Raw genomic sequence first — 57,671 nt, forward strand, 5'->3', positions numbered from 1 at the left:
CGTGACGCTGGTGCGCGCGCTGCTCGACGGCACGAGCCCGGGCGCCGTCCTGGCGCGGCAGCTGGGGGTGCCGGTGCGCGTCATCGACATGTCGCTCGACTGCCCGCCCGAGGACCTGCCGGGCGACGTCACCCGGTACCGGGTGCGGCGCGGCTCGGGGCGGCTCGACGTCGAGGACAGCCTCACCGCCGAGGAGGCCGAGGCCGCCTTCCGCGCGGGCATGGCGGTCGCCGACGAGGAGGCGGACGCGGGCACGGACCTCCTCGTGCTCGGCGACCTGTCGGTCGGCGGGACGACGGCGGCGTCCGTGCTCATCGGCGCGCTGTGCGGGACGGACGCCTCCGTGGTGACCGGCAGGGGCGGCGAGCCGATCGACGACCTGGCGTGGATGCGCAAGTGCGCGGCCATCAGGGACGGGCTGCGGCGCGCGCGGCCCGTGCTCGGCGACCAGCTGCGGCTGCTCGCGGCCGTGGGCGGCGCCGACCTGACGGCGATGACCGGCTTCCTGCTCCAGTGCGCGGTGCGGCGCACCCCCGTGCTGCTCGACGGGGTGGTCGCGACGGCGAGCGCGCTGGTCGGGCAGCGGGTCGCGTTCCGCGCGCCGGACTGGTGGCTCGCCGGGCAGGCGAGCGGTGAGCCCGCGCAGGGGAAGGCGCTGGACCGGATGGCGATGGACCCCCTGCTCGACCACGGGGTGACGGTCGGCGACGCCGTCGGCGCGCTGCTGGCGCTGCCGCTGGTACGGGCCGCCGCCGCGCTGGCCGCGGAACTGCCGGAGCGCGAAGGGGAGTCGGCGCCGCCGGTGGCGCCGTCCGCCGGGGGCGGCGAGCCGGAGCCCGCGGTCATCGCCGACGCGACGTGACGTGAGGTGACGCGGCGGGGCGTCAGCTCCCGTCGCCTCCCTGGTCGTCCTTCGCCTTCCCGGCACCCTCCTTGCCGTCGCCGGGCGGCGGCGCCGGGGTCCCGGCGACGAGGTCGTCCACCTTCTGTTCGAGCCGCCCCCAGCGCCGCACGTGCTTCTCCTCGCGGCGCCGCGCGCGTGCCGCCGCGCGCGGCCTGAAGCGGTAGACGTGCCGGTCCCAGAACGAGCCGGGCCGCGCGAGCCGCACCGCGCCGACCAGCGCGACCAGCGGCACGAGGATCCCGAACACGGTGGTCCTGACCTTCCCCTTCATGAGGGCGACCAGCGCGAGCAGGAAGTTGATCACCAGCGTCACGATCAGGCTCCCCCGGTCCAGCCAGGTCTCCGGGCCCGCCCCCGCGACCCCGAGCGGCAGGAAGCCGAACAGCAGGATGGTGCACAGCGCCGCCGTCAGCACGACGGCCTCCACGCTCTTCTGGCCCTGCTCCGACCAGTAGACGTCGTGCAGATAGAGGATCAGCGCGAACTCGTCCATCACCAGGCCGACGCCGATGCCGAACACGATCGCCGTGCCCGCGGCGATCCAGCCGCGGCCGGGCGCCGCCACGCCCCCGAAGCCGCCGACGCACATGAGGATCACGCCGGGCACCACGTGGTGGAGGTGCCGCCCGCCCGCCGACAGGTCGTGGAAGGGACCCTTGCCCGCCCGGATCATGCGCGTGATGCACCGGGTCACGACGAAGGTGACGACGAACGCGAGCAGCGCCAGGAGCAGGGGGAGCTTCCCCGGCTCCACGATGTTCCGCTCCCACCAGTCCACTACCGAGCCCATGCACGTCAGCCTCTGCCGCTACCCTCCGGTGCGATGAACGCCACGCCGCCCCCGCCCCCCGCCGGGCCACCTCCCGCCACCGGGACGGACGCACGCGACGCCCTCCGGTTCGCCTTCGGCACCCTCACCGTGCTCCCCGTCCGCCCCCCGGGGCGCTGGGACCGGCCGACCGCCCGCCGCGGCATGCTGTGCGCGCCGCTCGCCGGGCTCGCCCTCGGCCTGGCCGCCTGCCTGCTGTCCTGGCTGCTGCTCGAACTGGAGGCCGACGCCCTGCTGACGGGCGTCCTGGCCGTCGCGCTGGTCGCGGCGCTCAGCCGCGGCCTGCACCTCGACGGGCTGGCCGACGTGGCGGACGGGCTCGGCAGCCGCCGTCCGCCCGAGGAGGCGCTGCGGGTGATGAAACGTTCCGACATCGGGCCGTTCGGCGTCCTCGTCCTCCTCCTGACCGTCCTGACGCAGGTCGCGGCCGTCGCCGGGCTGTCCGGGCACGGGCGGGCGCGCGCGCTCACCGCGCTCGTCTGCGCGGTGGTCGTCTCCCGCGCCGCGCTGACCTGGGTCTGCCGGGCGGACGCGCCCCCGGCCGCGCGTCCCGACGGCATGGGCGCGACCGTCGCGCGGACCGTGCCGACCTGGGCGGCGCTCGCCGTCGCGGGCGCGGTGGCCCTCGGGTCGGCCGTCGCCGGGGCGCTGGCCTGGGGGGACCGGCCTGCCGTGGGCGCCCTCGGCGGGCTGCTGTCCGTCCTCGTCGCGCTGGCGGCTGCGGAGCTGTTGCTCCGTCACTGCGCCCGTCGCCTGGGCGGGCTGACGGGTGATGTGCTGGGCGCGTGCGCGGAGACGGCCGCGACGGCGGCGCTGCTGGTCTGGACGGTCACCGCGCCCTGAACCGGCGGGGTCCCGCCCGGCGTAGTCTTCTGAACCTCCGGGCCCGACCGGCGGCCGGACGGACCCCGTGCCCGGCCTTCGGCCAGGACATGATCACGACGCCCCACGGAACGGAATCACCCCACGTGACTGAACTGACCCTCAGCAACCTCTCCGCCACCTCCGTCCCCGCCGACGCGGTGGTCGTCGGCATCGCCAGGGGCGAGTCGGGCCCGGTCCTCGCGCCGGGGCCCGCCGCGGCGTCGGCCGTGGACGAGGCGTTCGGCGGCGGCCTGGCGGCGGCCCTGGCCACCGTCGGCGCCAAGGGGGACAAGGAGGAGATCACCAAGCTGCCCGTCCCCGAGGGCGTGCCCGCACCGCTGGTGGTCGCGGTCGGTCTCGGCGACGTGCCGCACGGCGGCGACGGCTACGCGCCGGAGACCCTGCGCCGCGCCGCGGGCGCCGCCACCCGCGCGCTCGCGGGCTCCGACCACGCCGTCCTGGCGCTCCCGCTGGCCGACGACGACGCCGTGGCGGCCGTCACGGAGGGCGCGCTGCTCGGCACGTACACGTTCACCGCCTTCCGCGGCCGGGGGCACGAGGGCACGGCGCCGCTCGCCCGCATCACCGTCCTCGACCCGGGCGCGGCCGACGCGACGCACGCGGCGGCGGCCGAGCGGGCCCTCGTCGTCGCCGAGGAGGTCGCCCGCACCCGCGACCTGATCAACACCCCGGCCAACGCGCTGACCCCGGCCGACTTCGCCGCCCTCGTCGCCTCCGCCGCCCCCGAGTACGGCGTCGAGGTCGAGGTGCTGGACGAGGAGGCGCTCGCGGCGGGCGGCTACGGCGGCATCCTCGGCGTCGGGCAGGGCTCCGTCGCGCCGCCCCGGCTGGTGCGGCTGGCCTGGACGAGCGAGGCGGCCTCCACGACGCTGGCGCTCGTCGGCAAGGGCATCACCTACGACTCGGGCGGCCTGTCGCTGAAGCCGGTCGGCGCCAACGAGACGATGAAGTGCGACATGAGCGGCGCCGCCGCCGTCTTCTCCGCCGTGCTGGCCGCCGCCCGCCTGGGCCTGCCGGTGAACGTGACGGGCTGGCTGGCGCTCGCCGAGAACATGCCGTCGGGCTCGGCGATGCGCCCCGGCGACGTGCTGACGACGTACGGCGGCACCACCGTCGAGGTGCTGAACACGGACGCCGAGGGCCGCCTCGTCCTGGCCGACGCACTCGTGCGCGCCTGCGAGGAGTCCCCCGACGCCGTGGTGGACGTGGCGACGCTCACCGGCGCGATGGTCCTGGCGCTCGGCAAGCGCCTCTTCGGCGTCATGGCGAACGACGACGCGTTCAGGACGCTGCTGCACGAGACGGCGGAGCAGGCCGGGGAGCAGTCCTGGCCGATGCCGCTGCCCGCCGAGCTGGCCGAGAGCCTGAAGTCCACGGTCGCCGACCTGAAGAACGTGGGCGAGCGGCTGGGCGGCGGGCTGACCGCCGGGGTGTTCCTGAAGGAGTTCGTGCCGGACGGCGTCCCCTGGGGACACCTGGACATCGCGGGCCCGGCGTTCCACGAGGGCGCCCCGTTCGGCTACACCGCGAAGGGCGGCACGGGCACGGCGGTGCGCACCCTGATCCGGCTGGCGGAGCGCGCCGCGGACGGCGAGCTGAGCGGCTGACGGGCGCGGACGCCGCCCCGTACGCCCGGTACCGGGCGGCGTCCGCCCCTGTCGCGCAGCGTGCGAAGATGGGGTCCGGCAGGACAGGGCCCGGCTAGGCCATCCAGGCGAGCCGCACACCGCCGCCTTTCCGCGGCGGCCGACAACCCCATCTTGGAGGAACGTGACGTGGCGAACGACGCCGGCACCGTTTACGACCTGGTGATCCTCGGTGGCGGCAGCGGCGGATACGCCGCGGCCCTGCGGGCGTCCCAGCTCGGCCTGGACGTCGCCCTCATCGAGAAGAACAAGCTGGGCGGCACCTGTCTGCACAACGGCTGCATCCCCACGAAGGCACTCCTGCACGCGGGCGAGATCGCCGACGCCGCGCGGGAGGGCAGCGAGTTCGGAGTCAGGACCACCTTCGAGGGCATCGACATCGCGGGGGTCCACAAGTACAAGGACGGCGTGGTCGCCGGTCTGTACAAGGGCCTCCAGGGTCTGGTGGCCTCCCGCAAGATCACGTACGTGGAGGGTGAGGGCCGCCTATCGTCCCCGACCTCCGTGGACGTGAACGGCACGCGCTACACCGGTCGGCACGTCCTGCTGGCCACCGGTTCCGTCCCGCGGTCCCTGCCGGGGCTGACGATCGACGGCGACCGGATCATCTCCTCGGACCACGCGCTGGTCCTGGACCGGGTGCCGAAGTCGGCGATCGTGCTGGGCGGCGGCGTCATCGGCGTCGAGTTCGCGTCCGCCTGGAAGTCGTTCGGCACCGACGTGACCATCGTCGAGGGCCTGCCGCACCTGGTGCCCGCGGAGGACGAGAACAGCTCCAAGCTCCTGGAGCGCGCCTTCCGCAAGCGGGGCATCACCTTCTCCCTCGGCGCCTTCTTCCAGTCGGCCGAGTACACCGCGGACGGTGTGCGCGTGACGCTGGCGAACGGCAAGACCTTCGAGGCCGAGCTGCTGCTCGTCGCCATCGGCCGCGGCCCCGTGTCGCAGGGCCTCGGCTACGAGGAGAACGGGGTGACGCTCGACCGCGGCTTCGTGACCGTGGACGAGTACTGCCGCACCTCCGTGCCGACGATCTCGGCCGTGGGCGACCTCATCCCCACGCTCCAGCTGGCGCACGTCGGCTTCGCCGAGGGCATCCTCGTCGCCGAGCGGCTGGCCGGTCTGTCGCCGGTGCCGATCGACTACGACGGGGTGCCGCGCGTCACCTACTGCCACCCGGAGGTCGCCTCCGTCGGCATCAGCGAGGCCCGCGCCAAGGAGCGGTACGGTGCGGACCAGGTCGTGACGCTCAAGTACAACCTGGCCGGGAACGGCCGGAGCAAGATCCTGAAGACGGCGGGCGAGATCAAGCTCGTACGCGTCCGGGACGGCGCCGTCGTCGGCGTCCACATGGTCGGGGACCGGCTCGGTGAGCAGGTGGGCGAGGCCCAGCTGATCTATAACTGGGAGGCGCTGCCCGCCGAGGTGGCGCAGCTCATCCATGCCCACCCCACGCAGAACGAGGCCCTGGGCGAGGCCCATCTCGCCCTCGCAGGCAAGCCGCTGCACTCCCATGACTGACCTTGGCGCGTCATCACCGGAGCGCGTTTCCATCCGCCACTTTTCGTAAGGAGCAACAGAAACCATGGCGGTTTCCGTAACCCTTCCGGCGCTCGGCGAGAGCGTGACCGAGGGCACCGTCACCCGCTGGCTCAAGGCCGAGGGCGAACACGTCGAGGCCGACGAGCCGCTGCTCGAAGTCTCCACCGACAAGGTGGACACCGAGATCCCCGCGCCCGCCGCGGGCGTGCTGTCGTCGATCAAGGTCGCCGAGGACGAGACGGTCGAGGTGGGCGCCGAGCTGGCGATCATCGACGACGGTTCCGGCGCCCCGGCCGCCGCGCCCGCCCCGGCGCAGCAGGAGCAGCAGCAGGCCCCGGCCCAGCCGGAGCCGGCCCAGGCCGCGCCCGCGCAGCCCGAGCCCGCGCAGTCCGCCCCGGCGCAGCCCGCCGGGGGTGCGGCCGAGGGCACCGACGTCGTCCTGCCCGCGCTGGGCGAGTCCGTCACCGAGGGCACCGTCACGCGCTGGCTGAAGCAGGTCGGCGACTCCGTCGAGGCCGACGAGCCGCTGCTGGAGGTCTCCACCGACAAGGTGGACACCGAGATCCCCGCCCCCACCTCCGGCACCCTGCTGGAGATCACGGTCGGTGAGGACGAGACGGCCGAGGTCGGCGCGAAGCTGGGCGTCATCGGTGCCGCGGGCGCGGCTCCGGCGGCGCAGGCACCGGCCGCCCCCGCCGCTCCAGAACCGGCCAAGGCCCCCGAGCCCAAGGCGGAGGCGAAGGCTCCCGAGCCGAAGCCCGAGCCGGTCAAGGCCGCCCCCGCCGCGCAGGCCCCCGCGCCCGCGCAGCCGCAGGCTCCCGCGCAGGCCCCGGCGGCGCGCCGTACGCAGGAGGCCGCCCCGGCGGCCGACGGCGCGTACGTCACGCCGCTGGTGCGCAAGCTGGCGTCCGAGAACGGCGTGGACCTCACGTCGGTCAAGGGCTCAGGTGTCGGCGGCCGTATCCGCAAGCAGGACGTCCTGGACGCGGCCGAGGCGGCGAAGGCCGCCGCGGCGCAGCCCGCCCAGGCCGCCGCTGCCCCGAAGGCCGCGGGCCCCGCCCCGGTCCAGCCGTCGCCGCTGCGCGGTCAGACGGTGAAGATGAGCCGTATCCGCAAGGTCATCGGCGAGAACATGCTGAAGGCCCTGCACAACCAGGCGCAGCTGTCCACGGTCGTCGAGGTGGACGTCACCCGCGTCATGCGGCTCCGGGCGAAGGCCAAGGAGGCGTTCCTGGCGCGCGAGGGCGTGAAGCTGTCGCCGATGCCGTTCTTCGTGAAGGCCGCCGCCGAGGCGCTGAAGGCGCACCCGGCGATCAACGCGAAGATCAACGACGACGGCACCGTCACGTACCACGACGTGGAGAACGTCGGCATCGCCGTGGACTCCGAGCGGGGCCTGATGGTGCCGGTCATCAAGGGCGCGGGCGACCTGTCCCTGGCCGGTATCGCCAAGAAGACGGCGGACCTGGCGTCCAAGGTGCGCGGCAAGGGACTGACCCCGGACGACATGTCGGGGGGCACGTTCACGATCAGCAACACCGGGTCGCGCGGCGCGCTGTTCGACACGATCATCGTGAACTACCCGCAGGTCGCGGAGCTGGGGATCGGCGCGACCGTGCGCCGTCCCGTCGTCGTCAACCACCCGGAGCTGGGCGAGACCATCGCCATCCGGGACATGGTGTACCTGACGCTCTCCTACGACCACCAGCTGGTGGACGGCGCGGACGCCGCCCGCTACCTGGGGGACGTGAAGGCCCGCCTGGAGGCCGGTCAGTTCGAGGGTGAACTGGGGCTCTGACCCCGGGCCGCCTTGCCGGCAGCTCTTCCCCGCGCCCCGCCCGGAGCCTCCGGGCGGGGCGCGGGCTTGTGGTGAGCGCTTATCGTCAGCAAACGGCACAACCAACGACAGGAGCGTGCGGGATGAGTCCACCCGTCGTGCGTTCGCTGCGTCAGCAGATCCGTGAGCACATCGTGGAGGGCATCGTCAGCGGGCGCTGGCAGCCGGGCGAGCGGATCGTGGAGCGGCGGATCGCGGTCGAGCTGGAGGTCAGCCAGACACCCGTACGGGAGGCGCTGCGGGAGCTGGAGGCGCTGCGGCTCATCGAGTCGGCGCCGAACAAGGGCGTCCGTGTCCGCGCGCTGACGGCCGCCGACCTGGAGGAGATCTATCCGGTGCGGGCGGGCCTCGAACAGATCGCGGCCGAGCTGGCCGCCGCGCGGCTGGCCGCGGACGTGACCGCGCTGGAGGCCGAGGTGGCGGCGCTGTACGCGGCGGACCGGGTCGCGGACGCGGAGGCGCAGGTCGGGCACACGGTGGCGTTCCACCGGGTGCTGGTGGCGGCCTCGGGCAACAGTGTGCTGCTGCACACCTGGGAGTCGCTGGGGATCGAGATCTGGACGGGCCTGTCGATCCGCTGGCTGGGGACGCGGCAGCGCTCGTACGCCGAGGAGCACCAGGAGCTGATCGACGCGTTCCGGCGGCGTGACCCGGCGATCGGGCGGATCGTGAAGGAGCACGTCCTGGGCTGTGCACCCCGTGCCTGATTCCCCGGCATGGAGTGCCAATTTCTCCGATTCCATGATTTTTTGTCCCCACCCTTTGATCGATCATCGATCATCGGCTTAGAGTCTGTTCCGTAGTTCCCTGCAAGCGAGCCCCGCCGCGTAGCTCCTGTCCTGCCCCGCGGCGAGGTTCCCACTGGAGGCCCGGGTCCCGAATGTCGCGCCAACGACGGGACCCGGCCCTCACGGGCTCCGCGCGCCGTCCATCATGGAGGGCATGCGCGCCGCCCGTCTGATCAGGATGATCCTGCTGCTCCAGTCCCGCCGTGCGATGACCGCCGACGAGCTGGCGGCCGAGCTGGACGTCTCCGCCAGGACCGTCGCGCGCGACGTCGAGGCCCTGTCCGAGGCGGGCGTGCCCGTCTACGCGGACCGGGGCCGTACCGGTGGCTACCGCCTCGTCGGCGGCTACCGCACCGGGCTCACCGGCCTGGCCCGTGACGAGGCCGCGGCCCTCTTCCTCTCCGGCGTCCCCGCCGCCCTGCGGGACATGGGGCTCGCCGACGCCGCCTCCGCCGCGCGGCTCAAGGTCTCGGCCGCCCTGCGGCCCGAGCTGAGCGACGCGCACCACAGCGCGGCGCAGCGCTTCCACCTCGACGCCCCCGGCTGGTGGCAGCCGCCCTCCACGCCCGCGCTGCTGCCCGCCGTCGCCGACGCGGTGTGGGACGACCTGTGGCTGACCGTGGACTACGCGCGGCAGGGCCGGGACGCCGTGACGCGCGTCCTCGCGCCGTACGGGCTCGTGCTGAAGGCGGGCGTCTGGTACCTGGCGGCACGGCCGGGCGGGAGCGGCGACGGGGGCGACGGGGGCGACGGCGGGGAAGCCACGCACCGCGTCTACCGCGTGGACCGGTTCACGCGGGCCGAGGCGGCGGGCGGGCGCTTCACGCGGGACGAGTCGTTCGACCTGCCGGGCTTCTGGGCGGAGCGGGCGGCGCAGTTCGCCAGGTCGATCCTGCGCGCGGCCGTCGAGATCCGGGTGACGGCGGCGGGCGCGCGGGCGCTGCGGCGCGTCACCGACCGGGACGCGGCGCGGGAGGCGCTGGCCCAGGCCGGGCCGCCCGACGGGCAGGGCCGGATCACGCTCGCCCTCCCCGTGGAGTCGCTTGACGTCGCCTTCGACCAGTTGCTGACGCTCGGCCCCGAGTGCGAGGTGCTGGGCCCGCCCGAGCTGCGGGAACGGGTGGCGGACGCGGCGCGGCGCACGGCGGCGCTGTACGCCGCCGCGGCCGTGCCCGGTACAGCTCAGCGGTAGTCCTCCGGGGACGCCGTGCTGTCACCGTTGACCACGTCGCGGATGTAGCCCTCCGCGTCGGGCCGTGACCCGTCGATGTCGGTGAAGCCGTAGACCCGCGACAGGCCGCCGCTGCTGAGCGACCGCCCGTTCCAGCGCGCGACGTCCGGGTCGGCGGCGAGCGCGGCCACCGCGCGTCCGACGAACGCCGGGGACTCGGACACCGCGAACGCCGGCTCCTTCGCGACGGCGTCGCGCCAGGTGTCCTCCGTCACCTCCATGTGGGTGTCGAGCATCGTCTCCGAGCGCAGGAAGCCCGGGGTGAGCGTCACCGCCGTGCAGCCGGACTTCCCCAGTTCCTGGGCGAGCCCGAGCACCATGCGGATCGGCGCGTACTTGGCGAGGTCGTAGAAGAAGTGGCCGCGGTACACGGCGTTCGACTCGACCGTGCCGTCGGTGATCTCCACCAGCAGGCCGCCCGGCCGCCGCGTCAGCAGCGGCAGCGCGTAGTGGCTGGTGACGATGTGGGTCTCGACGCCGAGCCGCAGCATCCGCAGCCCCTTGTCCAGGTCGGCCTCCCACATCAGCGCACCGGCGGGCCACCACAGGTGGTCGCCGCCCCAGATGTCGTTCACCAGGACGTCGAGCCGCCCCTGCTCGCGGTCGATCCGCTCCACCAGCGCCCGTACCTGGTCGCGCTCCAGGTGGTCGGTGGGCACCGCGATGCCCTCGCCGCCCGCGGCCGTGACCAGCTCGGCCGTCTCCTCGATGGTCTCGCTCGCCCGGCCCATCTCGCTGACGGACGCGCGCGTCGTACGGCCGGTGACGTACACCGTCGCGCCCGCCGCGCCCAGTTGGACGGCCATTCCGCGCCCCGCGCCCCTGGTCGCCCCGGCGACCAGCGCGACGCGGCCGGTCAGCGGCCCCTCGCCCGCCGGTGCCGTGTCGTGCTGCTGCCCCTGCTCGCCTTGCTTCACGTGTTCTTTCCTCTCGGTCGTGCTCGGACGGGACGAGGCTCGCAGCCATACCCGACACCTCCTGTCCGGCTTTCCCGGCCGTTCCCCCGCCGTTCCCGCAGCTCCCGCCCCCGCCGCCGCTCCCCGACGGCCGTACCCGTCCGGCCGAGCGCGTCCCGCGTGCGGCGCGGGCCCGGGGCGCGGATGCTGGAGCCTGTGATGTACGAATCGGGCTTCTGGGAGACCGTGGACGGCGCGCGGGCGGCGGCGGACGGCGATCCCGACGCACTCGCCGACCTCCTCGTGGGGCGGCTCGCCGAGCTGGACCCGCAGAGCGTCACCGACTTCGCGCGCCACTTCGAGTCGCGCCTCGCCCGCGCCTACCGGTGGGACCTGTGGGGCGCCGCGCAGGTGCTGCTGGGCAGCGCCGACCTGACGGACCGGCCGGTGGACGACGAGATGTTCGAGAACTTCCGCTGCGCCCTCGTCGGCCGGGGCCGTGCCGTCTTCGAGGGCGCCCTCCAGGACCCCGACGCCCTGGCCGACCTGCTGCCGCCAGGATTCGACCCGGCGACGGAGGGCGAGGCCGAGGAGGTGGGCTACGCGGCCTACGACGCGTACGAGCGGCTCACGGGCGACGAGCTGCCCGACCTCGGCCTCCCTGAGCCCGCGCGGGAACCCGACGGCGTGCGGCCCGACTTCGACGACCCGGCGGCGCTGGCCGCCGCCTACCCCCGGCTGTGGGCACGGTTCCGCGACGCGCCGCCGACTGGCCCCGCCGCGCCGTGATCGGGAAGGATGGGCGCATGTCTCGCATCGCGGTCACCGGCTCGTCAGGACTCATCGGCAGCGCGCTCGTACGGTCCCTGCGCGCCGACGGGCACCAGGTCGTACGGCTGGTGCGCACGGCGGCGTCGCGGCCCGACGAGGCGTGCTGGGACCCGTCGGGGCGGCGCCAGGAGATGACGGCGGCGGCCATCGACGGCTGCGACGCCGTCGTGCACCTCGCGGGCGCGGGGGTCGGCGACCGCCGCTGGACGGCGCACTACAAGCGGGTCCTGCGCGACAGCCGGATCCTGGGCACGGCCGCGATCGCCGCCGCCATGACGTCCCTGGACACCCCGCCGCGCACGCTGGTGTGCGGCAGCGCCATCGGCTGGTACGGCTACACGGGCGACCGCGCGGTGGACGAGACGGCGCCGCGCGGCAGCGGCTTCCTCGCCGACCTGGCGGTGGACTGGGAGGCGGCGGCGGAACCGGCCGCCGCGGCGGGCATCAGGACGGTGTTCGCCCGCACGGGGCTGGTCGTCGCGCGCGGCGGCGGGGCGTGGGGGCGCCTGTTCCCGATCTTCCGCGCGGGCCTCGGCGGGCGGCTGGGCGACGGGCGGCAGTACTGGTCGGCGATCTCGCTGCGCGACCACGTCGCGGCCCTGCGGTTCCTGCTGGACGAGGAGCGCGGCCTGTCGGGGCCGGTCAACCTCACGGGCCCGCACCCGGCGACCAACCGGGACGTCACCCGCGTGATGGCCCATGTACTGCGGCGCCCGGCCGTGTTCGCCGTGCCCGCGCCCGTCCTGCGGGTGGCGCTCGGCGAGTTCTCGCAGGACGTCCTCGGCAGCCAGCGCGTCCTGCCCCGGCGGCTGCTGGACGAGGGGTTCACGTTCGAGCACCCCACGGTGGAGGACGCGGTCCGCGCGGCCCTGACGTGAGGGCGGGCGGGGCGGCGTCTAGCCTGGCCTGATGCCTCTCGTCGAGATCACCTACGCACCGCACGTCGGCGAGCCCGCGCTCCGCGAACTCCGTTCCGTACTCCCCCACCTGGTGTCCCTGGCCGTCGAGTGCCCCGAGGAGCCGTACGACGGCGACCTGCGGCCGGGGGACGTCGAGCTGCGGTTCAGGCCGCTGGGGCCACTGGACCTGAGCGGCGTCGCCGTGGTGATCGAGGTCCGCTCCAAGTGGTTCGCGAGCCGGGCCGCCGACCGGCAGCGGCGCGTGGACGGGCTCCTGGCGGACATCACCGCCGCGACCGGGCTGCGCGACGTCGGCGTCTACCTCTCGCTGCCGGTCGCCGCCTGGGCGCAGGAGGACTGAGCCGGGAGGTCAACAGGCCGCGGGCACAACGGCGTTCACGCGACCCGCTGTGCGACTGTGCCCGGTGCGTGCGCTCTGTCGCGATCCGCCCGGCGTGAGAGGGTCACATCCGGTTCGGGCGTCGCCCGGCCTCCGAACGGGCATCAAGCTTCTCAGGCCCACCCCGCCCCTGAGACAGCACCTCGGACGCACCGACCACCTCACCAGGAGGCCACGTGCTCAGCAGCCGACCGCACCTCGCCGAGTCCGACGTCGTCGTCGTGGGAGGTGGCCCGGCCGGACTCGCCGCCGCCCACCACCTGCACGCGGCGGGACTCACCGTGACCGTCCTCGAAGCCGCCGACCGCGTCGGGGGCCGCCTGGCCACCGACCACCGCGACGGCTACCGCCTCGACCGCGGGAGCAGCCTCACCCTCCCCGGCTCCGCCGCCCTGGCCCGGCTGCCCCGGCCCCTCCCCCTGCGCCGCCTGACCGGCGGCATCGTGCTGCACGGCGCCGGACACCGCCACCGCATCGGCACCCCCGGCGGACCACGGCCCCCGGCCACCGCGTTCGACCACGCGTGGCTGCGCGCCGGGCTCGCCACCCTCGGCCGCGTGCCCCACCCCCGGCAGGAACCGACCGCGCTCGACGCCCTCGCCGCGCCCGGCATCCCCCGGCGCATGGCCGAGGACGCCCTGCGCCCGCTGCTCGCCGCGCTGCTCCACGACAGCGACCTGACCACGTCGAGCCGCCTCGGCGACCACACGCTGCGCGCCGTCGCCCGGCGGGGCGTCGGGCTCCCCACGGGCGGCTCGGCGACGCTCCCCGCGCTCCTCGCGGCGGGGCTGCCCGCGGAGGCGGTACGCACCGGGGTGCGCGCCGTCGCGGTCGCGACGCGGTCCGTCGTCACGGAGGGGCACGGCACGTTCCGCTGCCGCGCCGTCGTCCTCGCCACCGGCGCGGCCGAGGCGGCGCGGCTGCTGCCCGGCCTGCGCGTGCCGGAGTTCAGGGCCGTGACGGTCCTCCACCACGCGGCGCCGGAAGGGCTCGCCGCCGGACCGGCGCTGCTGGTGGACACCGCGGCGCGCGGCCCGCTCGCGTACACCCTGGCCGCCTCGGCGGCCGATCCGTCCCGCGCACCGGCCGGGCGCACGCTCGTCACCTCCGTGGTCGTCGGGCCGCGGGCGGGCGAACCGGCCGAGCTGCTGGACAAGGCGGCCAGGCCCCAGCTGGCCGAGCTGTACGGCACCCCGGCCGACGACTGGCGGTTGCTGGCCGCGCACCACGACCCGCACGCCGTGCCGGTCGTGCCGCCGCCGTACACCGGCGGACGGTCCGCGCGGCTGCTCGACGGCCTGTACGTGTGCGGCGACCACCGCGACCTGCCGGGGGTCGCCGGGGATCTCGCCTCGGCGCGGCGGGCCGCGCAGGCCCTGCTCGCGGACGCCGGGCTGCCCCGGGACCCGGCCGCCGTGCCCCGGGAGCGGCCCGCCGCCGCCCACGCCGTATGAGCCCCGCCCCCGGGCCGTCCCGGGGGCGCTAGGGCGCGTCTTCACAGGCGCCGTCCGCACCTCAGACCAGGGCGGCCACCTTCTCCCGGTACATCCGCACGGCCGCCGCGTCCCGGAAGGGCTCCAGCCTGCGCTCGAAGTCCTGGACGTACTCGTGCGCCCTGACCGAGCGCATCTCCGCCGCCTGGGCCGCCGCCTCGGCGGCCAGGGTGCACGCCTGCTCGACGTCCCCGAGCCCGAGCCGCGCCGACGCCAGCACCACCCGGCAGAAGAGGCGGCTGCGGGCGAACGCGGGCGCGCGCAGTTGGAGGGAGCGCTCGGCGTGCCGCGCGGCCGACCTGTACTGCTGGAGGTCGCGGTGGGAGTGGGCGAACTCGTCGGCGAGCTGCGCCTCGTCGAAGAACCGCCCCCACGGCGGCACGTCGTCCCCGGCCCGCGCGGACTCCAGGGCACGTTCCGCCCTGGCGAGCGCGGCGGTGCAGGCCCGCACCTCCCCCATCAGCCCGTGCCCGCGCGCCTCGACGGCGTGCAGGAGCGCCTGGACGACGGGCGGCACCGAGCCGCCCATGCCCTGCTGCGCGACGCGGGCGAGCTGCACGGCCTCCCGGCCGTGCCCGAGGTACACCGCCTGTCTGCTCATGGACACGAGCACGTAGCCCCCGTATCCGCGGTCCCCCGCCGCCTGGGCGAGCCGCAGTGCCTGGACGAAGTAGCGCTGGGCGAGGCCGTGCGCGGCGATGTCGTACGCGGTCCAGCCCGCGAGGCGGGTCAGGTCGGCGGCGGCGGCGAACAGGCGGCGGCCGGCCTGTTCGCCGTAGGTGCCGCGGAGCATCGGTTCCAGCTCGTGCTCCAGGTAGCGGACGAGGGCCTGCCGCGCGTGGCCGCCGCCGTACGCCTGGTCGAGGCCGCGGAACAGCTCCGCGACCGAGCGCAGCGCGGCGATGTCGCCCGCGGTGACGCGCTGCCCCGGGCCCCGTTCGACGCGGTCGGCGGGGCTGGGGCGGTCGGGCTGCGCGGGCCTGGGCACGCGCCCCGGGGGGACGAGCCGCTCGGCGCGCGCGGCGGCGCCCGGCGGCAGGGGGCGGACGGGGCCGCGGCCCTGTTCGGGGACGCGGATCGCCGGTGCGCCGGGCGGCGCCTCGGGAGGCTCGCCGCGCGCGACGCGTTCGTCGGGCCGTCCGATGAGCCAGTCGCGGCTGGGGACGACGAGCCCGGCGGGCGTGAAGGCGATCTTGCGCAGCTCGGCGTAGCTGCCCGAGTCCTTGCGCCACAGGCCCGCGACGATGTCCACCGCCTCGGCGGGGCCCGTGGCGAATTCGAGACCCGCGTAGACCGGGGCGCAGGCTTCGAGCCCGAGGTCCTGGGCGGAGAGCCTGCGGCCGAGGCGTCGGGTGAACACCTCGGCGATCAGCGCGGGTGTCGTGCCGCGCGGACGCTGGCCGCGGAGCCAGCGTGTGACGGATGTCTTGTCGTAGCGGAGATCGAGGCCGTGTTCGAGGCCGAGCTGATCGACCCGCCGTGCGAGACCGGCGTGGGAGAACCCGGCCTCGGCGATGAGGGCGGCCAGCTGGCGGTTCGGCGTACGCGGGGACGCGGTCTGCGGGGAGGCGGTGCCTCCGGGTCGTTCCGTGGACATCGGCGATGCGGTCTCCTGCCTTACGGCTGTGCGGCTGGAACGGCGTGAATGTAACGGTCCCGCCACGTCGCCTCGCGGCGTGGGCGCAGGATTCATCCAAAGGTGTGAGGGGGAGCCCGCCCCGGGATTAGCTGGTGCACGGGCTTAGAGTGGAGGTGAAACACAGAGCATGTGTGCGGACGGACCGGTGAGTCGTACCGGAAGAAGGAGCGGTCGCGGTGAGCGAGCTGCGCTTTGTCCACCTCGGTTTCGGGCCGGAAGCCGTGGAGTACCACGCCGCGTGGCAGGAGCAACGGCGCGTCCACACGGCCAGGTTCGCGGACGAGATACCGGACACCTGTCTGCTTCTTGAGCACCGGAGCGTGTACACCGCCGGGCGTCGCACGGAGGACAGCGAGCGCCCCCTCGACGGGACGCCCGTCATCGACGTGGACCGGGGCGGGAAGATCACCTGGCACGGCCCAGGACAGCTCGTCGGCTACCCGATCCTCAAGCTGCCCCGGCCCGTTGACGTGGTCGCCCATGTCCGGCGCATCGAGGAGGCGCTGATCAGGACCTGCGCCGACCTCGGCCTCGCGACGACCAGGATCGAGGGCCGCAGCGGCGTGTGGGTCCTCGGTGACACCGTGCCGGTCGGCGCGGGACCGGTCGGCGGCTCCGGCGGTCTCTCCCTCGACTTCGACCCCCGGTTGCACGACGAGGAGTTCGACCCGCGGCTCAGCGGCCCGGAGTACGCGCCCTCCAACGCGGGGCAGCGCGGCGAGGACCGCAAGCTGTGCGCGATCGGCATCCGCGTCGCGAAGGGCGTGACGATGCACGGCTTCGCGCTCAACTGCGACCCGGACAACACCTCGTTCGACCGCATCGTGCCCTGCGGCATCCGCGACGCGGGTGTGACGTCGCTTACGCAGGAGCTGGGGCGGAAGGTCTCCGTCCGGGAGGTGCTCCCCGTGGTGGAGCGGCATCTGCGCGAGGTCGTGGGGGCGACGGTCCCCCTGCCGCGCGCCGTCTGAGCCCCCGGGGCGCCCGCCCTGCCCCCCGTGCGGGGCGGGCGGCCCGTAATGCAAGGCGTACGCTGGTGTTCGCCGAAGAATCGAAAGTGGTAGGGAGCCGGACGTGTCCGCTGTCGCACCCGACGGTCGCAAGATGCTCCGTCTTGAGGTCAGGAACAGCCAGACCCCGATCGAACGCAAGCCGGAGTGGATCAAGACACGCGCCAAACTGGGCCCCGAGTACCAGGCGCTGCACGGGCTCGTGAAGCGCGAGGGCCTGCACACGGTGTGCCAGGAGGCCGGCTGTCCCAACATCTTCGAGTGCTGGGAGGACCGGGAGGCGACGTTCCTCATCGGCGGCGAGCAGTGCACCAGGCGCTGCGACTTCTGCCAGATCGACACCGGCCGCCCGGCGGACCTCGACCGTGACGAGCCGCGCCGCGTCGCCGAGTCGGTGCAGCAGATGGAGCTGAAGTACGCCACGATCACCGGCGTCGCGCGCGACGACCTGGCGGACGGCGGCGCCTGGCTCTACGCGGAGACCGTGCGGCAGATCCACGGCCTGATCCCCGGCACCGGCGTCGAACTGCTCATCCCCGACTTCAACGCGGTGCCCGAGCAGCTGGCCGAGGTGTTCGGCAGCCGCCCCGAGGTGCTGGCGCACAACGTCGAGACCGTCCCGCGGATCTTCAAGCGCATCCGCCCCGCGTTCCGCTACGACCGCTCGCTGCGCGTCCTGACGCTGGCGCGGGAGGCCGGGCTCGTCACCAAGTCGAACCTGATCCTCGGCCTCGGCGAGACGCGTGAGGAGGTCAGCCAGGCGCTGCGCGACATGCACGAGGCGGGGTGCGAGCTGATCACGATCACGCAGTACCTGCGGCCGACGCCCCGGCACCACCCGGTGGAGCGGTGGGTGAAGCCGGCGGAGTTCGTGGAGCTGGGCGAGGAGGCCGAGGCGATCGGCTACGCGGGCGTCATGTCCGGGCCGCTGGTGCGCTCGTCGTACCGCGCCGGGCGGCTGTACCGGCAGGCGATCGACCGGCGCGCGGGGGTACCGGCGGCCTGACGGAGGCCGTCGTCCCGTGGCCCGGGCTTTCAGTGGCTTTGACCCCCGGGTCATGGGCCCGTAACACCGTTCGATGACGATGGGAACACCGTGTTCGAACGCGAGGTGCGAACACTCGGTCCGGGCCGTAGGCCCGGCCGCCCTGGGAGGGGACTGACCATGGCACACGTCGTCCAGACGCGCCCGTCCGTGACCGGAACGCTGCGGGTCCTGGAGGGCATGCTGCTGCGTGCCGGGCGCCGTACGGCGCTGGAGAACGCCTGGGCGGCCGTGCAGGCCGACCGGGAGCGCGCGGCGGCCAGGGGCGAGGCGGAGCGCGCGCTGCGTGCCGTCACCGCCGCCGAGGCGCCCAGGACGGCGCTGCCCGCGCCGCCCGCCTGACGCGCCCCCGTACCGCCGGGGGCCCTGCGGGGACCACCGCGCGGCGACGCGCCGGGCGCCCCGTATGCTTGCGCGCATGGCGCGGAAGGACAAGGAACAGGATTCCGAGAATCCGGGGCGACTCAAGCAGATCGCCCTGACGTACAGGATGACCCGGCGGTCCGACCGCTGGATCGGCTGGATCATCTCAGGGGTCGGTCTCGGCACCTTCGCGGTGATCCTGCTCATCGGCTTCCTGCTGGGGCACCCCGTCTACCTGGGCATCCTCGGTGCCCTCGTGGCCCTGCTGACGACGGCGATCGTCTTCGGACGGCGGGCCGAGCGGGCGGCGTTCGGGCAGATGGAGGGGCAGCCGGGCGCGGCGGCGGCCGTGCTGGAGAACATGCGGCGTGGTGTCGCGTTCACCCCGGCCGTGGCGATCAACCGGCAGCAGGACGTCGTGCACCGGGCGGTCGGCAAGTACGGCGTGGTGCTGGTCGGCGAGGGCAACCAGAACCGGGTGAAGGGCCTGATCGCCGCCGAGCGCCGCCGGATGAACCGCGTGGTCTCCGACGTGCCGGTGCACGACCTGATCGTCGGGGACGGCGAGGGCCAGGTGCCGCTGACGAAGCTGCGGTCGAAGATCATGAAGTATCCGCGGGTGCTCGCCGGGGGCCGCGTCACCGAGGTCAACGACCGCCTGCGGGCGATGGGCGACCTGATGAACAACATGCCGGTCCCGAAGGGGCCGCTGCCCAAGGGGATGCGGATGCCGAAGGGCAACTCGCCGCGTCGCGGGCGCTGACCGCCGCCCACCCACCCACGTCCCTCCCGGACCGCGCGCCGGAGAACACCGTGCCCCCGGGCCCCGTTGACGGGCCCGGGGGCACTTCGCTGTCGTGTGGCCGCCGGGGCGGCGCGCGGGGTGCGTCAGTAGCGGACCTGGGCGGAGCCGGAGAGACGGTCGTGCAGGCCGCGCTGGTCGCGGTCCCAGACGAGGGCGGGCACGGCGAGCGCGAGGAGCAGGGTGCGCAGCACGGCGCGGGGGAACGTGAGGCGTGCCCCGGTGACGCTGATGACGCGCACCCGCACCAGCCGCTTCCCCGGCGTGAAGCCGAGCGTGCCGACCGTGAGCACGGCCATCACGACGAAGACGAGGAGCGCCCAGTTGCTCACGGTCGTCGCCCGGCCGTCGGCCAGCAGACCGTATGCGATCAGGTTGCACAGCGCCCAGTCGATCGCGAGGGCCCCGAGGCGCCTGCCGAAGCGGGCCAGGGAACCCGGCCCCTCCTCGGGCAGACCGAGCCGCTCACCCCGATAGCCGAACTCGGCCCCCATGTCCTCGGCCGCCGCGCGGGGTCCGGAGAGCCACGAGCCGATTGCCTGGCGATTGTCCACGTACACCACGGTAGCGCGGTCACCCGGACGGCCCGTCACCGGTATCGGGCGAGAAGTCCGGTTAACATCGGCGAAACAACTGAGTCACGCCCGAGAAATCGCCTGTCCATAGGGTCGCCCCGGCAGGCCCACGCACGGGCCGTTCCCGAGCTGCGCATCCCCGTCCCTCCACGGCGGGGCTAGGAGGACACCGGATGTTCCAGAACGCCGACGAGATCAACAAGTACATCGCGGACAAGGACGTGAAGTTCGTCGATGTCCGTTTCTGCGACCTGCCGGGCATCATGCAGCACCTCACGATCCCGGCGGAGGTCTTCGACCCCACCGCGAACGTGATGTTCGACGGGTCGTCGATCCGAGGCTTCCAGGCCATCCACGAGTCGGACATGGCGCTGGTCCCCGACCTGACCACGGCCCGGGTGGACCCGTTCCGCAAGGACTCCACGCTCAACGTCAACTTCTTCATCCACGACCCGGTGACGGGCGAGGCGTACAGCCGCGACCCCCGTAACGTGGCGAAGAAGGCCGAGGCGTACCTCGCGTCCTCCGGCATCGCCGACACCGCCTACTTCGGCCCCGAGGCCGAGTTCTACGTCTTCGACGACGTGCGGTTCGAGACGAAGTCGAACGCGGGCTACTACCACATCGACTCCGTCGCCGGCGCGTGGAACACGGGCGCCGTCGAGGAGGGCGGCAACCGCGGCTACAAGGTCCGCTACAAGGGCGGCTACTTCCCGGCCCCGCCCGTGGACCACTTCGCGGACCTGCGTGCCGAGATCACCCTGGAGCTGATGAAGGCCGGCCTGAAGGTCGAGCGGCAGCACCACGAGGTCGGCACCGCCGGTCAGGCCGAGATCAACTACGAGTTCAACACGCTGCTGGCCGCGGCCGACGACCTGATGCTGTACAAGTACATCGTCAAGAACGTCGCGTGGCGCAACAACAAGACGGCGACCTTCATGCCGAAGCCGATCTTCGGCGACAACGGCTCGGGCATGCACGTCCACCAGTCCCTGTGGTCGAACGGCACCCCGCTGTTCTACGACGAGCAGGGCTACGCCGGTCTCTCCGACATGGCGCGCTACTACATCGGCGGCATCCTGAAGCACGCGCCGTCGCTGCTCGCGTTCACCAACCCGACGGTCAACTCGTACCACCGCCTGGTGCCCGGCTTCGAGGCCCCGGTGAACCTGGTGTACTCGCAGCGCAACCGCTCGGCGGCCATGCGCATCCCGATCACCGGCTCGAACCCGAAGGCCAAGCGCGTCGAGTTCCGCGCGCCCGACCCGTCGTCCAACCCGTACCTGGCCTTCTCGGCGCTGCTGCTGGCCGGTCTCGACGGCGTCAAGAACAAGATCGAGCCCGCCGAGCCGATCGACAAGGACCTCTACGAGCTGGCCCCCGAGGAGCACGCCGAGCTGCCGCAGGTCCCGACCTCGCTGCCCGCCGTGCTGGAGGCGCTCGAAGCCGACAACGAGTACCTGCAGGCCGGTGGCGTCTTCACCGCGGACCTGATCGAGACGTGGATCGACTTCAAGCGGGAGAAGGAGATCGCCCCGATGCAGCTCCGCCCGCACCCGCACGAGTTCGAGCTGTACTTCGACATCTAAAGAGCCCGGCCGGGCAATCTGGGCAGAGCATCCGAGAACAGGGTGCGGGCTACGAGATCCCTTGTCGTTTCTCGTCATGACCGTTGTCTCCTCGCCCCCTCGTGCACCAAGTGTGCAGCGTCAAGCCACGCCCCGGTCCAATGCCAGAGAGCAAGCAGCGGGGCCCGCTACCCCATAGTCGGTAGCGGGCCCCGCCTGGTCGATTGCCCCGCTGAACTCCAGCGATTCCGGAGCGGGGATAGCACGCATGGTCGCGATGTGGTGCCCAATCACGTGGGTCCGAGAGGTATTCCAGTTCGCCTCAGCAGGGCCCGTTCACCCTGGTCGCGGACCTTCCGTTGCTGCACTTCGGCCTTCTGGGGCCTCGGCTTCCGCACGGAGGCCGCTACCCACTACCTGACGACGGCCTTCACGGTGAAGGCCGAGACGGCCGGACTGGCTACACCATGGGCGGTTCGGGGATGCGCCAGACGATGTGAAACCGCTCGGCGTGGGGAAGCCCTGGCGGAGACACCGGAGCGATTTGCTTGATCAGGTAGCCGAAGACCATGTGATGCGCCGCCTCCGACACCTCGTCCCAGGTATCCGGAGTCACGATCATCACCTCGCGCATCAGGCTCAGATCCGACTCGTTCTCCAGTATCTCCGCACGATCGTTGCGGTCCATCGCCTCGTCGGCGCGCATGGCACGGATCGACTCTGCAAGTAGATTCGGCTCACGACCAAGACGCCGCAGAATCTCCTGACAGCCGTATTGGAAGGCCGCATACGCCTCCATGGCCTCCCTATCGTGACTGCGGTAACCGTACGGCGCCCCCTCTTCCGCCCCGACGTAGTCACCCTTCAGCGTGTACAGCAGGACCCGCAGCGCATGTTCGGCTCCCTGCTCCTCAATGAATCTCACCATTGCGCGAACCCATTGGTCCTCAGGGATCAGCGGCTCGTGGGGGGCGGCAAGCGAGGGGTGGATCTCGATGGCGTTGAACGGGTTGACCAACATCCCCGTCACTAGCTCTGGCGTCCACTTGCCGTTCTCACCTCCCCAACCACTGTTGACGAGTTCCTGGAACGACTTCAGCGCACCGGACTCTCCTTCGCCGATCGCGCGCCACAACAACAGGAACCGGGCTGTCTCGGACTCCTCGTCCCGGGCCGGGCTGCATAGTCCGGCCATGACAACGACGATGTCGTGGACGGTCTCCCAACGCGGCACCCGAATCCCGTTGACGGCGGAACGCACGGTCTCATGGCTCGCGTCCGACAACTGATCATCACGACTCCGGATGAGCGTGCTCACCTTCCGGAAACTCAACCGGCCCGCCGAGCGATGCAGTTCCTGAAGCGCATCCACCAATTCTCGATGTCGGCCTGCCGGTTGCGGCGGAGCACTGGAAGCGACCAAGGGGGTTCCCACCTGCTCGAAGTGTCAAGTTCCGTCAATACAGTAGAGGCTGAGGACCAGGGCCAAGTCAGTATTCGTCAAGTTCGCTGGCCCGTCCGCCAAACTGTGACTTGCGGCCGACCGGCGGCTGGAGCATAGGGAAGGCGCCGATGGAGCGCCTTCGCCCAAGGAGTTGCCACGCATGCACATCCCCGCCTACGCCCGTGACACGATTCGCGCTGCCCTGCTAACCCGCCTGCCCACGTCACGGCAGGTGGGCGGCTTGGACTGCTGCCTGTGCAATGAGCCGTTCGGCGAGAACCTTGCTGTTGTACCCCTCGGGCCGACATCAACGTCCGGACTGTTCGGATGCCGTCCCTGTCTGACCCGGTTGGTCACCCGGGCGCGGCGGACGCGCGACACTGCGTTGGCCGACGACGCCGAGCGCGCCAATGCGGAGTTCGAGACTTGGATGCCTATACGTGAACGCTATCTCGCCCGACTCGACAGCGTACGGAAGGCTGCTGAAGCCGTGGCTAGCCTGGCCGAAGGCGAAGACACCGAGGCGCTGCGTGTCGCCTGGCTACTGGTCTCGCTGGAGTCCGCCTACACCTGGGTCCCCGATACGCCGGAACCGCCGCCCTCCATGGATCGTGAGGACATGGAGATGAAGGACGGCGCCTTCCGGCTCGACTTGGCCATGATCACGGCGCGGGAGGCGGTGGCGGAGCGCTTGGCTTACCACCTCCTCAACGAGGCTCAGCCGGACGATCCGGAGATGTGCGCGGAGCTCGAATGCGAGGAGGACTGTTCGGGACGCCACGACTCCACACACATCGACTGCGGGCCGGATGCAGTCTTCGACGATCTGGCGGAGCACGGCATCACCGTGGAGCCGCCAGAGCCCGAGCACTCGTCACCTCGGCTCGCGGCCCTCTTGGAGAGGACCGAGGCCGACAAGGAGCGCTCACCGCTTCCGGATGTAGAGGAGCATGCCCCCGCTGTCCTCGCACGCTTCGGGATCGATGCGGACGATACGAAAGTCCTGGTGAGCGTGGCGGCAGTTGGCCTGGTGGCCGACGCCTGGCGCGAGGGGCCGCTGGACGTGATCCACGCGGCCGATAACGGGCCGAACGATGGCGAGATGTTCGCGCAGAGCGTCGATCTGTACCGCAGGGCCTGCGCGGCTCTGGTGAGCGCGCGGGACGATGGGCCAGAAGCGCTGCTTGCGTTCGTGGCCGTCGCCTCGGACGTAGAACTTCCGTGGGCCGGCGGCTCGCGATTCGCGCTACGGATGGTGCCCGCGTCCGCGGCGGAGTTGGCCCGGCACGTCGAGGACCGGGTCGGGTTCACCCAGGAATTGATGCGTGAACAGGGTTGGCGCGCGGGACTGCTGCACCGAGCGACATCGGCCGTCTTCAAAGCTCCCTCTCATTTCGGAATGCCGCACTGGCCCGGCGCCGTCGCCTCAGCCATGGAACGTCTCCCCCAACTCGACCGGTCAGGCGCACCCGAGGCACTGGCCGACCTCGTGATGGTTGAGGCGTCGTTGCTGAAAGCACCTGACCAGTTGGGGGCGGATGCCCTCGACTGGCTCTCTCACCAGCAGTTGCTCGGCCAGCGAGCCTCATGAGTTGGGACAACCTCAGCCTGATCATCCTCGCCGCCTTCGGCTGCCTCACTCTCCTGCTGACACAGGTAAGTGAAGTACTATCCAAGCTCCCGCAGATCATCCGTGCCTGGCGGGAAGTACGAAACGAACTGCGCAGTGCGACCGATGGCCGTCAGGGAACTGCCGAGGAATACGACGACCGAAGTGTCCGCCCCGGGCCCACAACGGGATGTTGTTCTGATGCAATCTGCGAGCGTGAGATACATATGAGGCCGTCTGCACGCAGTACCGATGAATGACCGCTCGATGTGTCTCCAGCTGTATGTCCGGGGTGAAGCGTCCGGCTAGGGACAGTCGCCGTGTACCACAGGTGTATCGGTTGTGCGCCGAGCATCTCGATGGGAGAGCATTGGCGCAGCCAGAGGCGGTTCCATCCTGCACTTCGACAGCTGAGGCAGTCGCGAGCCGGAGTGGTTTCACTCGCTGCAGCCGTCCGTGTGCCTTTGGTCGTGCCTTCCGGAAGCGGAGGGTACGACCGAAGGCCCTTCTGTGTGCGACCTGGGGTACGTCCGACGCCACTCTCAGCATGCGAATCGCCGCGTCGGAATTCCCCGAACAGGGGAGCGGTGAGTCACCCGTGCGGGTGGTTTCGGTCGGTGGCGGGGATGAGGGGTGTGGTGCCGGGCCAGGATCTCGCCGCAGAAGAGCGGGGGAACCGGCGGGCCGGACGGTCCGCGACGAGTGGGAGGGGCAGGACATGGCGCGGTACAGCACGGAGATCCACACCGGTGGAGGTGGCTGGCAGCCCGACGAGGATCTGACCATCAGCATCTCCAACCGGGGCCACGTGGTGCCCGGGGACGGCGCCCCGGCGACCGGCACCACGGTCACGTGGAGCGGTGAGCAGGGCAACGGCTCGGTGACCTTCTTCGACGACGGCACCGCCTTCCAGGGAACCGCGCAGTTCCCCGGTGAGGGGCCGGTCGGATACCGGGGTCGGCTCGCCTGATCCCACCCGAACGCCGCGCCGCCGATCGGCGGCGCGGCGGTTCACGGTCCCGGCCCCCGCCCTCCTCGTCACGCGGCGCCGATCGGCCACCTACGGCCCGCGCCCCTGTGAGGACGGGCCCTAGAGGAGATAGAACGTGATCCCCACGGCGAGGACCAGCGTCAGCGACGTGTACGCGTAGATCCGCCACTTGGTGGGCTCGTAGTTCTCGCCCGCCAGGGCCAGGCGCAGCATCCTGGTGATCTCGGGACGCAGGGCGACGAGCAGCAGTGCCAGGGACAGCATGGCGGCGAAGTAGATGACCAGGGCCTCCCGCCCCCCGTCGCCGCGTCCCGCGCTCGCGCCCGCCGCGGAGACCGCGCCGAGCGCGGGGGCGATCAGGGAGAACGCCGTCGCCTTGCCGTTCCTGAAGCAGAAGTGGAACGCCGCGACGAACAGCACGACCACGGCGAGGTTCACCAGCCACCACTGCCCGAGCGTCAGTTCCTCCGCCCGCATGGCGGTTCCCCCTTCCTGTCGGCGGGCACGCTCCGGGGCCCGCTCCCCTGCCGACGAGGTTATGTGAAGACGGGCCCGCGCCGCCCGGTAGGGGGATCGGCGTCCCGGCGGGGCCCGCGGACCCCGGATCAGGCCCGTTCCTGGCCTGCCACGGAAGTCTTCGCGAACACTTTGTCCATATCGGCGAATCACCGTCGTACCTCGTCCCACGCACGTCCACCCCCTCTGCAAATGATCACGAGGATTTGCAGTCACGAAGGGTTGTCGGCCGGGGAGAATTTGTGTGCGCACGTAGGGGTGTTTTTGTGGACATCGATGGCATGCTGAGGAGCCGTCGCACCTGAAGACGCGACGATCAGCGCATGTTGTGTGGGGATGTTGGGAGTTCGCGTCATGACGTGAGGCCGGTGGGACGGGTGTGTCCCGTCCGCTGACGGCGGGGGAATTGCGGTCCGGAAGTCACTTTCTTTCCATGATCGCGGATTTTTTTCCGCGATGGTGTCTTTTTCTTGCCGCCAGCATGGACGGTCCGTGTCGGCGCCCATACGCTCTGGGCGCTCGGGCGAGATCCTTCACCTCTCAACGACGCGTTAGGACCTGACCTCGTGACCTCGAACCCGTCCTCCTGGTACGCCGCCGAGCTGGGCAGACGCCGCCTGCTCGCGCTCGGCGCCGCGACCGCGGCCGTCTCCGCCGCCGGGATCGGCGCCGCGGCGGACGCCTCCGCCGCCCCCGTGAACACGGCGGGCCTCCTGCGCCCCTCCCTCGACGTGCACTTCTTCTACTACCCCTGGTACGGCACCCCGGAGCGCCGCGGCGGCTGGGTGCACTGGCAGCAGGGCGGGCACGAACCGCCGCAGGACATCGGCGCCGACTTCTACCCGAAGCTGGGCCCCTACGACTCGGGCGATCCGCTGGTCGTCGCGCGCCACATGGCGTGGATACGCCGCGCGGGCGTCGGCGTCATCGCCACGAGCTGGTGGGGGCAGGGCGGTTACGAGGACGCGCGCGTGCCGCTGCTGCTGGACGTCGCCGCGCTGTTCGGCGTGCAGGTCGCCTGGCACCTGGAGCCGTACGGCGGGCGCACCGCCGCCTCCACGGTGGACGACATCCGCTACATCAACGCCCGCTACGGCTCCCACCCCGCGTTCCACCGCGACCCGAAGCGCGGCGACCGTCCGGCGTTCTACGTCTTCAACTCCCTGGCGATCGAGGACTGGTCGCCGCTGGCCGAGGTGAACCAGGACAACCTGGTGATCACCCAGACCACCGACGTGTCCCGGGCCACCCACTTCGCCGGGCTCTACAACTACGCGGTGACGACCGACTTCACCGGCTGGAAGGGCATCGCCGACTGGTGCCGCGCCAACGGCCGCATCTGGGCGCCGTCGGTCGGCCCCGGCTACCGGGACGACCGCGCCGTGCCCGGCAACACGACGCCGACCCTGCCGCACGACGACGGGGCGACGTACGACCACATCTGGTCGAGCGTGCTCAGCGTGGAGCACGGCGGTGTACCGGACTGGGTGTCCATCACCTCGTTCAACGAGTGGCACGAGGGCTCGATGATCGAGCCGGTGTCCTCGAACCCACCGCCGGGACACGGCTACGAGACCTTCGTCGGCGCGTACGGGCGGCGCGGCGCCGCCGCGGAGACCGCCTACCTGGACCGCACCCGCCACTGGGTACGCCGGTTCGAGCGCGCCGCGGCCTCGCCGCCCGCCACCGGCTGAGCCCTCCCCCAGGACCCGGTACCGGGCGGGTGGCCACCACTACCCCGCTCGGTGCCGTTCCCCCGCCCACGGCCGCAAGGCCCCGATCCCTGCCCGCACCGGACCCCGACACACGTCGGCATCCCCGTCCCTCCGACTCCCCGCCACCCACCGCCGGACCCCCCGCCACCGCCACCGCTGTGGCCCCGGCACGCCCGGTGACCCGTCGTCACCGGGTGGGCGGCAGGGAACTCATCCCACCTGTTCAGTGAGGAGCATGTGTTGAGAGCAACACCAAGGCGCCTGCGAAGAACCGCGGCCTGTGTCGTGGCGACGACACTCGCGGTTCTGACCGGCGCCACCACGGCGGTCGCCCATCCCGGTCACGGGGAAGAGACCTTCAACGCCCTGGTGTTCAGCAAGACCGCCGGTTTCCGTCATGACTCCATCCCCGCCGGGATCGCCGCCATCGAGGCGCTCGGCGAGGAGAACGGTTTCGACGTGACCGCCACCGAGGACTCCTCGGTGTTCAACGACGAGGACCTCGCCCAGTACGAGGTCGTCATCTGGCTGTCCACCACCGGCGACGTGCTGAACAACGACCAGCAGGCCGCGTTCGAGCGCTACATCGAGGGCGGTGGCGGCTACGCCGGTGTGCACGCCGCCTCCGACACCGAGTACGACTGGCCCTGGTACGGCGAGCTGGTCGGCGCCTACTTCGACAACCACCCGGCCTCGCAGGACGCGACGGTCAAGGTGGAGGACCACGCCCACCCGTCCACCGAGCACCTGCCGACGCGCTGGGACCGGTTCGACGAGTGGTACAGCTACGGCGACAACCCGCGCGGGGACGTCCACGTCCTCGCCTCGCTGGACGAGTCCTCGTACAGCGGCGGCGACATGGGCGCCGAGCACCCGATCGCCTGGTGCCAGGACATCGACGGCGGTCGTTCCTGGTACACGGGCATGGGCCACACCCAGGAGTCGTTCGCCGAGCCGGAGTTCCTCCAGCACCTGCTGGGCGGCATACGGACGGCCGCGGGCGTGCAGCCCGCGGACTGCGCCGCGTCGCTGACGAACAGCTTCGAGAAGGTGACGCTGGACGACAACACCAGCAACCCGATGGAGCTGGACATCGCCGACGACGGCCGTGTCTTCTACATCGACCGCAACGGTGCCGTCCGGCTGGTGCGCACCGACGGTTCGGTCGTGACGGCCGGGACGCTGCCGGTGTACACGGGCCAGGAGTTCGGCCTGCTGGGCATCGCGCTCGACCCGGGCTTCTCGGAGAACGGCTGGCTGTACCTCTACTACTCGCCCACCGGCTCCGCGGCGATCGACCGCGTCTCCCGGTTCACGGTCGAGGGCGACGCGCTCGACATGGGCAGTGAAGAGGTGCTGCTGGAGATCGACGTGCAGCGGGCGGAGTGCTGCCACGCGGGCGGCGCGCTGGAGTTCGACACCGAGGGCAACCTCTACATCGCCACCGGCGACAACTCCAACCCGTTCGACTCGGGCGGCTACACGCCGATCGACGAGCGTCAGGGCCGCGCGGCCTTCGACGCGCAGCGCTCGTCGGCGAACAGCAACAACCTGAACGGCAAGGTCCTGCGCATCACGCCGCAGGAGGACGGCTCCTACGCCGTCCCGGAGGGCAACCTCTTCGCGCCGGGCACGGAGGACACACGGCCCGAGATCTACGCGATGGGCTTCCGCAACCCGTTCCGCATCGGTCTCGACCCGGTGTCGAACAAGCTGTACGTCGCGGACTACGGTCCCGACGCGGGCGCCGCGAACCCCAACCGGGGTCCTGACGGCCGCGTCGAGTGGAACATCCTGTCGGAGCCCGGCTTCTACGGATGGCCGTACTGCGTGGGTGCCAACACGCCGTACATCGACTTCAACTTCGCGACCAACACCTCGGGCCAGGCGTTCAACTGCGCCGCGCCCGTGAACGACTCGCCGAACAACACCGGCGTGAGCGAGCTGCCCGCGGCCATCCCGGCCGAGCTGTGGATGGGCAAGTCCAGCTCGGGCGTGCCGGAGATCGGTGGCAGCGGCGCCCCGCTGACCAGCGGCGCGTACGTGTACGACCCGGAGCTGGCCTCCGAGCGCAAGTGGCCGGCGTACTTCGACGGCAAGGCGATCTTCGGCGACTGGAACGACGGACGGCTGTTCACCGTCCAGCCGGACGAGGACCGCACGGGTGTCGCGGACGTGTCCCGCTTCCTTGAGGAGATGGACTTCACCCGGCCGCACGCCCTGGAGTTCGGCCCTGACGGCGCGCTCTACATGATCGACTGGGGCAGCGGGTTCGGCGGCAACAACGCCGACTCCGGGGTCTACCGGATCGACTACGTGGAGGGCAACCGCAGCCCGATCGCCCGCTTCACGGTGGACCGCACCTCGGGTCCGCTGCCGCTCGAAGTCACCTTCGACTCGACGGACTCCATCGACCCGGACGGCACGCCGCTCACGGTCTCGTGGGACTTCGACGGCGACGGGACCGAGGACAGCAGCGAGCCGGTCGTGACGCACACCTACACGGAGGCCGGGCGCTACACGGCGCGGCTCACCGTGACGGACGCGGACGGCCGCGGCGCGGTGTCGAACCTCGACATCACGGCGGGCAACACCGCTCCCGAGATCGAGGTGACCGCGCCGGTGAACGGCGGGTTCTTCGAGTTCGGCGACACGATCGCCTACGACGTGTCGGTGACCGACGCGGAGGACGGCTCGGTGGACTGCGACGACGTCGTGGTCCAGCCCGCCCTCGGCCATGACGAGCACGCGCACGGCTACGAGCAGTACCACGGTTGCAGCGGCGTCTTCCCGCTGCCGGGCGACGAGGGCCACACGGGCGCCAACATCTTCGGCACCGTGACGGTCACCTACACCGACCAGGGTGACGGTGACGCGCCGCCGCTGACGACGCAGGAGGTCATCGTCCTCCAGCCGAAGCTGCGGGAGGCGGAGTACTTCGACGCGACGGGCCGTCTGGAGGGCTCGACGGCCGGTGGCAACGCCGGTGTGCAGATCGAGACCACGGGCGACTCCGCCGGTGGCGGCCAGAACATCGGCCACATCGAGAACGGCGACTGGTGGGCCTGGGAACCGGCCAACCTGACCAACATCGACGAGATCACCCTGCGGGCGGCCTCCCCGACCGCGGGCGCGACCGTCGAGGTCCGCACCGGCGACCCGGACACCGGGGAGACGGTCGCGACCATCGAGGTCGAGCCGACGGGTGCCTGGCAGACGTACGGCGACTTCGGCGCCGCGGTCGAGGGCGACAGCACGACGGACAGCGGTCCGCTGTACTTCGTCAAGACGACCGGTGAACTGAACGTCAACTGGGCCGAGTTCGAGGGCCGGGGCGTCACCGAGAACCAGCGTCCCGTGGTGTCGGTCACGGCCGACCCGACCACCGGCACGGCGCCGCTCGACGTGGACTTCACGGCGGAGGCGACCGACCCGGAGGGTGACGCGCTGGAGTACGCCTGGACGTTCGGCGACGGCGGCACCGCCACCGGCCCGACGGCCAGCCACACGTACACCACGCCGGGCGAGCACCGCGCGCAGGTGACGGTCACCGACGAGCGCGGCGCCCGTTCCTCGCAGAGTGTCGCGATCCAGGTGGACGGTCCCGACGAGTTCAACCCGTGTCTGTCCGGCCGTTCCGACGGCTTCGAAGGCGACGAGCTGAACACGGACCGCTGGTCGGAGACCGTGCGGCTGAACCAGGACCTGGCCGTGCGTGACGGCAACCTGGTCCTGCCGCTGACGGCGACCGACATCTACGGCACGGGCAACACGGACACGCCGAACATCGTGCTCCAGGACCTGCCCGACGGCGCCTGGGAGGCGACGGCGAAGATCACCCTGCCGGCGCGCCTGGCGTACCAGCAGGCCGGTCTGATCGTCTACGGCGACGACGACAACTACGCGAAGATGGTGCTCCAGGGCCGCTCGACGGGCGCCCCGTCCGCGGCGGCGCGCATCTTCCAGTTCATCAGGGAGGAGGACGGCACCCCGAACGAGGTCGCCGACAGCAACACCCCCGACCTCGGTGAGGAGTTCCCCGACACGTACTGGGTGCGGTTCACCAGTGACGGCGAGGAGCTGCGGGCCTCCTGGAGCGCGGACGGCGGCACGTTCGAGGACATGCCGCAGACCAAGAGCCTGGCGGGCATCGACAACCCGCGCATCGGGCTGTTCGGTCTCACCAACCGCACCGAGGCCCTGCCGGTGACGGCGGAGGTGGACTACTTCACGCTCACGCCTGACGACACGGCCGAGGCCCCCGAGGCGTCGGACGAGTTCGAGGGCACGGAGCTGGACGCGTGCCGCTGGACCGACGTCGTGCGGCCCGACACCTCGGCCCTCGCGGTCGCGGACGGGCAGCTGCGGATCGACACGGGCAACGGTGACATCTACTCGGGCACCGCGACCGACCCGTCCAACTTCATCCTGCAGCCTGCGCCCGAGGGTGACTGGACGATCGAGACGAAGGTGGACGCGTCCGCCTTCGACGAGCGGTACCAGCAGGCCGGTCTGATGGTCTACGGCGATGACGCGAACTACGTCAAGCTGGACTACCTGACGACCAACCTGCCGGGCGCCACCGTCACGCGGGGCATCGAGCTGCGTGCCGAGGCCGACGACACGGTCCTGAGCCCGCAGCCGAACGCGACGCCGCCGCCCAGCCAGGGCGTGTGGCACCTGCGGCTGGCCAAGTCCGGTGACACGTACACCGGTTTCGCCAGCGCGGACGGCGAGGAGTGGACCGAGCTGGGCGAGGTGACGAACGCGGCGCTGGCCGACGCGTCGCCGAGCTTCGGGATCTACGCCTACGGCGCGGACCAGGAGGAGTCCAAGCCCGCGCTGTTCGACTGGTTCCGCGTCCTGGGCGCGGGCGAGACCGACACCACTCCCCCGGTCGTGGAGCTGTCCACGGAGCCGGGCGAGCCCTCGGGTGACGAGGACTGGTTCACCGGTCCCGTGACCGTGACCGCGACCGCCGAGGACGACGGGGACGGCCAGGTCTACACGGAGTACCGCGTGGACGAGGGTGCCTGGGCGGAGTACACCGCCCCGGTCCAGGTGACGGACGAGGGCGAGCACACGGTCGAGGTCCGCGCGTCGGACACGGCCGGGAACGTCTCCGAGGTCGTCTCCCGCACGGTCAAGATCGACGCGACGGCTCCGACGGCCCAGCTCCGGGGTGTCGCGGCCGGTGCCGAGATCGGCCTGGTGGACGCGCCCGTGGTCAAGGCCGTCACCTCCGACGCGGGCTCCGGCGTGAACGCGGTCCGGCTGCTCGTGGACGGCCGCGAGGTGGACGTCCCGGCGGAGCTGGACCCGGCGGACCTCGGCCTCGGCCTGCACCGGCTGACGCTGACGGTGACGGACGTCGCCGGCAACAGCGCGCAGGCGGTCAGGACGTTCCGTGTGGTGGCCGACTTCAACGCGGCGATCGCGCTCGTGGAGCGCTTCGCGGCCGAGGAGCGGATCACCGCGGCGAACGAGCGGCAGCTCGTCAAGGAGCTGGCGGAGGCGCAGATGCGCAGCCACCGCAACCAGGTGCCGCAGGCTCTGCGCGCCCTGGACCGGTTCGAGGACAGGGCGGCGAAGGTGCGTGACCGCGAGGTGCGTGCCCTGCTGCTGACGATCGGACAGGCCCTGCGCGACGAGGTGTGACCCCCGTCTCCCCCGCCGTCCCGGTCCGCCGGGGCGGTGGGGGGACGGCAGACGGCCCCCCACCGGAGATGACCGGTGGGGGGCCGCCCTGCTGTGTGGGCCGTCGGCGTCAGCGCCTGTTGTTGCTCTCGGCGGCGGCCTTGTGCGCGGTGCTGCGTGCCTTGAGGGCCGCCGCTGCGCTTGCCAGACCGAGGAGGGCGATGATGCCGCCCACGACGATGTTGCTGACGATGATCCCGGCGTCCGGGCTGTTCCCCACGATCCACGGGGAGACGATCAGCCAGGCACCGATCAGCACGATGGCGTGGCTGAGCCCGTACATCCGGTCCGGGGCACGGCTGAGGCCGAGACCCAGGACGGCGACGGCCAGACCCATGACCAGGTTGTTGACCGTCAGGTCCGGATGCGCGTTGTTGAAGTGGAGTATCCACGGCGAGATCGCGGCGTACAGACCGGCCAGGAACACCGGCCCATCGACGAACACAACATCGCGCCCGCCCATGACGCGGGAGTAGCGCTCCCGCATTTCGTGCTCGTCGGGGTGTCCGGAAAGGTCGCCCCTCTGGCGGTGTGAGACGTCGGTCATGCGACTAAGCCTCCTTCGATCTGTCAACGGACTCCTCCAGTATGCGCGGAATGCCCCATTTGGGTAATCCGGCGGGACCTCTGGCCCTGGATTTGAGGTAAAAGATGGCCGCGCCCCTGGTCAGGAGGCTGTAATCTTGATTACATGATTACGAATCGGGCTCGCGAAGAAGTGCGTGGCTGGATCGTCGGGCGGGTTCCGGCGTCCTGGTTCACCGAACTGGTGGAGGTGACCACCGACCGTGAGGAGATCACGGTCATCGGCCGCGTCGCCGAGCCGGACCTCGGCCCCCAGGCGACGGAGGTCGAGCGGCAGGCGGCCTGCGAGGGCCGGATCACCGAGTTCCGCGAGCGCACGAGGGGCGCGCGGGTCGAGGTGGCGCGGGAGGCCAACATCCGCTTCGGGCGGCAGGTGTCCTGGGGCGCGGTCTGCGGGACCGAGCGGACGGTCTTCACCCATGTCTCGGCGCCGGTGATGACCCGGCTGCGGCAGCCGGAGCGCGTCGTGCTCGACACCCTCATCGCCGCCGGGGTCGCGCGCAGCCGCAGCGACGCGCTCTCGTGGTGCGTACGGCTCATCGACCAGAACGCGGACGGATGGCTCGGAGATCTGCGCGGCTCCCTCGCACATGTGGAGAAAGTGCGGGAACAAGGTCCGGATCCCGACCGTGACACCATGACGATGATCCGTCCGCAGGAGCGGGCAGGCGACCTCTGAGGGACGCGCGCTACGCCGATGGATGTGAAGGAAAAGGTGATCCGGGGGAGTTCACGTACGACATCCGGGACGGGCTGACCCCGGAATCACCCATACGCTACCGTACGGTTTAACGGTACGTTACGGTAACGGCATGCCACAACAGCGGGGCCCGCGCAGCCGTCTCACCGCCGCGGACTGGGCCGAGGCGGCACTCGCCGCCATGCGTGACGGCGGAGGTCTGGCAGCGATCGCCATCGAACCCCTCGCCACACGTCTGCGGGCTACCAAAGGCAGCTTCTACTGGCATTTCGCCAACCGGGACGCGCTGATCGAGGCGGCACTGCGCCGCTGGGAGGAACAGCGCCTCGCCGAGGTCGCCGACGCCGAGGCGGCCGGGACCGACCCGGCCGACCGGCTGCGCGCCCTGTTCATGCGCCTCACCGGCAACAGCGACCCCACGGAACCCGCGCTGCTCGCCCACGCGGGCCATCCCCTCGTCGCGCCCGCGCTGCGACGCGTCTCCACCCACCGGCTCGACTACCTCACCGGTCTGTTCGTGGAGATGGGCGTCCCCGGCGACGAGGCGCGGCGCCGCGCGCTGCGCACCTACTGCGGATTCCTGGGCCGCGTGCAGCTCGCGCACGCCGTGCCCGAGGTCATGCCGCGCGGGGAAGAGGAACGGCTCTACCTGGAGTCGGTCATCGCGTCGCTGCTCCCGGGCTGAGGCCCGCCCGGGAGCCCTGCGCGCACCCTGTCCCGGGTGCGTGCCTCCGCCCGCAGAACAGCGGGGGCGCGCACCCGGGCCCTGCATTCCCCGGCCGACCGCTCACCGGCCGAGACCTACGGCTGCCCCGGGCCCCGCCGCCGAAACACCCCCGTCGCGCGCGCATCCGCGGCCGGTCGGCCGGGCGTGTTGGGCGCCTCGGGCGCTGGGTACCCGGCGGGCCACCGTGCCTCCCCGCGTCCGCGGCGGAGGGTCAAGACGCGAGGAGGGAAGTCATGCAGCAGCGGGGCAACGACCGGCTCAGCGTCCGCCGTGACGACGAGATGAAGCACGACCTCCAGGGCATGCTGCGGGGCGACGGCCCGACGCGTTCCGAGGAGTGGCGCGAGCCCGAGCCCGTGCCGGAGGACGACCCGGGGCTGGCGGCCGGCCCGGTGCCGCCGCCGGGCTCCGCGGAAGAGGAGGAGGCGGCGAACGAGGCGTTCCGCTCCGACCTGGCCCGTCATCTGCGCCGCTCGGAGTTCCCCGCGGAGCGCGGGACGCTGCTGTCCACGCTCGACGAGGCGAACGCGCCCGACGGTCTGATCGACACCGTGCGCGACCTGCCGGACGACCGCCGGTTCGCCAACGTGCAGGAGGTCGCGGCGGCGCTGGGCCGCAGGCCGGACGCGTGAGCGCCGCGCGGGCCCGTCAGTCCGTGGGCAGGACCAGCGCGTAGCCCCGCTCCAGGAGGCGGGGAAGGCAGTACCCGAGGGCGGCGACCGTCTGTGTGCGGTCGCCGCCCCCGTCGTGCGCGAGGACGATCGCCCCGGGGCGCGCGCCGTCGAGCAGGGTGCGGGAGATCTCTGCGGTGCCGGGGCGTTCCCAGTCGCCGGTGTCGAGCGACCAGCCGAGGGGCAGCATGCCGAGGTCACGGGCGGCGCGTACCGTCCCGGCGGTCCACGCGCCGTAGGGGGCACGGGCGAGGACGGGGGCGGCGCCGACGGCGCTCTCGACGGCGGCGCTGGTGCGGGCCAGCTCGTCGCGCGCGTCGTCCTCGGGGAGCCGGTCGAGGCGGGGATGGCTCCACGTGTGGTTGCCGAGGAGATGTCCGTCGTCGGCGATGGCGCGCAGCAGCGCGGGCTGCCAGGCGGCGTGCTCGCCCGCGACGAAGAAGGTGGCGCGGACGGCGTGCGCGCGCAGGGTGGCGAGGAGGTCGCGCGTGTGGACGGGGTGGGGGCCGTCGTCGAAGGTGAGCGCGAGGCGGCGGCCCGTGCCCGGCAGTGTCTCGCGGACGCCGAGGGCGTCGGTGTCGGCGGCGGGTCGTGGGGCCCGGCCGGTGGAGCGGTCGTCGCCCCCGGCGGAGGCGGAGTCCACGAGATACCGGTTGAGGGCGATCAGGCCGAGCCCGGCGGCGACGCCCGCCACGAGGCGGCGCGGTGGGCGGCGGGCGGGCTGCCCGTCGGACGTGTCGTTCGGCATGGGCCACTGTTCTCACGGCAGTTCGGACGCCAGGGGGCTCCACACCGCTCCGGCGGGCCGTGCCGCCCGTTCGGAGCAGCGCGGGCCGGTTGCGCGGCGGAACGTATACGGTCGCCCGGCCCGTGCCGCCCGGTCCCGGGGCGCCGATCGACGGCCGGAAAGCGGTCTTCCCTCCCGCGCGCCCGGTGGGACGATCCCCTCGCCCCGGCGCCGGGACGTCCCCCACCGGCGCCCTCCCCTCTTCCCGCTGGAGGAAGCCGTGAGACGCGAGCGCGACACCGCAAGACCCGGGCCCCGGAGAGCGCGGCTGACCGCCGCCCTGTCGGGGCTCGTCCTCCTGGCCGCCGCCTTCCTGCCGGGCGCGGCGCAGGCCTCCGGTGGCGGGGCGGGTGGCTTCGGCGCCGCCCGGCTGGCCGCGGTGGCGGACGCCGTGCTGGCGGCCGACGTGCCGGGCACGTCGTGGGCCGTGGACCCGGCGGCGGACCGCGTCCGCCTCGTGGCCGACGCGACGGTCTCCGCCCGGGACCTCGCGCGGATCGAACGGGCCGCGGGGCCGCTGGCCGGGGCCCTGGCCGTCGAGCGGACGCCCGGCAGCGTCGAGCCGCACACGTCGGGCGGCGACGCGATCTTCGCGTGGAACTACTGGCCCTGCTCGCTGGGCTTCAACATCCGCATCGGCGGCGTGTACTACTTCCTCACCGCGGGGCACTGCATCCGCGAACTGCCGCCGCAGTACGTCTGGTACCCCTACTTCCAGCCGCCGTTCCCGCCCAACCCGCCGGACCCGCCGCTGGGGATCAGCACGGCGTTCTCCTACCCGGGCAACGACTTCGGCCTCGTCAGGTACCACACCACGCCCACCGACCTGCGCGGCGTCGTGAACCAGTTCGACGGCACGGTCCAGGACATCACCGGCGTCGCCAACCCCGCCGTGGGCCAGCCCGCGTGCCGCAGCGGGGGCGCGACGGGGCAGGTCTGTGGCACCGTCACCGGGCTCAACTACTCGGTCAACTACGGCGGCGGCGCGGTCGTCTCCGGGCTCATCCGCACGAACGTCTGCTCCGAGCCGGGCGACAGCGGCGGCCCGCTGTACCGGGGGACGACGGGCTACGGACTGACGTCGGGCGGCAGCGGCAACTGCACGTCGGGCGGCATCACGTACTTCCAGCCGGTCGTGGAGGCCCTGACCGCCTACGGCGCCACGGTCTACTGAGCCACGCACACCGCGCACGCCACGCACGCCACGCGTCGGACCGCGGGCACACGTCCCGCGGTCCGGCGCGCTCAGCGCTGCGGCAGGCCGAGCGCCGACTCGGCGGCGGCCAGGATCTCCGTCACCCGCAGCCCGAACCGGACGTCGCAGGCGTGCGGTTCGCCGGTGCGCGCCGACTCGATCAGCGCGTCGATGGCCCGCAGGAAGGAACGCCGCGGGCCGCCAGCCGGGCGCTCCGGCAGGGTCGAGATCCCGGCGGCGCCGCGCAGCTCCACGGCCACGCCCGCCGCTTGGGGCGGGACGGTGTGGGAGAGCGTCAGCGTGCTGGACGCGCCGGACGTGTGGCGCAGGACGACGTGCGTCGTGTCGCCGGGGCCGTGCGCCGCGACGACGCCCTCGGGGCCCGTGACGTCGCCGAGCGGCGGCAGCAGCACGGACAGGGCGTGCGGCCCGACGTCCCACAGCGCGCCGTGCTCCTTGCGCCAGGTGGAGAAGGCGTAGGGCGAGTCGGAGCCCGCGAAGACCGGCGAGTACCAGTCGGCGCGGCCGGTGAGCCAGCCCTCGGTGCCCTTCTGCGCGGCCAGCCAGGCGGCCGTCTCCGGCGTGAAGCGCAGGGTGAAGAAGACGACGGAGGCGACACCGGCGTCGGCCGCGGCGTCGGCCAGTTCACGGGCGCCCGCCACGGTCGTGGCGACCGGCTTGTCGAGCAGCAGGTGGCATCCGGCGCGGGCGGCGCGTACGGCCAGCGGCGCCTGGACGTCGGGCGGCAGGGCGACGGCGACGGCGTCGCAGTCGGCGAACAGCGCGTCGGCGTCCTCGTACGGCCGGGTGCCGAGCGCGTCCGCCAGCTCGGCGGCGGCCTCGGGGCGGCGGCCCCAGACGCCGACCAGTTCGGCCTCCGGATGCTCCGCGAGGCCGGGACCGTGGGTGTCCCGCGCCCAGGGGCCGGTACCGAGCAGACCGAATCTCATGGGTGACCCTTCTCAGACAGACGGGGACGAGCGGACCGGGGCGGCCCGTGCGTCCCACCCTAAGACGCCGGGAAGGCGCGCGCGGTACCGGGGGCAAACGCCGTTCACACCGCTTTAACAGCCGGGCAACTGGCGGGAAATGGCCGGTGGGGAGGGTGGAAACGGCGTGGACGCAACGCCGTGGAGCACCCGCGAAGACCTCATGGAGGAGCACGGACCGTGAGCTACAAGGCCGAGTACATCTGGATCGACGGCACCTCGCCCACCGCGAAACTGCGGTCCAAGACCAAGATCCTCGCCGACGGCGCCGAGCCCCCGACCTGGGGCTTCGACGGTTCGAGCACCAACCAGGCCGAGGGCCACGCCTCGGACTGCGTGCTGAAGCCGGTCGCCTCCTACCCGGACCCGATCCGGGGCGGCGACGACATCCTCGTCCTGTGCGAGGTCTGGAACGTGGACGACACCCCGCACGTGTCGAACACCCGCGCGGCGCTGCGTCCGGTGGCCGAACAGTTCGCGTCGCAGGAGCCGATCTTCGGCATCGAGCAGGAGTACACCTTCTTCAAGGGCTCCCGGCCCCTCGGCTTCCCGGAGAGCGGCGGCTTCCCCGCCCCGCAGGGCGGCTACTACTGCGGCGTCGGCGCGGACGAGATCTACGGCCGTGACGTCGTCGAGGCGCACCTGGAGAACTGTCTGAAGGCCGGTCTCGGCATCTCCGGCATCAACGCCGAGGTCATGCCGGGCCAGTGGGAGTTCCAGGTCGGCCCGCTGGCGCCGCTCGACGTCTCCGACCAGCTGTGGATCGCGCGCTGGCTGCTCTACCGCACGGCCGAGGACTTCGGCGTCTCCGCCACCCTCGACCCGAAGCCGGTCAAGGGCGACTGGAACGGCGCCGGTGCCCACACCAACTTCTCCACGAAGGCGATGCGCGAGGGCTACGACGCGATCGTCGCCGCGTGCGAGTCCATGGGCAAGGACGGCAAGCCGCTCGAACACGTCAAGAACTACGGCGCGGACGTCGAGGACCGCCTCACCGGCGCGCACGAGACCGCGCCGTGGGACCAGTACAGCTACGGCGTCTCGAACCGCGGCGCGTCCGTCCGCATCCCGTGGCAGGTCGAGCGGGACAAGAAGGGCTACATCGAGGACCGGCGGCCGAACGCGAACTGCGACCCGTACGTCGTGACGCGGCTGATCACCGACACGGTCTGCACCGAGCTGGGTGACGCGGGCCTGGTCTGACCCGCCCCCGCCCCCTCGCACGTCCTCCCGGCCCGTGGCCGCAGCTCGGGCACGGTTCCGGGGGGACACCACGGGCGCCCGCCCTCCGGCGGGCGCCCGTGGTGTTGCTGGGTACACCCCGGCCGGGCTGCCGCCCCCCGTGACCTGCGCACGGCAGCGCCGCAGACTGTGATCGGATACCGATACACGGCGACAGGCGGCAGACTCACATGGACGGGCGATGGACATGAACGGACAACAGGTACGCGACGCCTTCGTGGCGGCCGGGCGGGGATTCGTGCTGTCCCTGCTGTCGATCACCGTCTCGCTGGTGCTGTTCGTCCTCTTCGTGGTGTCCCTGGCGATCATCGTGACGGGCGTCGGCCTGTTCACGACCCCGCTGATCGTGGACGCCATCCGCGCCCACGCCACGCTGCGGCGCGACCTGTCGGAGCGCTGGTGCGGGCTGACGATCCCCTCCGCCTACCGGCCACGGCCCGCCTCGCGGTCCGGCGGTGTGGCGCACCAGGTGGACCGCTGCGTGGAGATCCTGAAGGACCCGGCGACCTGGCGGGACGCCCTCTGGCTGATCTGCGACGCGGTCGCGGGCTTCGTCATCGCCGTGCTGCCCTGGGGCCTGATCGGCTACTTCGTATGGGGCATCGTCCTGCTGTGCGGCGTGTGGGTGCCGATCCACAACGCGGGCGCCACGTACTGGTACGCCTTCGTGCCGGTCGGCTCCTGGTTCACGGCGGTGCTCGCCGCGCTGGTCGGCGTCGGCTTCCTCGGCGTCGCCATGTGGCTGAACCCGCTGCTGATCCGCGGGCACTTCCTGATGACGGGCGCGCTCAACGGCGCCTCGGAGAAGCAGCAGCTCGCGCAGCGCGTGGCCCGGCTCCAGGAGACGCGGCACGACGCGCTGGACAACTCGGCGGCCGAGCTGCGCCGCATCGAGCGCGACCTGCACGACGGCGCGCAGGCGCGGCTGGTGGCCATGGGCATGAGCCTGGGCACCATCGAGGCGCTGATCGAGAAGGACCCGGTCAAGGCGAAGCAGCTGCTCGCGCAGGCGCGGGAGAACTCGGCGGAGGCCCTGTCCGAGCTGCGCGACCTGGTGCGCGGCATCCATCCGCCGGTGCTGGCCGAGCGGGGCCTCGGCGACGCCGCGCGCGCCCTGGCGCTGCGGATGCAGATGCCCGTCGAGGTGGACGTGGACCTGCCGGGGCGCCTGGAGGAGCCCGTCGAGTCGGCCGCGTACTTCGCGATCAGCGAGATCCTGACCAACGCCGCGAAGCACTCGGGCGCCTCGCAGGTCTGGCTGGACATCTACTACAGCGTCCCCGAGCACGCGCTGCGCATCGCGGTGACGGACAACGGGCGCGGCGGGGCGAGCCTGGAGGGCGGCTCGGGGCTGCGCGGTCTGGAACGGCGGCTCGGCGCGTTCGACGGGATCATGGCGGTCAGCAGCCCGGAGGGCGGGCCGACGCTGATCACCATCGAGATCCCGGTCCAGACGGTCGAGCCGGGCGCAAGCCGCCGCTGACCCCCCGGAACACGACGGCGGCGCCACCTTCCGGTGGCGCCGCCGCCGCGTACGCACGGGTCCCGCCACGGGGACCCGCTCAGCAGAAGGACGCCGCGCCGTTGGCCATGCGCTTGAACGCCGCCTGAGTCCCGGGCCCGGCTATCCCGTCGATGCCGCCGGTGTAACCCCAGTAGTCCCGCAGCAGACGCTGGAGGGCCGAGATCGTGCCGGTCCCGACGATCCCGTCGATCAAGCCGGTGTACCCCCAGTTCGCGCGCAGGTTGCGCTGGAAGGCGCGCCAGCTGTTGGGGCCCAGCTGCCCGTCGAGGGCTCCCGTGTAGCCCCAGTAGGTGCGCAGCCAGCACTGGATGTTGCGGGCCTGGCCGTTGCTCAGGCCCAGGTTGACCACCGCGAGCGGGACCGCCTGCTCGGCGGTGACCGCCGGGTGCGAACGGGCCCCGGACGTCCTGGAGTCGGCGCTCGCGCCCGTCAGTCCCCCCGCGGTCACGACGACCACGGTGGTGACGCCGACAAGCGTCCTGGTCCATGTACTCGGTCGCATAGGTTCCCCCACATCGCTCGGTTGTGGGGCGGCACCCGGCACCGCCGACGCGCACGCCTACCGGCGCCGCGGCCCCCCCGTGACATGTACCGCGCCGGAGCGACCGTCGCCCCGACGGCCCCCCGCACCGGCCCGGTACGGGACGAAAACTATGCGCCGGTCCTTCCGCCGGTCGAGACCGTTTTCGGACATGCCGTGACGATCTTCCTGATTTCGCCCCCGCCCGTGGGCGGTGCGCGCGTTGGCCGTCCGTTCGTCCGTGGCTCACCCGCGCCATCCCGGAAGTCAGCCGAACTCGCTTACGCTGCTGCCGCGTTGACACACCGCTCCCCCCACCCCCACCTCGCGAGCGAAGGCGGCACAGCATGCGATCCGGACGTTCCCCCCGCGCAGCCCTGACCGTACGGCCCGTCACCGGCGCGGCGGTCCTCACGGCCCTGGCGGCCCTGACCGCCTGGGCCCTCCCCGCGCAGGCGGCGACGGCCGCCGAGGGCCCCTCGTACGGCGCGAGCACCTCGGTCGGCGTCCACAACGCCTACCTCCAGGAGACCTACCCCTACTTCGCGGACGCCCTCGACTCCGGCGCGGGCATGCTGGAGATCGACGTCTGGACCAACTTCTTCGGCGGCGGCTGGCGCGTCGCGCACAACAACCCGTTCGGCAACAACAGCAACTGCGTCGGCGCCACCTCGGCCGACGGGCTGCGCAGCGGCTCGCGCAACCAGGGTCTTGCGGGCTGCCTCGCCGACATCCGCGCCTGGCACGACGCGAACCCCGGGCACCGCCCGATCCAGCTGAAGATCGAGATGAAGGACGGCTTCGCCGACAACCTCGGCCGGGGCGCCGACGAGTTCGACGCCCTGCTCGGCGCGACGCTCGGCGACGCGCTCCTCCGCCCCGCCGACCTGCTCGGCGGGCACGCCACCCTCGACGAGGCCGTACGGGCGGACGGCTGGCCTGGCCGCGACGAGCTGGCGGGCCGCTTCGTCGTCCACCTCATCCCCGGCACGGTCGAGGAGGGCAACCCCTTCGACAGCCTGTGGACGGACGTCGAGTACGCCCGCCACCTGCGCGACCGCGCCGCGGCCGGGACGCTCGGCACGGCCACCGCGTTCCCCGCCGTCCACGGCGCCGAGGCCGGTGACCCGCGCACCGGGCGCTACGCGGACGCGACGCTGCGCCCCTGGTTCGTCGTCTTCGACGGCGACGCCTCCACCTACCTCGGCGGCGGCATCGACACCGCCTGGTACACCGACCGCAACTACCTCCTCGTCATGACGGACGCGCACAACGTGCCGCCCGCGATCTCCGCGACCACCCCGAGCGAGGCCGAGGCGCTGGCCCGCGTCCAGCAGCTCGCCGACGGCGGCGCGGCCGTGGCCAGCTCCGACTGGCACGCCCTGCCCGGCGTGCTGTCCTCCGTCGTCCCGCACAGCTGAGGCGGCCCGCGCCCGGTGCCCCGGTGCCCGCCGGACGGCCGTCCGGCGGGCACCGAGCCGCTAAGCTGACCGGCATGCGCGTAGTCCTCGCCGAAGACCTGTTCCTGCTGCGGGACGGGCTGGTGCGGCTCCTGGAGGCCCATGACTTCCAGATCGCCGCCGCCGTGGACAACGGCCCCGCCCTCACCCGTGCCCTGGCCGAGCTGAAGCCGGACGTCGCCGTCGTGGACGTGCGGCTGCCGCCGTCGTTCACCGACGAGGGCCTCCAGTGCGCGCTCCAGGCGCGCCGCGAGCAGCACGGGCTGCCGGTGCTGGTGCTCTCGCAGCACGTGGAGCAGCTGTACGCGCGCGAGTTGCTGGCGGACGGGCGCGGCGGCGTCGGCTATCTGCTGAAGGACCGGGTCTTCGACGCCGACCAGTTCGTGGACGCGGTGCGCCGCGTCGCGACGGGCGGCACGGCGATGGACCCGCAGGTGATCCAGCAGTTGCTGGCGCAGCGCACGCAGGACTCGCCGCTGGAGAAGCTGACGCCGCGCGAGATGGAGGTCATAGAGCTGATGGCGCAGGGCCGTTCCAACGCGGCGATCGCCGAGCGGCTGGTCGTGACCGAGCGGGCCGTCGCCAAGCACACGTCCAACATCTTCGGGAAGCTCGGACTGCCGCCGTCCGACGACGACAACCGGCGCGTGCTCGCGGTCCTGGCGTATCTCGAACGACGCTGAGCGCGCCGGGACGTAACCTGACCGGCGGTCCGTCGTTCTGGCTTTGTGTCCCCCAGCGATGTCACCACCACCCCCGAGGCCATGGGCCTGCACCAGGCCGAGGCCGCGCTCGTCGAGCACTACCCGCGTCTCGTGCGGCTCGGCTACCTGGTCCTCCCCCGCTCCCTCCCCCGGCACCGCCGCGTCCTGACGGCGCACGCGCTCGCGCAGCGCGCGCTGCCGCGGGGCAGGGCGGCGGGCGACGAGCCCGCGCCGGTGCCCGCGCAGCGGGTGGCGGGACCGGCCGGACGGGAGGCCGGGTACGCGTACCTGCGGCTGCGTGTCCTGCGCGCCGTGCTGGCCGAGGGCCGTCCTGCCCGCCTGGCGGGCCGCGAGGTGCGGCTGCCGAAGCCGCGCCTGCTGCCGCTCGTCGCGGGGCTGCGGCTCACGCCGCGCCAGGACGGCGCGGAGGACGTCGCGCTCGACCAGGCGCTCGGCGCGCTCGGCCCGGCGGCCCGCGCCGCGTTCGCGCTGCGGCGCCTCGACGGCCTGGACGAGACGGCGGTGCGCGGCCTGCTGCGCGCGGCGGACGTGGCGCCCGAGGACATCGGCCCGGCGCTGGCCGCCGCCGCGACGCTCGCGGCCGGGGTGGGCGGCGCGGCGGCGGAGCCGGCCGACCCGTGCGCCCTCCAGGCGCGGCCCACCGACCTGCTGCGCCGCCGCCGTCACGTCAGGACCGCGCTGATCGGCGGCGCGGCGCTGGCCGTGGTGGCGGGCACGCTCGCCGTCCTGCCGGGCGGCTGGGGCGACGACGGCGCCGCCGCGCCGCCGTACGCGCAGAACGTCGCGGCCGAGGCCGCCCTCGACCCGCAGGGCCTGCGCCGCATCCCCGACACGGTGTGGCGGCAGTCGGCGCGCACGGACTTCTCCGTGTGGCCCGCGCGCGGCGACAAGCTGGACGACACGGGGCTGCTGCGGCGGGCGCTGGCGGTGTGGGCGCGTCCCGGCGAGGAGGTCGTGGTCTCGGCGACGCCCGGCACGCAGACGGGCCCGCCCCCGGGTCCTGCGCAACTGCTGTACGCGGGCGAGTCGTCGGGCACCTCGGTCGTGCTGCTGTACGACGGGCTGCGGCTCGTCAGGTACGCGGAGGCGGCCGGGGCGTCGAGCGGGGCGGCGCTGCTGGACTTCGCGCGGGTGGACGGCGCGGGCCCGGCGGGCGCGGCAGCCGTCGTGCTCACCCGTGGCGACGGCAACACGGGCTACCTCATGGCGCCCTGGGTGACCGGCGCGGCGACGACGGACCTGGTGGACCCGGCGGCGGGCGACGTGCCGCTCGACGTGGACGAGGCCGGGGTGACCGGCGCCGTGCGCACGACCGTCGGGCAGCAGGACGCGGCGGCGCAGGACGGGCTGTGCGCGGAGTACCCGGCGCTGTCGGTGACGCTCCAGGGCAGCGCGGAGCCGTACGTCTTCGCGGACCTCGGCGAACTGGTCCCGGCGCAGCTGACGTCGGGCGCGCCGGGCGGCCCGGCCGAGGCGGGCGCGGCGGGCGAGGGCCGGGAGCACTGGGCGCGTACGGCCTGCCATCTGCCGCAGGTGAGCGGCGCGGGCGTGCGGGCGGTGAACCTGTGGGACTTCGCCGGGCAGACGCTGCCGGACGGCGCGGGCGAGGCGCGGTGGGTGTGCGTGCGGGCCGAGACGTGGCGCGGTGTGGGTGCGAAGACGCTGACGGAGTTCCTGCCGCCGGTGACGCGTCCCGGGGAGCCCGGGGTGATGACGGCGACGGCCGAGGACGCCTCGGCGTGCGGGCAGCGGCGTCCGGCGGTGCTGAGCGGCGTGCTGTGGCGGTCGCCCGCGGAGGCGTGGTACCTGGTCGCGGCGGGCAGCGACGAGGTGACGTCCATCCGGGCCGAGGGCGGCGTGACCGGTGAGGCGGAGGGCAGGACGCTGGCCCTGGCCGCCGAGGAGGGCGCGCAGGCGGAGCTGTCGGGGACGCTCGGCGAGGACGGGACGCTCGCCATGCTCGGCGGCTGACAGCTGACGGGGCGTACGAGGGGGCGGGCCGCTGGCCCGCCCCCTGTGCGTGTGGCCGTCAGCCGCGCCAGGTGTCGGTGAGCGTCACCCGGCCGCTCGCCGGGACGGTCGCCGTGCGGTTGGCGCCCGTCTCCCAGGTGACGCCCGAGGCGCCGTCCCAGCGGCGGACGTACTTGTAGGAGAACACCGTCCCGGCCGGGAGGTCGATCTCCGCGCGCCAGACGGGGTAGCTGCCCGAGCCGAGGCGTACGGCGCGGGCCGGGTCCCAGGAGCCGAGCTGCGGGATGTCGCCGACGACGTAGATGTTCTCGCCCCACTGCGTGTGCGCGGTGACGCCGAACGAGGCGCCGGAGCGCACGGGTTGGGGCTCGCCCGTGCCGCCGCCGTCGCAGGTGCGGGCGCCGGTGTGGAGGGCGAGGGCCGTGTCGGGGGCGAGCGTCGCGGTGAACCGGCCCGCGCCGTCCACCGTGACCGTGCGGTCGCTCTGCACGTCGCAGTACGTACCGGCGGCGAGCGACGTCTCGAAGGTGCGGCTGAGCGGCGTGCTCTCGTGGTTGATCGCCACGTAGCCCTGGTCGCCGCGCCCGAAGGCGATGGCGTCGTCCCCGTCGTCCCACCAGCCGGTGACGGCCTCGCCGTCGGTGGCGGCGCGGAAGGCGACCATGCTCTCGATCTCTGGCCAGGCGTGCTGGCACGTCCAGCCGTCCTGCCAGCAGGCGCCGACCCGGCCGTCCGCCGGGGGCCCGGCGTCGTGGTCGGTGAACGCGTAGCCGGAGTGGACGTCGGGCGCGCCGTAGGGCCAGGCGAGCATGAAGACGTTGGCCAGGGTGTAGTTCGCGCCGCTGCGCTGGTTGAGGGTGGAGCCGTTGCGCTCGGTGTCGTGGTTGTCCACGAAGACGGCGGCGCCCGCGTCCGGCAGGTAGCCCCAGCCCTCGCCGAAGTTCTCCAGGTAGGCGAGGCTCTCGTTCTCGAACACGCGCTTCAGGTCGCGGCCGTAGCGGAACTCCTGCACGTCGCCGTTGCCCGTGTACTCGGTGGGCTGCACGGCCTCGCCCGCGCCGAAGATGACCTCCTGCTTCCAGTACGGGTCGGGGTCGTCCACGAGGGCGCGGATCGCGGCGAGGTCGGCGGCGGCCATGTGCTTGGCGGCGTCCACGCGGAACCCGGCGACGCCGAGGCTCAGCAGGTCGTTCATGTAGGCGGCGATGCGCTCGCGGACGGCGGTGCTGCCGGTGTCGAGGTCGGCGAGGCCGACGAGTTCGCAGACCTGGACGTCGTAGCGGTCCTGGTAGGAGGCGATGTCGCGGCGGCAGGTGTGGAAGTCGCCGTCGCCGTACGGGACGTCCGGGTAGGCGTACTTGCTGTAGGTGGAGCCGCCGGTGCCGGTGCCCGTGCCGCCGGTGGCCGACATGTGGTTGATGACGGTGTCCACGACGACGCCGACGCCCGCGTCCCGGCAGGTGTCCACCATGGCGCGGAACCCGTCGCGGTCGCCGAGGCGGCTGTCGATGCGGTAGCTGACGGGCTGGTAGGCCGTCCACCACTGGCCGCCCTGGATCTGCTCCTGCGGGGGCGACACCTGGACGTAGCCGTAGCCGGCGGGGCCGAGGCGCTGCGTGCACTCGCGGGCGATCGACGCGAAGTCCCAGTTGAACAGGACGGCGGTGACGTCCCGTTCGCCGGGCGGCGCGGCCTGCGCGGCGGGGGCGGCGACGGTCAGGGGGACGACGGACGCCGCCAGGGCGAGCAGTCCGGCGAGGAGCGCGCCGCCGAACCGGGCGGCGCCGTGGCGGCGGTGGGGGGATCTCTGTCTTCCGCGCATGGACTCCTCCTTGGAGGAAGGGGAGGAAGGGGTGGGGTGCGCAGCGGGCTCGGGCCGCGGGCGGCTCTTGCTGCAAGAGATTGCACGGAGGACCGTAGGGCGGCCCGCCGGGGCGGTCAAGGGCGTGCGCGGGGCGGGAGGTCGGCGCGGTCAGGGGCCCGCAAGGGCTTGCGCAACCTCTTCCGTCCCCGCGCGTTCAGGTCCCGGGCGCCGCCTTGGCGGTGGAGCCGCGCACCACCAGCTCGGGCTGGAAGACGAACTCGGTGTGCTGCACCAGGCCGCCGACCTCTTCGAGCAGGGAGCTGACGGCCGCGCTCGCCATGGCGCGGACGGGCTGGCGCAGCGTGGTGAGCGGCGGGTCGGTGAAGGCGAACAGGTCGGAGTCGTCGTAGCCGATCACCGACACGTCGGCGGGCACGTCCAGGCCGCGCTGCCGTACCGCGCGGATCGCGCCGAGCGCCATCATGTCGCTGCCGCAGACGACGCCGGTGCAGCCCGCGTCGAGCAGCGAGGCGGTCGCCGCCTGGCCGCCTTCGAGGCTGAACAGCGAGTGGCGCACGACGCCCAGGCCGCCGGTCTCGGCCTCGAAACCGGCGACCTTGCGCTGCACGGGCACGAAGCGGTGCGGGCCCACGGCGAGCCCGATCCGCTCGTGCCCGAGGGCCCGCAGGTGCCGCACGGCGATGCGGGTCGCCGCCGCGTCGTCCGGGGAGACGAACGGCGCGCTGACCCGCGGGTTGAAGCCGTTGATGAGCACGAACGGGACGCCCTGCGCGCTGAGCCGCGCGTAGCGGCCGGGGTCGGCCGTGGTGTCGGCGTGCAGCCCGGACAGGAAGACGATGCCGGTGACGCCGCGTTCGACGAGCTGATCGACGAGTTCGTCCTCCGTCGCGCCGCCGGGCGACTGCGTGCACAGCACGGGCGTGTAGCCGTGCCCGGCGAGGACCTGCTCGATGACCTGCGCGAAGGCGGGGAAGATCGGGTTGGTCAGCTCGGGGATGACGAGGCCGACGAGGCCCGCGCTGCGCTGCCGCAGCCGCACGGGGCGCTCGTACCCGAGGACGTCGAGGGCGGCCAGCACCCGCTGCCTGGTGGCCGCCGCGACGCCGCTCCTGCCGTTGAGGACGCGGCTGACCGTGGCCTCGCTGACCGCCGCCTGCTGGGCGATGTCGGCGAGGCGGGGCGGGCCCGTGGGCTGCGCGGGGAGGTGCGCGGTGCCCGGCGTGCCCTCCTGGCTCACTCCTGCCACCAGACGGTGGTGTCGGCGGGCAGCAGACCGGCGGCCAGCACGTCGGCTGGCAGCGCGTCGGCGGGCAGCGCGTCGGCGGGCGCGGTCTCCTGCGCCGCGCCGTCGGGCCTCGCACCTCCGGCCAGGAGCGGGCGGCCCGTGGCGAGGAGGGCGGAGACGTCGGCGGGCGCGTCACCGGTGTTCACCAGACACAGCAGCGCCGTGCCGTCCGCGCCCCGGCGGCGGAACGCGAGGACGCCGTCCGGCGCCTCCAGCCACTCGACGTCGTCGCCGGCGCCGAGCGCGGGGTGCGTGCGGCGCAGGGCGAGCGCGGCGCGGTACAGCTCCAGGGTGGACGCGGGGTCGCCCGTCTGCTCGGCGACGGACAGGCCGCCCCAGCCCTCGGGCTGCGGGAGCCAGCTGCCGCCGGGGCCGAAGCCGTAGGAGCTGCCGTCGGGCGTCCAGGGGAGGGGGACGCGGCAGCCGTCGCGCAGCCCGTCCTGGCCGTCGCCCGAGCCGTCGCCGTGCGCGCCGCGCCGCAGGAACGCCGGGTCCTGCCTGGCCTCGTCGGGCAGGTCGGTGACCTCGGGCAGGCCCAGCTCCTCGCCCTGGTAGACGTACGCCGAGCCGGGCAGGGCCAGCATGAGGAGCGTGGCGGCGTGGGCGCGGGCGAGGCCGCCGCCGAGGCGGGTGCGGTGGCGGACGACGTCGTGGTTGGACAGCACCCAGGTCGTCGGGGCGCCGACCGGGCGCATCGAGGCGAGGGAGGAGTCGATGACCTCGCGCAGGGCGAGGGCGTCCCAGGGGGTGTTCAGGTAGTGGAAGTTGAACGCCTGGTGCAGCTCGTCGGGGCGGACGTACAGGGCGGTGCGGCCCGCGCTCGGCGTCCACGCCTCGGCGACGCCGATGCGCTGGCCCGGGTACTCGTCGAGGATCTGCCGCCAGGAGCGGTAGATCTCGTGCACGCCGTCCTGGTCGAAGAAGGGCAGCACCTGGGTGCCGAGCAGCTTGAGCTGCCCCGGGTGGCCCATGTCGGGGAGCCCGGCGGCCTTCACGAGGCCGTGGGCGACGTCGATGCGGAAGCCGTCCACGCCGATGTCGAGCCAGAAGCGCAGCACGGAGCGGAACTCGTCGCGTACCGCCTGGTTGTCCCAGTTGAAGTCGGGCTGCTCCGGCGCGAAGAGGTGGAGGTACCACTCGCCGGGGCGCCCTTCGGGGTCGGGGACGCGGGTCCAGGCGGGGCCGCCGAAGATGGACTCCCAGTCGTTGGGCGGCAGTTCGCCGTCCGTGCCGGTGCCGGGGCGGAAGTGGTAGCGGTCGCGCAGGGGCGAGCCGGGGCCCTCGCGCAGGGCGCGCCTGAACCATTCGTGGCGGTCGGACGAGTGGTTGGGCACCAGGTCCACGATGACGCGCAGGCCGAGGGCGTGGGCGTCGCGGATGAGGGCGTCGGCGTCGTGCAGGTCGCCGAACATCGGGTCGATGGCGCGGTAGTCGGCCACGTCGTACCCGGCGTCGGCCTGCGGGGAGGCGTAGAACGGGCTCAGCCACACGGCGTCCACGCCGAGGTCCGCCAGGTGGGGCAGGCGGGCGCGGACACCGGCGAGGTCGCCCATGCCGTCGCCGTCGGCGTCGGCGAAGGAGCGCGGGTAGACCTGGTAGATGACGGCGTCGCGCCACCAGTCGGTGCCGTGGGGGCGGCCCTGACCGCTGGTCGGCTGCGGGCGGTCGGCGAGGTGCTGGGTCATGTCGTCCCTGGGGGTGTTGGCTGGTCGTCGGTCGGTGGGGGCGGCCGGGCCCGGAGCGGGGGTGTGCCCCGGGGCCCGGCGGCTGCCTCATGCCTTGGTCGAGCCGGCGGTCAGTCCCGATTGCAGGTGGCGTTGTGCGTAGCCGAACACCAGGGTGGCGGGTACGGCGATGAGGACGGCGGCGGCCGTCATGAGGTGCCAGTCCTGGGTGTGCTGGTTCACGAAGGTCTGGAGGCCACCGGCGAGCGTCAGGTTCTCCTCGCCGGTCATGAAGGCCGTGGCGTAGGCGACCTCGGCCCAGGCGGTGACGAAGGTGTAGAAGCCGGTGACGGCGAGCCCGGGGCGGGCCAGCGGCATGATGAGCCGCCAGAAGACGCCGAAGGGGCTGAGGCCGTCCACCCGGCCCGACTCGTCGATGGCGACCGGGACGGTGTCGAAGAAACCCTTCATCATCCAGGCGCAGAACGGCACGGCGATCGTCAGGTAGGTGACGACGAGCGCGACCGGCTGGTTGAGCAGGCCGTAGCGCGACATCAGGTTGTAGAGCGGGACGATCAGCACGGCGAACGGGAACATCTGGGTGATGAGCAGGGTCCACATCAGCGGGCGCATGCCGGGGAAGCGGAAGCGGCTGAGCGCGTAGCCGGTGGTGGAGGAGATGAACACGCCGATCACGGTCGTGACGAGCACGATCAGCACCGAGTTGCCGAACCAGGTGAGGAACGCGGTGTCGTTGAGGACGTGGTCGTAGTTGCCGAGCGTGAAGTCGGAGACGAAGGAGAGCGAGAACGTCTCGGACTTCGGCTTGAACGAGGTGACCAGCAGCCACAGCGGCGGGAACACCGCGATGCACGCGGCGACCAGCAGCCCGGCGTGCAGGCCGACGGAGGCGGCGCGGCTGCGTTCGCCCCGTTTCCTGGGGGCGCGCCCGGCGCGTCCGGCGGGGAGGGGGCCCGCGGGGCGGGCGGAGCGGGGTCCTGGGAGCTGTTCGGGCTCGCCGCCTGGCCCGGCGCCGTCCGGCTGTGCCGTGTCTGTCGCCATCGTCACCACACCTCTCCCTGTTTGCGCAGCGCCTTGCGGTAGGCGAGGGCGAAGAGCACCAGGAGCAGGAGGATGAGGACGCCCCAGGTGGCGGAGTTCGCGAAGTCGCGGGGGCTGGAGACGAAGGCGAGCCGGAACGCCTCGGTCACCAGGATGTCGGTGGAGCCCGCCGGGCCTCCCCTGGTCAGCAGGAAGATCACCGGGAACATGTTGAACGTCCAGATGGTGCTGAGCAGGACGACCGTCATGGCGACCGGGCGGACGCCGGGCAGCGTGATGTTCGTGAAGCGCTGCCAGGCGTTCGCGCCGTCCATCTCGGCCGCCTCGTACTGCTCGGCGGGGATGGACTGGAGGGCGCCGAGCATGGCGATGAGCATGAAGGGGACGCCGAGCCAGACGTTGACCGCGATGACGGACACCTTGGCCCAGGTCGGGTCGGACAGCCACGGCACGGCGTCGATGCCCCCGTTGCCGAGGACGCCGTTGAGGATGCCGTTGCGCTCGTTGAAGAGCATGCGCCAGGCGAAGACCGACACGAAGGCGGGGATCGCCCAGGGCAGGATGAGCGCCATGCGGTAGAGCGTGCGGCCCCTGAAGGCGCGGTTCAGCATGGTGGCCAGCGTCAGGCCGAGGGTGAAGGTGATGCCGACGCAGGCGACCGTCCACAGGACGGTCCAGCCCAGGCGGTCCCAGAAGACGTCGTCCCGCAGGACGTCGAGGTAGTTGTCGAGGCCGACGAACTCGTAGGTCGCCTCGATGCGGTTGACCCCGATCCGCCGCTCGACGTTCGCCTCGTCGGCGTCGGTGAGGGAGAGCCAGAGGCCGCGGACGAGGGGCCAGCCGATGATGACGCCGATGACGGCGACGACCGGGGCGACCATGGCCCAGGCGTACCAGTAGGTGCTGAGTCTCCGGCGCAGCCTGCCGGGGGGCGCGTCCGCACGGCGGCGGGGGCCGCGGGCGCCGCGTGGCGCCTCCGCGGCCCTGGCCGGGACCGTGCCGGGCGGGGTGACGGCGTCAGCCATGGTCCGCTCCGCCTCACTGCCAGTCTTCGAGGATGTCGCGGTAGGCGTCGCCGGTGTCGGCGGCGGCGTCCGCGGGCGACGCGGAGCCGGTCAGCATCGCCTGGACGGAGACGCGCAGCGGGTCGAACAGCGACTGCGCCTGCGGGATCCAGGGGCGTTCGTGCGCGACGTCCACGGCGGGCTTGAAGAACTGGACCATCTCGTTGGCCTGGACGGACTCCGCGTCGTAGACGGACGCGCGGGTCGGCAGGAGGCTCAGCTCCTCGGTGACGCGCTGCTGGGTGGCGGCCGAGCTCATGTAGCGGACGAACTCGAACGACGCGTCGGCCTCGGGCGTGCCCGCGTAGACGCCGTAGTTCCAGCCGCCGAGGGGGGACGCCTGGGTCGCGCCGCCCGCCGGGACGGGGGCGACGCCGAGGTCGTCGCCGAGGGCGGTGGTGGCGTCGGCGATGGCCCAGGGGCCGTTGATCATCATGGCCACCTCGCCGTCGGCGAAGGTGGACATCATGTTCTCCCAGCCGTCGCTGGTGTCGGTGAGGGCGGCGCCCGAGTCCACGAGGGACTGCATGCGCTCGAACGCGGCGACCCCGGCCTCGTCGTCGATGGTGACGCGCTGCGCCTCGGCGTCCACCATGTCGCCGCCCTCGCCGTAGAGGAAGGGCAGGAACCAGTACGGGTCGTCGCCGCGGACGTACAGCGGCGTGGCGCCGACCGCGTCGAAGGCGTCCGTGGAGGCGACGACGTCGTCGAGGGACTCGGGGACCTCGACGCCCGCCTCCTCCAGCAGGGCGCGGTTGTAGAAGAGCGCGAGGGTGTCGGTGACCTGCGGGACGGCGTACGTCTGACCGTCGTACTGGGTGCTGGCCCAGGGGGTGGGCAGGAAGTCGTCCTGGTTCTCGACGGCGGCCGTGCCGTCCAGCGGGTAGAGGTAGCCGAGGCTGGCGAAGTCGGCGACCCAGGCGACCTCGGTGCGCATCACGTCGGGGGCCTCGTTGGCGGCGGCGGCGTTCTTGAAGCGGTTCTGCGCGTCGTCGAAGCCGACGTTCACGTACTCGACGGTGACGCCCTCGTGCTCGTCCTCGAACGCCTCGGCGAGGGCCTGGAAGACCTCGGCCTCGGTCTCGTTGGAGGTGTCCCAGAAGGTGACCGTGCCGGACAGCTCGCCCCCGGCCGCCCCGGCGCTCTCCCCGTCGCCGCCCCCGCCGTCCCCGCCGCAAGCCGTTGCGGCAAGCGCCAGAGCCGCGGCGACGGCTGTCGTCCCTATGCTGCGTCGCATGTGAACTCCCTCAAAGCTTCCGCCCGTTCCAGGGCATTTACACCCTATGCGCCGCGACTGTGCGGCGCCGAGCCGAGGAGGAACGTAACAGCGAGGCACCTCCTTGGAAAGAGCTTGCGGCAACTTTCTGCAAGGTGGTCCCCCGAGGTGCCGTTCACGCTCACGCCGCGGGCGCCGGAACCGGTGCGCCGCCCCGTGATCAGGGGGGTCACGGGCGGTACGCGGGGGCCGCGCGGGGGCTGGAAGGACTTGCAGGAATCCTGCGGGCGGGTGAATTCCCGCAATCCGCCGCACTTCGCCCGGGGCGGTGGGCATCGCCGGTCCTGCCCGGTACAGTCCCGGTCTGTGACCGCGCGGCTAGCTGACATCGCAGCACAGGCGGGGGTCAGCGAAGCGACCGTCAGCCGAGTCCTCAACGGGAAGCCGGGCGTCGCCAGCGCGACCCGCGACTCCGTGCTGACCGCTCTCGACCTCCTGGGGTACGAGCGGCCCGCCCGCCTGCGGGAACGCAGCGCGGGCCTGGTCGGGCTGATCACGCCCGAGCTGGAGAACCCGATCTTCCCGGCGTTCGCGCAAGTCATCTGCCAGGCACTCACCCGTCAGGGTTACACCCCCGTCCTCGCCACCCAGACCCCCGGCGGTTCCACGGAGGACGAGCTGACGGAGATGCTGGTCGAACGGGGCGTCTCCGGCATCCTGTTCATCTCGGGGCTCCACGCCGACACGACCGCCGACATGGGGCGGTACGAGCGACTCAGGGGGCACGGGGTGCCGTTCGTGCTCATCAACGGCTGGTCCCCCCGGGTGCGCGCGCCGTTCGTCTCGCCCGACGACCGCGCGGCGGTGCGGCTCGCCCTCACCCATCTCGTCTCCCTCGGCCACCGCAGGATCGGGCTCGCGCTCGGCCCGGCCAGGTTCGTGCCCGTGCAGCGCAAGATCGAGGGCTTCCTCGCCGGGATGGCGGCCGAGCTCGGCCTCGGCGAGGACGCGGCGCGCGGCCTCGTCGCGCACTCGCTCTACACGCTGGAGGGCGGCCAGGCGGCGGCGGGCGAACTGCTGGCCAGGGGCTGCACGGCGATCATCTGCGCCAGCGACATGATGGCACTGGGTGCCATCCGGGCGGCGCGGCAGCGCGGCCTCTCCGTGCCGGAGCGGTGCTCGGTCATCGGCTTCGACGACTCCCCGCTGATCGCGTTCACCGACCCGCCGCTCACCACGATCCGGCAGCCGGTCCCCGCGATGGGCCAGGCCGCCGTACGGGCGCTGCTGGAGGAGATCGGCGGGACCCCGGCGCCGCCGAGCGAGTTCGTGTTCCTGCCGGAGCTGGTCGTCCGCGGCTCGACCGCCGCCGCCCCGCCGCCCGCCGCCTGACCCCGGCCCTTACCCGACGGAACGCCCCTCCCGGCGGCACGACACGCCGGGCCTTCCCCCCATTCGGTCCCCGATCGGAAGGGGGTGAAGACCAGACGGGAGGATGATCGGGTCGATGAGGTCCTCTGGCAGACTGTGCACCCATGGGGGAGATCAGTGTCAGGCCGAAAGATGACCGGGTGAACGCGCCGAACCTGCCCCCGCAGCGGGACGAGGAACCCGCCGCCCCCGCGTCCCGCCCCCGGCGACTCGCCGCGCTGCGCAGCCCGAGGCGGCCCAGGATCTGGTTCGAACTCCTGCTCATCGCCGTCAGCTACGCCGTCTACTCGGCCGTACGGAACGCCGCGCCCGCCCGCGTCGAGCAGGCGCAGAACCACGCCCGGTGGATCTGGGACTTCCAGGCGAGCCTCGGCCTCGACTTCGAGCTGGCCGTGAACCACGCCATCGCGGGCATCACCTGGCTCATCGTCCCGATGAACTACTACTACGCGACGCTGCACTTCGTCGTGACGATCGGCGTGCTCGCCTGGCTCTTCCGCCGCCACCCGGGGCGGTACGGCGCGACACGCCTCGTCCTGTTCGCCACCACCGCCGTGGCCCTCGTCGGCTACTACTTCTACCCGCTGGCCCCGCCCCGGCTGATGTCCGGCATGGACTTCATCGACACCTCAAGCGTCCACCACACCTGGGGCTCGCTCTCCACCGAGGGCAGCGCCATGTCGCAGGTGTCCAACCAGTTCGCGGCCATGCCGTCCATGCACATCGGCTGGTCCACCTGGTGCGGCATCACCATCGCCGTCCTGGCGAAACCGCTGTGGGTCAAGATCCTGGGCGCTCTCTACCCGGTCCTCACGCTGCTGGTGATCGTGGCGACGGCCAACCACTTCTGGATGGACGCGGTGGGCGGCCTCGCCTGCCTCGGCTTCGGCTACCTGGTGTCCCGCCTGTGGTTCGGGCAGCTGTGCTACCGGCTGCCCCGGCAGGTGCCGCACCGGACGCCCCGCAGGTTCCGCCCCTCCGGCGCGTCACGGCCCTGACGCCGCCGCGCGCCGCGCGCGTCACACCTCACTCGTCGTACTCGTAGAACAGCCGCTCCACGACCCCGCGCGCCCTGCGGGTCGTGCGGCGGTAGTCGTCCAGCATGCGCCCGGCGGCGCCGGGGCCGTAGCCGAGGAGACGGCCCACCGCCGCCGTCTCCCGCCCGTCGCTCGGGAACGTGTCGAGCGGACGGCCGCGCACCAGCATCACCGCGTTCCGCACCCGCGAGGCCAGCAGCCACGCCTCGTCGAGCACGGCCGCGTCGTCCGCGTCCAGCAGCCCGGCCTCCGTGGCGGCGGCGAGCGCCGCGCGCGTCCTGGTGGTGCGCAGGGCGGGCAGCTCGGCGGCGTGCCGCATCTGGAGGAGCTGCACGGTCCACTCGATGTCGGACAGGCCGCCGCGCCCGAGCTTGGTGTGCAGGGTGGGGTCGGCGCCGCGCGGCATCCGTTCCGCCTCCATGCGGGCCTTGAGGCGGCGGATCTCACGGACCGCGTCGTCGCCGACGCCGCCCTCCGGGTGGCGCAGCGGGTCGATGAGCGCGACGAAGCGCTCCCCCAGCCCGGCGTCGCCCGCGACGGGCTCGGCGCGCAGCAGCGCCTGGCTCTCCCACACGAGCGACCAGCGCCGGTAGTACGCGGCGTAGCTGGCCAGGGAGCGGACGAGGGGCCCGCTCCTGCCCTCGGGGCGCAGGTCGGTGTCGATGAGGAGGGGCGGGTCCGTGCTCGGCAGCCGCAGGAGGCGCGTCATCTCGGTGGCGACGGCGAAGGCGTCCTTGCCCGCGCGCTGCTCGTCGGCGCCGTCGAGCGGTTCGTGGACGAAGAGCACGTCGGCGTCGGAGCCGTAGCTCAGCTCGTGGCCGCCGAAGCGGCCCATGGC

The 57,671-nt window shown here is 72.8% G+C and carries 48 protein-coding genes (2 of these 48 cut by a window edge); 31 read left to right on the forward strand and 17 right to left on the reverse strand.

What is annotated here, in order from left to right; all coding sequences use genetic code 11:
* Positions 1-862, forward strand: partial view of a nicotinate-nucleotide--dimethylbenzimidazole phosphoribosyltransferase gene (locus IF27_RS11645; protein ID WP_052849417.1) — the 3' portion only. Its footprint begins 266 nt before the window's first position; only the last 862 of its 1,128 coding nucleotides appear in the window; the start codon falls outside the window, past its left edge; its stop codon occupies positions 860-862.
* 22 nt (positions 863-884) lie between these two features.
* Here the strand turns inward: IF27_RS11645 and IF27_RS11650 are convergent, their stop codons facing one another.
* A complete protein-coding gene (locus IF27_RS11650) occupies positions 885-1,694 on the reverse strand; it encodes a hypothetical protein (protein WP_052849418.1) in 810 nt (269 codons plus the stop codon).
* Between the two features lie 33 nt (positions 1,695-1,727).
* Here IF27_RS11650 and IF27_RS11655 point away from each other — a divergent pair, with 33 nt between their 5' ends.
* From IF27_RS11655 to IF27_RS11680, 6 genes are all read left to right on the forward strand, one after another.
* A complete protein-coding gene (locus IF27_RS11655) occupies positions 1,728-2,576 on the forward strand; it encodes an adenosylcobinamide-GDP ribazoletransferase (RefSeq protein ID WP_052849419.1) in 849 nt (282 codons plus the stop codon).
* 125 nt (positions 2,577-2,701) lie between these two features.
* Positions 2,702-4,225, forward strand: coding sequence for a leucyl aminopeptidase (locus IF27_RS11660; protein ID WP_052849420.1), 1,524 nt, complete (start codon positions 2,702-2,704; stop codon positions 4,223-4,225).
* Positions 4,226-4,393: 168 nt separating this feature from the next.
* Complete coding sequence (gene lpdA / locus IF27_RS11665; RefSeq protein WP_052849421.1) at positions 4,394-5,782, forward strand: dihydrolipoyl dehydrogenase; 1,389 nt, start codon at positions 4,394-4,396, stop codon at positions 5,780-5,782.
* Positions 5,783-5,846: 64 nt separating this feature from the next.
* A complete protein-coding gene (gene sucB / locus IF27_RS11670; protein WP_052849422.1) occupies positions 5,847-7,601 on the forward strand; it encodes a 2-oxoglutarate dehydrogenase, E2 component, dihydrolipoamide succinyltransferase in 1,755 nt (584 codons plus the stop codon).
* 122 nt (positions 7,602-7,723) lie between these two features.
* Positions 7,724-8,347 carry a GntR family transcriptional regulator gene (locus tag IF27_RS11675; RefSeq protein ID WP_052849423.1) on the forward strand — a complete coding sequence of 208 codons (624 nt, stop codon included), beginning with the start codon at positions 7,724-7,726 and terminating at the stop codon, positions 8,345-8,347.
* A gap of 235 nt (positions 8,348-8,582) precedes the next feature.
* Complete coding sequence (locus IF27_RS11680; protein ID WP_052849573.1) at positions 8,583-9,620, forward strand: helix-turn-helix transcriptional regulator; 1,038 nt, start codon at positions 8,583-8,585, stop codon at positions 9,618-9,620.
* Here IF27_RS11680 and IF27_RS11685 read toward each other — a convergent pair.
* Positions 9,611-10,576 carry an SDR family oxidoreductase gene (locus IF27_RS11685; protein WP_052849424.1) on the reverse strand — a complete coding sequence of 322 codons (966 nt, stop codon included), beginning with the start codon at positions 10,574-10,576 and terminating at the stop codon, positions 9,611-9,613. The genes IF27_RS11680 and IF27_RS11685 overlap by 10 nt on opposite strands.
* 198 nt (positions 10,577-10,774) lie before the next feature.
* Here IF27_RS11685 and IF27_RS11690 point away from each other — a divergent pair, with 198 nt between their 5' ends.
* The 4 genes from IF27_RS11690 to IF27_RS11705 all read left to right on the forward strand — a co-directional run bounded on the left by IF27_RS11690 (position 10,775) and on the right by IF27_RS11705 (position 14,139).
* Positions 10,775-11,344, forward strand: a complete 570-nt coding sequence (locus IF27_RS11690) for a DUF4240 domain-containing protein (RefSeq protein WP_052849425.1) — start codon at positions 10,775-10,777, stop codon at positions 11,342-11,344.
* Between the two features lie 17 nt (positions 11,345-11,361).
* Positions 11,362-12,264, forward strand: coding sequence for a TIGR01777 family oxidoreductase (locus IF27_RS11695; RefSeq protein ID WP_052849574.1), 903 nt, complete (start codon positions 11,362-11,364; stop codon positions 12,262-12,264).
* A 31-nt stretch (positions 12,265-12,295) separates the two neighbouring features.
* Positions 12,296-12,646 (forward strand): hypothetical protein, encoded by a 351-nt coding sequence (locus IF27_RS11700; protein WP_052849426.1) that lies wholly within the window; start codon positions 12,296-12,298, stop codon positions 12,644-12,646.
* Between the two features lie 215 nt (positions 12,647-12,861).
* On the forward strand, positions 12,862-14,139 hold the full coding sequence (locus IF27_RS11705) for an FAD-dependent oxidoreductase (protein WP_052849427.1): 1,278 nt from the start codon (positions 12,862-12,864) through the stop codon (positions 14,137-14,139).
* 61 nt (positions 14,140-14,200) lie between these two features.
* On the opposite strand, the gene IF27_RS11710 is transcribed toward IF27_RS11705, so the two are convergent.
* On the reverse strand, positions 14,201-15,775 hold the full coding sequence (locus IF27_RS11710) for an NsdA family TPR-like regulatory protein (RefSeq protein WP_052849428.1): 1,575 nt from the start codon (positions 15,773-15,775) through the stop codon (positions 14,201-14,203).
* A gap of 218 nt (positions 15,776-15,993) precedes the next feature.
* Between IF27_RS11710 and lipB the strand changes: the two genes are divergently transcribed.
* The 4 genes from lipB (at position 15,994) to IF27_RS11730 (ending at position 18,998) form a co-directional block, all read left to right on the forward strand.
* Positions 15,994-16,788, forward strand: coding sequence for a lipoyl(octanoyl) transferase LipB (gene lipB / locus IF27_RS11715; protein ID WP_052849429.1), 795 nt, complete (start codon positions 15,994-15,996; stop codon positions 16,786-16,788).
* Positions 16,789-16,891: 103 nt separating this feature from the next.
* Positions 16,892-17,833 (forward strand): lipoyl synthase, encoded by a 942-nt coding sequence (lipA, locus tag IF27_RS11720; RefSeq protein ID WP_052849430.1) that lies wholly within the window; start codon positions 16,892-16,894, stop codon positions 17,831-17,833.
* Between the two features lie 159 nt (positions 17,834-17,992).
* A complete protein-coding gene (locus IF27_RS11725) occupies positions 17,993-18,214 on the forward strand; it encodes a hypothetical protein (protein ID WP_052849431.1) in 222 nt (73 codons plus the stop codon).
* A gap of 76 nt (positions 18,215-18,290) precedes the next feature.
* The gene (locus IF27_RS11730) at positions 18,291-18,998 is read left to right on the forward strand and encodes a DUF4191 domain-containing protein (RefSeq protein WP_052849575.1); all 708 of its coding nucleotides are present in this window, start codon (positions 18,291-18,293) and stop codon (positions 18,996-18,998) included.
* A 125-nt stretch (positions 18,999-19,123) separates the two neighbouring features.
* On the opposite strand, the gene IF27_RS11735 is transcribed toward IF27_RS11730, so the two are convergent.
* Positions 19,124-19,591, reverse strand: coding sequence for an RDD family protein (locus IF27_RS11735; RefSeq protein ID WP_052849576.1), 468 nt, complete (start codon positions 19,589-19,591; stop codon positions 19,124-19,126).
* A gap of 194 nt (positions 19,592-19,785) precedes the next feature.
* Between IF27_RS11735 and glnA the strand changes: the two genes are divergently transcribed.
* On the forward strand, positions 19,786-21,201 hold the full coding sequence (gene glnA / locus IF27_RS11740) for a type I glutamate--ammonia ligase (protein ID WP_052849432.1): 1,416 nt from the start codon (positions 19,786-19,788) through the stop codon (positions 21,199-21,201).
* Between the two features lie 439 nt (positions 21,202-21,640).
* Here glnA and IF27_RS11745 read toward each other — a convergent pair whose 3' ends face one another.
* Complete coding sequence (locus IF27_RS11745) at positions 21,641-22,498, reverse strand: hypothetical protein (RefSeq protein ID WP_223291014.1); 858 nt, start codon at positions 22,496-22,498, stop codon at positions 21,641-21,643.
* Between the two features lie 286 nt (positions 22,499-22,784).
* On the opposite strand from IF27_RS11745, the gene IF27_RS11750 reads away from it, so the two are divergent.
* Both IF27_RS11750 and IF27_RS11755 read left to right on the forward strand, forming a co-directional pair.
* The gene (locus tag IF27_RS11750) at positions 22,785-24,215 is read left to right on the forward strand and encodes a hypothetical protein (protein WP_052849433.1); all 1,431 of its coding nucleotides are present in this window, start codon (positions 22,785-22,787) and stop codon (positions 24,213-24,215) included.
* Positions 24,216-24,951: 736 nt separating this feature from the next.
* On the forward strand, positions 24,952-25,203 hold the full coding sequence (locus IF27_RS11755; protein WP_052849434.1) for a hypothetical protein: 252 nt from the start codon (positions 24,952-24,954) through the stop codon (positions 25,201-25,203).
* A gap of 120 nt (positions 25,204-25,323) precedes the next feature.
* On the opposite strand, the gene IF27_RS11760 is transcribed toward IF27_RS11755, so the two are convergent.
* Positions 25,324-25,701: a hypothetical protein gene (locus IF27_RS11760; RefSeq protein ID WP_052849435.1), complete on the reverse strand. Its 378-nt coding sequence runs from the start codon at positions 25,699-25,701 to the stop codon at positions 25,324-25,326.
* Positions 25,702-26,306: 605 nt separating this feature from the next.
* Between IF27_RS11760 and IF27_RS11765 the strand changes: the two genes are divergently transcribed.
* Both IF27_RS11765 and IF27_RS11770 read left to right on the forward strand, forming a co-directional pair.
* Positions 26,307-27,434: a glycoside hydrolase family 99 protein gene (locus IF27_RS11765; protein ID WP_223291015.1), complete on the forward strand. Its 1,128-nt coding sequence runs from the start codon at positions 26,307-26,309 to the stop codon at positions 27,432-27,434.
* Between the two features lie 306 nt (positions 27,435-27,740).
* Positions 27,741-33,113 (forward strand): ThuA domain-containing protein, encoded by a 5,373-nt coding sequence (locus tag IF27_RS11770; RefSeq protein ID WP_223291016.1) that lies wholly within the window; start codon positions 27,741-27,743, stop codon positions 33,111-33,113.
* Positions 33,114-33,222: 109 nt separating this feature from the next.
* Here IF27_RS11770 and IF27_RS11775 read toward each other — a convergent pair whose 3' ends face one another.
* Positions 33,223-33,699: an SPW repeat protein gene (locus tag IF27_RS11775; protein ID WP_052849437.1), complete on the reverse strand. Its 477-nt coding sequence runs from the start codon at positions 33,697-33,699 to the stop codon at positions 33,223-33,225.
* Between the two features lie 144 nt (positions 33,700-33,843).
* Between IF27_RS11775 and IF27_RS11780 the strand changes: the two genes are divergently transcribed.
* The 3 genes from IF27_RS11780 to IF27_RS11790 all read left to right on the forward strand — a co-directional run bounded on the left by IF27_RS11780 (position 33,844) and on the right by IF27_RS11790 (position 35,796).
* Entirely contained in the window at positions 33,844-34,416 is a 573-nt protein-coding gene (locus IF27_RS11780; protein WP_052849438.1) for a hypothetical protein, read from the forward strand.
* A gap of 133 nt (positions 34,417-34,549) precedes the next feature.
* Positions 34,550-35,122, forward strand: coding sequence for a TetR/AcrR family transcriptional regulator (locus IF27_RS11785; protein ID WP_052849439.1), 573 nt, complete (start codon positions 34,550-34,552; stop codon positions 35,120-35,122).
* A 275-nt stretch (positions 35,123-35,397) separates the two neighbouring features.
* Positions 35,398-35,796, forward strand: a complete 399-nt coding sequence (locus IF27_RS11790; RefSeq protein WP_052849440.1) for a DUF2795 domain-containing protein — start codon at positions 35,398-35,400, stop codon at positions 35,794-35,796.
* Positions 35,797-35,812: 16 nt separating this feature from the next.
* Here IF27_RS11790 and IF27_RS11795 read toward each other — a convergent pair whose 3' ends face one another.
* On the reverse strand, positions 35,813-36,583 hold the full coding sequence (locus tag IF27_RS11795) for a polysaccharide deacetylase family protein (protein WP_052849441.1): 771 nt from the start codon (positions 36,581-36,583) through the stop codon (positions 35,813-35,815).
* A gap of 259 nt (positions 36,584-36,842) precedes the next feature.
* On the opposite strand from IF27_RS11795, the gene IF27_RS11800 reads away from it, so the two are divergent.
* On the forward strand, positions 36,843-37,796 hold the full coding sequence (locus IF27_RS11800) for a S1 family peptidase (protein WP_052849442.1): 954 nt from the start codon (positions 36,843-36,845) through the stop codon (positions 37,794-37,796).
* Positions 37,797-37,867: 71 nt separating this feature from the next.
* Here the strand turns inward: IF27_RS11800 and IF27_RS11805 are convergent, their stop codons facing one another.
* Positions 37,868-38,767 carry a Gfo/Idh/MocA family protein gene (locus tag IF27_RS11805; protein WP_052849443.1) on the reverse strand — a complete coding sequence of 300 codons (900 nt, stop codon included), beginning with the start codon at positions 38,765-38,767 and terminating at the stop codon, positions 37,868-37,870.
* Between the two features lie 219 nt (positions 38,768-38,986).
* Between IF27_RS11805 and glnII the strand changes: the two genes are divergently transcribed.
* Entirely contained in the window at positions 38,987-40,009 is a 1,023-nt protein-coding gene (gene glnII / locus IF27_RS11810) for a glutamine synthetase (RefSeq protein ID WP_052849444.1), read from the forward strand.
* A 226-nt stretch (positions 40,010-40,235) separates the two neighbouring features.
* Complete coding sequence (locus IF27_RS11815; RefSeq protein WP_052849579.1) at positions 40,236-41,531, forward strand: sensor histidine kinase; 1,296 nt, start codon at positions 40,236-40,238, stop codon at positions 41,529-41,531.
* Between the two features lie 79 nt (positions 41,532-41,610).
* Here IF27_RS11815 and IF27_RS11820 read toward each other — a convergent pair whose 3' ends face one another.
* Positions 41,611-42,075 (reverse strand): peptidoglycan-binding domain-containing protein, encoded by a 465-nt coding sequence (locus IF27_RS11820; protein ID WP_052849445.1) that lies wholly within the window; start codon positions 42,073-42,075, stop codon positions 41,611-41,613.
* Between the two features lie 365 nt (positions 42,076-42,440).
* Between IF27_RS11820 and IF27_RS11825 the strand changes: the two genes are divergently transcribed.
* The 3 genes from IF27_RS11825 (at position 42,441) to IF27_RS11835 (ending at position 46,249) form a co-directional block, all read left to right on the forward strand.
* Positions 42,441-43,514 carry a phosphatidylinositol-specific phospholipase C domain-containing protein gene (locus IF27_RS11825; protein ID WP_052849446.1) on the forward strand — a complete coding sequence of 358 codons (1,074 nt, stop codon included), beginning with the start codon at positions 42,441-42,443 and terminating at the stop codon, positions 43,512-43,514.
* Positions 43,515-43,588: 74 nt separating this feature from the next.
* Complete coding sequence (locus IF27_RS11830; protein WP_052849447.1) at positions 43,589-44,236, forward strand: LuxR C-terminal-related transcriptional regulator; 648 nt, start codon at positions 43,589-43,591, stop codon at positions 44,234-44,236.
* A 45-nt stretch (positions 44,237-44,281) separates the two neighbouring features.
* Positions 44,282-46,249 (forward strand): hypothetical protein, encoded by a 1,968-nt coding sequence (locus IF27_RS11835; protein WP_223291017.1) that lies wholly within the window; start codon positions 44,282-44,284, stop codon positions 46,247-46,249.
* 58 nt (positions 46,250-46,307) lie between these two features.
* Here the strand turns inward: IF27_RS11835 and IF27_RS11840 are convergent, their stop codons facing one another.
* The 6 genes from IF27_RS11840 to IF27_RS11865 form a co-directional block, all read right to left on the reverse strand.
* Complete coding sequence (locus IF27_RS11840; RefSeq protein ID WP_110945782.1) at positions 46,308-48,071, reverse strand: carbohydrate-binding module family 20 domain-containing protein; 1,764 nt, start codon at positions 48,069-48,071, stop codon at positions 46,308-46,310.
* A gap of 196 nt (positions 48,072-48,267) precedes the next feature.
* Positions 48,268-49,311: a LacI family DNA-binding transcriptional regulator gene (locus IF27_RS11845; RefSeq protein ID WP_052849449.1), complete on the reverse strand. Its 1,044-nt coding sequence runs from the start codon at positions 49,309-49,311 to the stop codon at positions 48,268-48,270.
* Positions 49,308-51,044, reverse strand: a complete 1,737-nt coding sequence (locus IF27_RS11850; protein WP_052849450.1) for a glycoside hydrolase family 13 protein — start codon at positions 51,042-51,044, stop codon at positions 49,308-49,310. The genes IF27_RS11845 and IF27_RS11850 overlap by 4 nt, the downstream gene beginning before the upstream one ends.
* Before the next feature lie 87 nt (positions 51,045-51,131).
* The gene (locus tag IF27_RS11855; protein ID WP_110945783.1) at positions 51,132-52,085 is read right to left on the reverse strand and encodes a sugar ABC transporter permease; all 954 of its coding nucleotides are present in this window, start codon (positions 52,083-52,085) and stop codon (positions 51,132-51,134) included.
* Between the two features lie 2 nt (positions 52,086-52,087).
* A complete protein-coding gene (locus IF27_RS11860; RefSeq protein WP_052849451.1) occupies positions 52,088-53,110 on the reverse strand; it encodes a carbohydrate ABC transporter permease in 1,023 nt (340 codons plus the stop codon).
* Between the two features lie 13 nt (positions 53,111-53,123).
* Positions 53,124-54,386: an extracellular solute-binding protein gene (locus IF27_RS11865; protein ID WP_052849452.1), complete on the reverse strand. Its 1,263-nt coding sequence runs from the start codon at positions 54,384-54,386 to the stop codon at positions 53,124-53,126.
* Between the two features lie 345 nt (positions 54,387-54,731).
* Here IF27_RS11865 and IF27_RS11870 point away from each other — a divergent pair, with 345 nt between their 5' ends.
* Together IF27_RS11870 and IF27_RS11875 are read left to right on the forward strand one after the other, a co-directional pair.
* Complete coding sequence (locus IF27_RS11870; protein ID WP_052849453.1) at positions 54,732-55,757, forward strand: LacI family DNA-binding transcriptional regulator; 1,026 nt, start codon at positions 54,732-54,734, stop codon at positions 55,755-55,757.
* A gap of 143 nt (positions 55,758-55,900) precedes the next feature.
* Positions 55,901-56,794: a phosphatase PAP2 family protein gene (locus IF27_RS11875; protein WP_110945784.1), complete on the forward strand. Its 894-nt coding sequence runs from the start codon at positions 55,901-55,903 to the stop codon at positions 56,792-56,794.
* Positions 56,795-56,822: 28 nt separating this feature from the next.
* Here the strand turns inward: IF27_RS11875 and IF27_RS11880 are convergent, their stop codons facing one another.
* On the reverse strand, positions 56,823-57,671 hold the 3' end of the coding sequence (locus tag IF27_RS11880) for a bifunctional [glutamine synthetase] adenylyltransferase/[glutamine synthetase]-adenylyl-L-tyrosine phosphorylase (RefSeq protein WP_052849454.1). It continues 2,136 nt past the right edge of the window; the window shows 849 of its 2,985 coding nt (coding positions 2,137-2,985); the start codon falls outside the window, past its right edge; the stop codon is at positions 56,823-56,825.

The sequence above is a fragment of the Streptomyces avicenniae genome (genome assembly GCF_000719135.1).
GTDB lineage: Bacteria > Actinomycetota > Actinomycetes > Streptomycetales > Streptomycetaceae > Streptomyces > Streptomyces avicenniae.

Excerpts from the sequence above, each read along its gene's own strand:
- IF27_RS11795 (WP_052849441.1), bottom strand. The coding sequence starts at position 36,583 with ATGCCGAACGACACGTCCGACGGGCAGCCCGCCCGCCGCCCACCGCGC.
- IF27_RS11725 (WP_052849431.1), top strand. The coding sequence starts at position 17,993 with ATGGCACACGTCGTCCAGACGCGCCCGTCCGTGACCGGAACGCTGCGG.
- sucB (WP_052849422.1), top strand. The coding sequence starts at position 5,847 with ATGGCGGTTTCCGTAACCCTTCCGGCGCTCGGCGAGAGCGTGACCGAG.
- IF27_RS11840 (WP_110945782.1), bottom strand. The coding sequence starts at position 48,071 with ATGCGCGGAAGACAGAGATCCCCCCACCGCCGCCACGGCGCCGCCCGG.
- IF27_RS11875 (WP_110945784.1), top strand. The coding sequence starts at position 55,901 with ATGGGGGAGATCAGTGTCAGGCCGAAAGATGACCGGGTGAACGCGCCG.
- IF27_RS11675 (WP_052849423.1), top strand. The coding sequence starts at position 7,724 with ATGAGTCCACCCGTCGTGCGTTCGCTGCGTCAGCAGATCCGTGAGCAC.
- IF27_RS11655 (WP_052849419.1), top strand. The coding sequence starts at position 1,728 with ATGAACGCCACGCCGCCCCCGCCCCCCGCCGGGCCACCTCCCGCCACC.
- IF27_RS11820 (WP_052849445.1), bottom strand. The coding sequence starts at position 42,075 with ATGCGACCGAGTACATGGACCAGGACGCTTGTCGGCGTCACCACCGTG.
- IF27_RS11780 (WP_052849438.1), top strand. The coding sequence starts at position 33,844 with ATGATTACGAATCGGGCTCGCGAAGAAGTGCGTGGCTGGATCGTCGGG.
- IF27_RS11750 (WP_052849433.1), top strand. The coding sequence starts at position 22,785 with ATGCACATCCCCGCCTACGCCCGTGACACGATTCGCGCTGCCCTGCTA.
- IF27_RS11805 (WP_052849443.1), bottom strand. The coding sequence starts at position 38,767 with ATGAGATTCGGTCTGCTCGGTACCGGCCCCTGGGCGCGGGACACCCAC.
- IF27_RS11760 (WP_052849435.1), bottom strand. The coding sequence starts at position 25,701 with ATGCGGGCGGAGGAACTGACGCTCGGGCAGTGGTGGCTGGTGAACCTC.
- IF27_RS11790 (WP_052849440.1), top strand. The coding sequence starts at position 35,398 with ATGCAGCAGCGGGGCAACGACCGGCTCAGCGTCCGCCGTGACGACGAG.
- IF27_RS11855 (WP_110945783.1), bottom strand. The coding sequence starts at position 52,085 with ATGGCGACAGACACGGCACAGCCGGACGGCGCCGGGCCAGGCGGCGAG.
- IF27_RS11700 (WP_052849426.1), top strand. The coding sequence starts at position 12,296 with ATGCCTCTCGTCGAGATCACCTACGCACCGCACGTCGGCGAGCCCGCG.
- IF27_RS11815 (WP_052849579.1), top strand. The coding sequence starts at position 40,236 with ATGAACGGACAACAGGTACGCGACGCCTTCGTGGCGGCCGGGCGGGGA.
- IF27_RS11695 (WP_052849574.1), top strand. The coding sequence starts at position 11,362 with ATGTCTCGCATCGCGGTCACCGGCTCGTCAGGACTCATCGGCAGCGCG.
- IF27_RS11865 (WP_052849452.1), bottom strand. The coding sequence starts at position 54,386 with ATGCGACGCAGCATAGGGACGACAGCCGTCGCCGCGGCTCTGGCGCTT.
- IF27_RS11775 (WP_052849437.1), bottom strand. The coding sequence starts at position 33,699 with ATGACCGACGTCTCACACCGCCAGAGGGGCGACCTTTCCGGACACCCC.
- IF27_RS11860 (WP_052849451.1), bottom strand. The coding sequence starts at position 53,110 with ATGGCTGACGCCGTCACCCCGCCCGGCACGGTCCCGGCCAGGGCCGCG.
- IF27_RS11690 (WP_052849425.1), top strand. The coding sequence starts at position 10,775 with ATGTACGAATCGGGCTTCTGGGAGACCGTGGACGGCGCGCGGGCGGCG.
- IF27_RS11755 (WP_052849434.1), top strand. The coding sequence starts at position 24,952 with ATGGCGCGGTACAGCACGGAGATCCACACCGGTGGAGGTGGCTGGCAG.
- IF27_RS11710 (WP_052849428.1), bottom strand. The coding sequence starts at position 15,775 with ATGTCCACGGAACGACCCGGAGGCACCGCCTCCCCGCAGACCGCGTCC.
- IF27_RS11830 (WP_052849447.1), top strand. The coding sequence starts at position 43,589 with ATGCGCGTAGTCCTCGCCGAAGACCTGTTCCTGCTGCGGGACGGGCTG.
- IF27_RS11680 (WP_052849573.1), top strand. The coding sequence starts at position 8,583 with ATGCGCGCCGCCCGTCTGATCAGGATGATCCTGCTGCTCCAGTCCCGC.
- IF27_RS11730 (WP_052849575.1), top strand. The coding sequence starts at position 18,291 with ATGGCGCGGAAGGACAAGGAACAGGATTCCGAGAATCCGGGGCGACTC.
- IF27_RS11650 (WP_052849418.1), bottom strand. The coding sequence starts at position 1,694 with ATGGGCTCGGTAGTGGACTGGTGGGAGCGGAACATCGTGGAGCCGGGG.
- IF27_RS11825 (WP_052849446.1), top strand. The coding sequence starts at position 42,441 with ATGCGATCCGGACGTTCCCCCCGCGCAGCCCTGACCGTACGGCCCGTC.
- glnA (WP_052849432.1), top strand. The coding sequence starts at position 19,786 with ATGTTCCAGAACGCCGACGAGATCAACAAGTACATCGCGGACAAGGAC.
- IF27_RS11850 (WP_052849450.1), bottom strand. The coding sequence starts at position 51,044 with ATGACCCAGCACCTCGCCGACCGCCCGCAGCCGACCAGCGGTCAGGGC.
- IF27_RS11785 (WP_052849439.1), top strand. The coding sequence starts at position 34,550 with ATGCCACAACAGCGGGGCCCGCGCAGCCGTCTCACCGCCGCGGACTGG.